This window comes from Corynebacterium sp. MSK044 (assembly GCF_030232825.1).
Classification (GTDB): Bacteria; Actinomycetota; Actinomycetes; order Mycobacteriales; family Mycobacteriaceae; genus Corynebacterium.
In genome coordinates this window covers 1-57,671 of the sequence record NZ_JASPJJ010000010.1, presented here as the reverse complement: position 1 = coordinate 57,671, position 57,671 = coordinate 1, and the positions used below count along the sequence as shown (strand labels likewise).

Annotated in this window: 44 protein-coding genes and 4 pseudogenes (1 of these 48 running past the window's edge); 15 read left to right on the top strand and 33 right to left on the bottom strand. The window is 60.3% G+C overall.

The features are described 5' to 3' along the window. Positions 1-1,316 carry the 5' portion of a vWA domain-containing protein gene (locus QP994_RS07410; protein WP_284865930.1) on the bottom strand. It extends 355 nt beyond the left edge of the window, so 1,316 of the gene's 1,671 nt are visible here — the first part of the coding sequence; the start codon lies at positions 1,314-1,316; its stop codon lies off the left edge, out of view. 178 nt (positions 1,317-1,494) lie between these two features. Between QP994_RS07410 and QP994_RS07405 the strand changes: the two genes are divergently transcribed. Beyond that, positions 1,495-1,842, top strand: a complete 348-nt coding sequence (locus QP994_RS07405; protein WP_284865929.1) for a DUF3054 domain-containing protein — start codon at positions 1,495-1,497, stop codon at positions 1,840-1,842. 187 nt (positions 1,843-2,029) lie between these two features. On the opposite strand, the gene QP994_RS07400 is transcribed toward QP994_RS07405, so the two are convergent. The 12 genes from QP994_RS07400 to QP994_RS07345 all read right to left on the bottom strand — a co-directional run bounded on the left by QP994_RS07400 (position 2,030) and on the right by QP994_RS07345 (position 21,070). Beyond that, complete coding sequence (locus QP994_RS07400) at positions 2,030-3,574, bottom strand: acyl-CoA carboxylase subunit beta (protein WP_284865928.1); 1,545 nt, start codon at positions 3,572-3,574, stop codon at positions 2,030-2,032. Continuing rightward, complete coding sequence (pks13, locus tag QP994_RS07395; RefSeq protein WP_284865942.1) at positions 3,558-8,399, bottom strand: polyketide synthase Pks13; 4,842 nt, start codon at positions 8,397-8,399, stop codon at positions 3,558-3,560. Before pks13 ends, QP994_RS07400 begins: the two co-directional genes overlap by 17 nt. 82 nt (positions 8,400-8,481) lie before the next feature. Then, positions 8,482-10,308: a FadD32-like long-chain-fatty-acid--AMP ligase gene (locus QP994_RS07390; protein WP_284865927.1), complete on the bottom strand. Its 1,827-nt coding sequence runs from the start codon at positions 10,306-10,308 to the stop codon at positions 8,482-8,484. A gap of 25 nt (positions 10,309-10,333) precedes the next feature. Continuing rightward, a complete protein-coding gene (locus tag QP994_RS07385) occupies positions 10,334-11,254 on the bottom strand; it encodes a cutinase family protein (protein ID WP_284865926.1) in 921 nt (306 codons plus the stop codon). Positions 11,255-11,269: 15 nt separating this feature from the next. Continuing rightward, positions 11,270-11,740: a hypothetical protein gene (locus tag QP994_RS07380; protein ID WP_284865925.1), complete on the bottom strand. Its 471-nt coding sequence runs from the start codon at positions 11,738-11,740 to the stop codon at positions 11,270-11,272. Positions 11,741-11,755: 15 nt separating this feature from the next. Beyond that, positions 11,756-13,726 carry an alpha/beta hydrolase-fold protein gene (locus tag QP994_RS07375; protein WP_284865924.1) on the bottom strand — a complete coding sequence of 657 codons (1,971 nt, stop codon included), beginning with the start codon at positions 13,724-13,726 and terminating at the stop codon, positions 11,756-11,758. 451 nt (positions 13,727-14,177) lie between these two features. Then, a complete protein-coding gene (locus QP994_RS07370; RefSeq protein WP_284865923.1) occupies positions 14,178-15,188 on the bottom strand; it encodes an alpha/beta hydrolase in 1,011 nt (336 codons plus the stop codon). A gap of 111 nt (positions 15,189-15,299) precedes the next feature. Next, positions 15,300-17,114, bottom strand: coding sequence for an arabinofuranosyltransferase AftB family protein (locus tag QP994_RS07365; protein WP_284865922.1), 1,815 nt, complete (start codon positions 17,112-17,114; stop codon positions 15,300-15,302). 10 nt (positions 17,115-17,124) lie between these two features. Then, positions 17,125-18,123: a decaprenyl-phosphate phosphoribosyltransferase gene (locus QP994_RS07360; protein ID WP_284865921.1), complete on the bottom strand. Its 999-nt coding sequence runs from the start codon at positions 18,121-18,123 to the stop codon at positions 17,125-17,127. Next, complete coding sequence (locus QP994_RS07355) at positions 18,120-18,644, bottom strand: phosphatase PAP2 family protein (protein WP_284856186.1); 525 nt, start codon at positions 18,642-18,644, stop codon at positions 18,120-18,122. The genes QP994_RS07360 and QP994_RS07355 overlap by 4 nt, the downstream gene beginning before the upstream one ends. Then, positions 18,634-20,580 carry a glycosyltransferase gene (locus QP994_RS07350; RefSeq protein ID WP_284865920.1) on the bottom strand — a complete coding sequence of 649 codons (1,947 nt, stop codon included), beginning with the start codon at positions 20,578-20,580 and terminating at the stop codon, positions 18,634-18,636. The genes QP994_RS07355 and QP994_RS07350 overlap by 11 nt, the downstream gene beginning before the upstream one ends. Before the next feature lie 256 nt (positions 20,581-20,836). After that, entirely contained in the window at positions 20,837-21,070 is a 234-nt protein-coding gene (locus tag QP994_RS07345; RefSeq protein ID WP_284856188.1) for a three-helix bundle dimerization domain-containing protein, read from the bottom strand. A gap of 357 nt (positions 21,071-21,427) precedes the next feature. On the opposite strand from QP994_RS07345, the gene QP994_RS07340 reads away from it, so the two are divergent. Beyond that, positions 21,428-22,693: a glycosyltransferase family 87 protein gene (locus tag QP994_RS07340; RefSeq protein WP_284865919.1), complete on the top strand. Its 1,266-nt coding sequence runs from the start codon at positions 21,428-21,430 to the stop codon at positions 22,691-22,693. Here the strand turns inward: QP994_RS07340 and QP994_RS07335 are convergent. Continuing rightward, positions 22,659-23,879 carry an ATP-binding protein gene (locus QP994_RS07335; RefSeq protein WP_284865918.1) on the bottom strand — a complete coding sequence of 407 codons (1,221 nt, stop codon included), beginning with the start codon at positions 23,877-23,879 and terminating at the stop codon, positions 22,659-22,661. The genes QP994_RS07340 and QP994_RS07335 overlap by 35 nt on opposite strands. Before the next feature lie 272 nt (positions 23,880-24,151). Between QP994_RS07335 and QP994_RS07330 the strand changes: the two genes are divergently transcribed. Both QP994_RS07330 and QP994_RS07325 read left to right on the top strand, forming a co-directional pair. Continuing rightward, positions 24,152-24,487 (top strand): MFS transporter, encoded by a 336-nt coding sequence (locus QP994_RS07330; RefSeq protein WP_284865917.1) that lies wholly within the window; start codon positions 24,152-24,154, stop codon positions 24,485-24,487. Beyond that, a complete protein-coding gene (locus QP994_RS07325) occupies positions 24,471-25,460 on the top strand; it encodes a CBS domain-containing protein (protein ID WP_284865916.1) in 990 nt (329 codons plus the stop codon). Before QP994_RS07330 ends, QP994_RS07325 begins: the two co-directional genes overlap by 17 nt. A gap of 142 nt (positions 25,461-25,602) precedes the next feature. On the opposite strand, the gene QP994_RS07320 is transcribed toward QP994_RS07325, so the two are convergent. Together QP994_RS07320 and QP994_RS07315 are read right to left on the bottom strand one after the other, a co-directional pair. Next, entirely contained in the window at positions 25,603-27,315 is a 1,713-nt protein-coding gene (locus QP994_RS07320) for an RNA/DNA-binding domain-containing protein (protein WP_284865915.1), read from the bottom strand. 132 nt (positions 27,316-27,447) lie between these two features. Further along, entirely contained in the window at positions 27,448-28,353 is a 906-nt protein-coding gene (locus QP994_RS07315) for an EamA family transporter (protein ID WP_284865914.1), read from the bottom strand. A 115-nt stretch (positions 28,354-28,468) separates the two neighbouring features. Here QP994_RS07315 and QP994_RS07310 point away from each other — a divergent pair, with 115 nt between their 5' ends. Then, the gene (locus QP994_RS07310; protein ID WP_284865912.1) at positions 28,469-29,650 is read left to right on the top strand and encodes a DUF8462 domain-containing protein; all 1,182 of its coding nucleotides are present in this window, start codon (positions 28,469-28,471) and stop codon (positions 29,648-29,650) included. A 21-nt stretch (positions 29,651-29,671) separates the two neighbouring features. On the opposite strand, the gene glf is transcribed toward QP994_RS07310, so the two are convergent. Continuing rightward, positions 29,672-30,880: a UDP-galactopyranose mutase gene (glf, locus tag QP994_RS07305; RefSeq protein WP_284865911.1), complete on the bottom strand. Its 1,209-nt coding sequence runs from the start codon at positions 30,878-30,880 to the stop codon at positions 29,672-29,674. Positions 30,881-31,032: 152 nt separating this feature from the next. On the opposite strand from glf, the gene QP994_RS07300 reads away from it, so the two are divergent. Then, positions 31,033-33,138, top strand: coding sequence for an N-acetylmuramoyl-L-alanine amidase (locus QP994_RS07300; RefSeq protein WP_284865909.1), 2,106 nt, complete (start codon positions 31,033-31,035; stop codon positions 33,136-33,138). A 1-nt stretch (position 33,139) separates the two neighbouring features. On the opposite strand, the gene glpK is transcribed toward QP994_RS07300, so the two are convergent. The 5 genes from glpK to serS are packed head-to-tail and all read right to left on the bottom strand — an operon-like array spanning position 33,140 to position 38,527. After that, positions 33,140-34,660 (bottom strand): glycerol kinase GlpK, encoded by a 1,521-nt coding sequence (glpK, locus tag QP994_RS07295; protein WP_284865908.1) that lies wholly within the window; start codon positions 34,658-34,660, stop codon positions 33,140-33,142. Between the two features lie 14 nt (positions 34,661-34,674). Then, positions 34,675-35,508, bottom strand: a complete 834-nt coding sequence (locus tag QP994_RS07290) for an HAD family hydrolase (RefSeq protein ID WP_284865907.1) — start codon at positions 35,506-35,508, stop codon at positions 34,675-34,677. 11 nt (positions 35,509-35,519) lie between these two features. Beyond that, entirely contained in the window at positions 35,520-36,380 is an 861-nt protein-coding gene (locus QP994_RS07285; protein WP_284865905.1) for a lysophospholipid acyltransferase family protein, read from the bottom strand. Positions 36,381-36,383: 3 nt separating this feature from the next. Next, positions 36,384-37,247, bottom strand: coding sequence for a lysophospholipid acyltransferase family protein (locus QP994_RS07280; protein WP_284865904.1), 864 nt, complete (start codon positions 37,245-37,247; stop codon positions 36,384-36,386). A gap of 23 nt (positions 37,248-37,270) precedes the next feature. Beyond that, positions 37,271-38,527, bottom strand: coding sequence for a serine--tRNA ligase (gene serS, locus QP994_RS07275; RefSeq protein ID WP_284865903.1), 1,257 nt, complete (start codon positions 38,525-38,527; stop codon positions 37,271-37,273). A 44-nt stretch (positions 38,528-38,571) separates the two neighbouring features. On the opposite strand from serS, the gene QP994_RS07270 reads away from it, so the two are divergent. The 3 genes from QP994_RS07270 (at position 38,572) to QP994_RS07260 (ending at position 41,186) form a co-directional block, all read left to right on the top strand. Further along, a complete protein-coding gene (locus QP994_RS07270; protein ID WP_284865902.1) occupies positions 38,572-39,657 on the top strand; it encodes a septum formation family protein in 1,086 nt (361 codons plus the stop codon). Between the two features lie 3 nt (positions 39,658-39,660). Further along, positions 39,661-40,008, top strand: coding sequence for a metallopeptidase family protein (locus QP994_RS07265; protein ID WP_284856202.1), 348 nt, complete (start codon positions 39,661-39,663; stop codon positions 40,006-40,008). A 173-nt stretch (positions 40,009-40,181) separates the two neighbouring features. Beyond that, on the top strand, positions 40,182-41,186 hold the full coding sequence (locus tag QP994_RS07260; RefSeq protein WP_284865901.1) for a putative endonuclease domain-containing protein: 1,005 nt from the start codon (positions 40,182-40,184) through the stop codon (positions 41,184-41,186). Positions 41,187-41,381: 195 nt separating this feature from the next. Here the strand turns inward: QP994_RS07260 and QP994_RS07255 are convergent, their stop codons facing one another. Further along, a complete protein-coding gene (locus QP994_RS07255; protein ID WP_284865899.1) occupies positions 41,382-42,041 on the bottom strand; it encodes a histidine phosphatase family protein in 660 nt (219 codons plus the stop codon). 2 nt (positions 42,042-42,043) lie between these two features. Beyond that, positions 42,044-42,988: a prephenate dehydratase gene (gene pheA / locus QP994_RS07250; RefSeq protein WP_284865898.1), complete on the bottom strand. Its 945-nt coding sequence runs from the start codon at positions 42,986-42,988 to the stop codon at positions 42,044-42,046. 25 nt (positions 42,989-43,013) lie between these two features. Between pheA and QP994_RS07245 the strand changes: the two genes are divergently transcribed. Together QP994_RS07245 and QP994_RS07240 are read left to right on the top strand one after the other, a co-directional pair. Further along, on the top strand, positions 43,014-43,706 hold the full coding sequence (locus QP994_RS07245; RefSeq protein WP_284865897.1) for a CPBP family intramembrane glutamic endopeptidase: 693 nt from the start codon (positions 43,014-43,016) through the stop codon (positions 43,704-43,706). A gap of 42 nt (positions 43,707-43,748) precedes the next feature. Beyond that, entirely contained in the window at positions 43,749-45,020 is a 1,272-nt protein-coding gene (locus QP994_RS07240; RefSeq protein WP_284865896.1) for an LCP family protein, read from the top strand. On the opposite strand, the gene QP994_RS07235 is transcribed toward QP994_RS07240, so the two are convergent. Genes QP994_RS07235 through QP994_RS07225 form a run of 3 tightly spaced genes read right to left on the bottom strand, consistent with a single transcriptional unit; the run spans position 45,021 to position 48,191 of the window. Continuing rightward, positions 45,021-46,478, bottom strand: coding sequence for an amino acid permease (locus QP994_RS07235; protein WP_284865895.1), 1,458 nt, complete (start codon positions 46,476-46,478; stop codon positions 45,021-45,023). A 12-nt stretch (positions 46,479-46,490) separates the two neighbouring features. Continuing rightward, positions 46,491-47,402, bottom strand: a complete 912-nt coding sequence (locus QP994_RS07230; protein WP_284865894.1) for a DUF5926 family protein — start codon at positions 47,400-47,402, stop codon at positions 46,491-46,493. Positions 47,403-47,426: 24 nt separating this feature from the next. Beyond that, on the bottom strand, positions 47,427-48,191 hold the full coding sequence (locus QP994_RS07225; RefSeq protein WP_284865892.1) for a glycerophosphodiester phosphodiesterase family protein: 765 nt from the start codon (positions 48,189-48,191) through the stop codon (positions 47,427-47,429). 92 nt (positions 48,192-48,283) lie between these two features. Here QP994_RS07225 and QP994_RS07220 point away from each other — a divergent pair, with 92 nt between their 5' ends. Next, positions 48,284-50,194, top strand: coding sequence for an alpha/beta-hydrolase family protein (locus QP994_RS07220; RefSeq protein ID WP_284865891.1), 1,911 nt, complete (start codon positions 48,284-48,286; stop codon positions 50,192-50,194). Positions 50,195-50,202: 8 nt separating this feature from the next. Here the strand turns inward: QP994_RS07220 and msrA are convergent, their stop codons facing one another. Beyond that, complete coding sequence (gene msrA / locus QP994_RS07215; protein WP_284865890.1) at positions 50,203-50,853, bottom strand: peptide-methionine (S)-S-oxide reductase MsrA; 651 nt, start codon at positions 50,851-50,853, stop codon at positions 50,203-50,205. 187 nt (positions 50,854-51,040) lie between these two features. Here msrA and QP994_RS07210 point away from each other — a divergent pair, with 187 nt between their 5' ends. After that, positions 51,041-51,643, top strand: a complete 603-nt coding sequence (locus QP994_RS07210; RefSeq protein ID WP_284856213.1) for a superoxide dismutase — start codon at positions 51,041-51,043, stop codon at positions 51,641-51,643. Positions 51,644-51,742: 99 nt separating this feature from the next. Here the strand turns inward: QP994_RS07210 and QP994_RS07205 are convergent. From QP994_RS07205 to QP994_RS07195, 3 genes and pseudogenes are all read right to left on the bottom strand, one after another. After that, a pseudogene (locus tag QP994_RS07205) lies at positions 51,743-52,348 on the bottom strand (IS3 family transposase); the annotation flags it as partial. Between the two features lie 29 nt (positions 52,349-52,377). Beyond that, positions 52,378-53,727, bottom strand: a pseudogene (locus QP994_RS07200) (IS256 family transposase). 22 nt (positions 53,728-53,749) lie between these two features. Next, a complete protein-coding gene (locus QP994_RS07195; RefSeq protein WP_284865889.1) occupies positions 53,750-53,992 on the bottom strand; it encodes a hypothetical protein in 243 nt (80 codons plus the stop codon). 229 nt (positions 53,993-54,221) lie between these two features. Here QP994_RS07195 and QP994_RS07190 point away from each other — a divergent pair, with 229 nt between their 5' ends. Then, positions 54,222-54,659, top strand: a complete 438-nt coding sequence (locus QP994_RS07190) for a hypothetical protein (RefSeq protein ID WP_284856428.1) — start codon at positions 54,222-54,224, stop codon at positions 54,657-54,659. A 175-nt stretch (positions 54,660-54,834) separates the two neighbouring features. Here the strand turns inward: QP994_RS07190 and exaC are convergent, their stop codons facing one another. Both exaC and QP994_RS07180 read right to left on the bottom strand, forming a co-directional pair. Continuing rightward, positions 54,835-56,355 (bottom strand): acetaldehyde dehydrogenase ExaC, encoded by a 1,521-nt coding sequence (gene exaC / locus QP994_RS07185; RefSeq protein WP_284865888.1) that lies wholly within the window; start codon positions 56,353-56,355, stop codon positions 54,835-54,837. A 120-nt stretch (positions 56,356-56,475) separates the two neighbouring features. Next, a pseudogene (locus QP994_RS07180) lies at positions 56,476-56,793 on the bottom strand (response regulator transcription factor); the annotation flags it as partial. 54 nt (positions 56,794-56,847) lie between these two features. On the opposite strand from QP994_RS07180, the pseudogene QP994_RS07175 reads away from it, so the two are divergent. Beyond that, a pseudogene (locus QP994_RS07175) lies at positions 56,848-57,671 on the top strand (IS3 family transposase); the annotation flags it as partial.

Genomic DNA, 57,671 nt, shown 5'->3' with positions numbered 1-57,671 from the left:
TGCTGAATCCTGGAGTTCGCCTCCTGAATCTGCTTACCAATACTCTCCTGCACCGCCATAATGCCCGGCGCCTTCGCATTACCCAACGCAATCAACGGCAACGACAACAGCAGCGCACTAATCACACCACCAACAGCCGGCAAACAACGCTCAGTAATCGGATCATCACTGGAACCATCACCCGAAGAACCAGGCGCATTCTCATCCAAGTTAGACACCGTGCACGACAACTCAGAACCAGTCTTCGCCGGAACAGTGAACTTGCCACCCTCCAGCGTCACATCAACAGCAACACCAGAATCAGTGCACTTAACACTCTTCGGCTCACCATTAGCCTCAGCCACCGTCACAGTGCCCACAGTATTCGGATTCGACGTACGGTAACGAAGAACCTCAGCACCAGACTCATCAGTGACTACAGCCCCCTCATCAAGAGCCACGATCTTCTTACCCGCATCATCAGCCTTCGCATCCTCAATAGAGAACTTCCAACCAGACTTCGTCGCCGGAGCCGTCGGCTCAACAACCTTGCCACGCTTATTCACAAAGTTCTTCTCAATATTGATCACACCCTGGCAACCCTTAGTCGCTTGCTCCACGAGCGTCGCCGACAACTCGGTGTACTGAGTAACTGGAATCCAGTCATCATCACCAGAGATGTAACCCAAGTAGGTGGCGGCATCCGTACCCGGCTGCACTGCTTTACCAACAGCCAGCGGAACAACCCGAGTACCGGCATTCTTCAGGCTGTTAGCAGCCTCCACCGCGGTTTGAACTGCGGACTTCACTCCGCCACCCGAACCGTCGCCATGCTTATTCGGTTGACCATCAGTGATCAGGTAGACGACCGTGTAATCCTTACCTTGGACCTCACTCAATGCCTTCTGCCAGTTGGTGTACCTGTCAGCACCATTCGATGGAATCGCAAGTTTGTCGATGTGATCGTTCAGAGTCTCCTGCTCAGAGGCAGGGGTCTTGTCTAGGTTTTGCTGCCCCTTTGCCGGAGAATCCGTCGCAAAGTTGTAAATGCCAATCTGGGTATCCGTATCCTTCAATGCATCAACGACAGCCTTGCCAGCCTCCTTCGACTGCGCTAGGCCCTGAGGACCGATCGAACCAGAAACATCAAACACAAGCGCCATGCTCAAGCCACCGCAACGCTCCGGAAGTGGCGGGTTAGCCGCGATGGCATGGCCGGCATCGACCGGCGCGGCAGATGCGCGGGGTGTTGCCACTAGAACGCTGGCAACCAACGCCAGGATGGTGATCAGGGTGACCAGCAGCCACTGTGGGCGCACCCGATGTAATGACTTCATGGAAATGACTCCCAAAACTCTGAGAAACTACCTAAAGGGCTATGGACTCAACATTAGATACCGTTGCATTCCGGTGCAATGAATATCGCGCATGAGCAGCCTCCCTACCCCCAGCTGACACCCTTTCGGGGACGACGTACCTGTCATCGCGGGAAGGGGCGCGGGCTATTCTGGGGCCATGAAGAACTCCACCGCTATCACGCTCGACGTTGTTGCCATTGCACTGTTCGCATTGTTTGCGCGCATTGCACACCAGACTGATGAGATGCCACTGAACTTTGCCGGCTGGCTCAGCACCCTGCGGCCGTTCTTGCTCGGTGTGGCGCTGGCGTGGGCAGTGGCGCTGTTTGCTCTGAAGGAAGCTAAAGGCTGGGCCATCTGGCTCATCACCGTGGCTACCGGTTTAATTATCTGGGCAATAAGAAATCAGCAGCTGCCGCACTGGTCCTTCATTCTCGTAGCCAGTGTGATGTCGGCGCTGCTGATGTTGGGGTGGCGCGGTATTGCGCGCCTGATCAAGCGGTAGGTTAACCGCTGATTAGAACGGCAATTTGCCGGAGGCAATCGACTGGACAACCCAGATGATGTAGTTGATAATTTCGGCGCCGATGTCCAATGCACTGCTGAGCATGGGGTCCTCCCAGGGGTCGAAGTGTATTTCCTTTAACGATTCAAGTATCGCCGCTGAAGCGCAGCTTGTTACAACCGGCTGGCTACAGCGGGTGAATGGCGTGCTTCTTCGGCAGATCTCGGTCGTACTTGGTGGATAGCTGACGTAGAGCTCGGCGCAAGGTCAAGCGGGTCTCTGACGGCTGGATCATCGCATCCAAGTAGCCGCGTTCGGTGGCCACGTACGGGGAGGTCATGTTCTCCTCGTAGAAGTCCATGAACACCTTCTTCATGTACGCACGCTGGTTCTCATCCTCAATGGTGGCCAGCTGCTTACCCTGAATCATCACGGCAGCAGCAGCAGAACCCATGACGGCGATCTGCGCGGTCGGCCACGCAAAGTTCAGGTCACCCGTCAGGTTCTTCGAACCCATCACGGCGTAAGCACCGCCATACGCCTTGCGGACAATAAGAGCGATCTTCGGTACCGTTGCCTCCACCACGGAGAACGCCAACTTAGCGCCACGGTGGATAAGGCCGACCTTCTCCTGGTCCACGCCCGGCAGATAGCCCGGGGTGTCCACCACGAAGATGAGCGGCAGGTTGTACGCATCACAGATCTGAATGAAGCGCGCGCCCTTGTCCGCGGCGTCCGCATCAATACATCCAGCGAAATGCATAGGGTTGTTGGCTACGAAGCCGACCGGGCGGCCGTCGATACGCCCAATGGCGCAGATGAGGTTCGGGGCGTAGTTCTCCTGGATTTCCAGGATCTCCTCATCATCACCCAGCTGGACCAGCAGGTCCATCATGTCGTATCCGGCGTTGGTGTCATCCGGCATGAACTCATCCAAGGCAGAGTCATCCAGATCCTCGTCCGCGGGCGCCCATGCCACCGGCGGCTCATCAAAGGAGCTGGTGGGCAGGTGTGCGAGCAGGTCGCGGACAAAATCAAACGCCTCATCTTCAGACTGCACGGTCACGGAGACATTGCCGTTCTGCTCCTGCTGCAGCGCGCCGCCGAGCTCAGCGGAGGAAATATCCTCACCGGTCACCTCACGGATCACGGCCGGGCCGGTGACATACATCTCCGCCTGGCCTTCAACAGCAACAATGAAGTCCGTGGTCACCGGCGCATACACCGCGCCACCAGCGGACTTACCCAGCATGATGGAGATCTGCGGGGAACGGCCAGACAGTGGCAGCTGACGGCGGGCAATCTCCGAGTACATAGCCAGAGAAGTCACCGCGTCCTGAATACGCGCGCCACCGGAATCCTGAATACCAATGACGGGGCAGCCAATCTTGATGGCCATCTCCATCACGTCCACGACCTTGCGGCCAAACGTCACGCCGACGGAGCCGCCGTACACGGTCTTATCGTGCGCGTAAATGGCCACCGGGCGGCCATCGATGCGGCCATAACCAGTCACAACACCATCGGAGTACACAGCATCCGGGTCGCCAGGGGTGCGGGCGAGGGCGCCGGATTCGACGAAGGACCCTTCGTCCAGAAGCGCATTAATGCGTTGACGCGGCGTGGTTTGCCCAGCATCATCACGCTTCTTCCGCGCGCGCTCTGAGCCCGGATCCTGCGCGCGCTCTAAACGGTCGCGCAGTTCAGCGAGTTTTTCAGCGGTCGTTGCCATTAATCCACTCCTGCATATGCTTGCCGACGATCCCCACCGCCGGCTCATCTACAACCGCCAAGTGATCACCCGGCAGCTGCACGATGGTCAAATCTTCCACGATGGCGGCCCAGCCGCCGTCCGGTGCAATATCTGCGTAAGCAGGCTCCAGCATAATCGCACCTTCGTGCATACCCTCCGCACGGAAGAGCAGCACCGGCACGTCAACATCAGCCCACTTGGTCAAATCCACCTTGCCCAAGATCTGGTTGTCCACGAAGCTTGCGCGCTGGTGCTCCAGCACACCGGCGGACAGGCCATGCGCCGAGGCGTCCGTGGTGGCCAGGAATTCACCCAGCATGGTCAGCAGCGCATCCTCACCAGCGGTGTCCAGCAGCTCGTAGGGCACCTCAAAATCGAGGCCGTACGTCTCCTTGGCAAAAGCGGCGTAGCGCTCCCAGCGTGCGCGGACGTTCTCCGGGGTATTCGGCGTTGGGTTCCGAGGCTGGGTGGTATCCAGCAGTGCGATGAATTTCACCTCCGGGGTGTCCCCACCGGCTGCGGAGCTTGCGCGGTTTTGCAGCTGGTGCGCCACCTCATAGGCCAGAGCACCACCGAAGGACCAACCAGCCAGCACGATCGGCTGGCCTGCGGCGAGTTCCACGATGTCCTCGATGTAGGCCGCGGCACGCTCCTCGAGGCTGCCTTCGAGACGCTCCAGGCCGTACACCGGAACGTTGTCCGCCAGGCGACGCGTCAGCGGTTCGTACACCACGGTCGAACCACCAGCCGGGTGGAAAAGGAACACCGACGGCGTGGTCTCATCCGTGCGTGCGCGCAGCACGCGGACGTTGCCCTCCACAGCGGTTTCCAGCCCTTCACGCACCACGTTGGCCAGCGGCTCCAAGGTGTCTGCGTCCAACACCTGCTGCGCGGTCACCTCGATGCCGGAGCGCTCCGTCAGGTGCGCGGCGATCTCACCGGCCACGTTCTCATCGATCTTTGGCAGCGGCGAGGTCACACCAGCAGCGGCCGCACCGGCGTACTTCGCCCACGCACCAAAGACCATGCGCTCAGAGGCATCGCGCGGGGCGACACCCACGCCGGTAGCGGGCTGGTCAGCCCCTGGCTGCTCTACCTCTGTTTCTACTGGCTGAGCCTGCGCAGCGGGCTCACCCAGGCCAGCCCCCGTTTCCCGTGGCAGGTCGGTCTTTGACCGACCTGCCACGGCGTCTTCAACCATGTGGATGACGTCGGCCACGGAGGCGTCGCGAAGCGCTTGGAGCTGCAGTGGCGGAATCTGGAAGTCGTTTTCCACGCGGTTCTTGATGCGCATGCCCATGAGGGAATCCAGGCCCAGGTCAATGAGTGGCAGTTCCACCGGAAGGTCATCCACGTCATAGCCCATGGACTCAGACACGATGGCGCGGAGGCGTTCCTCCACGGTTTCCTTGGCGGGGTCCCACACGACGGGCTCCACATCCACGGCACCGGGAACACCGGACTCGCGGGCAGCTTCGGCCAGCTCACGTGCGGCGGCCACTTCCGGGGGCTGGGGGTTATCCGTCACGCCGGGGAGGGGGGTATTGGCCAGGTCCAAAGTCGTGGCAAAGCCTTCTGCGATGAGCGCTTCCCCACTGTGCACCGTGACGGTGAGACCACCGAGACCACGGCGAACCAACGTGGTGAGCTCGCCCGAAGCGGGCAGGGAGGCGCGCTCCTCCGCAGCGATGACCCGCGCATTCGGGTCCGTCTCAGCGGCGGCAAGCTCCACGAGCTGCATGACCGAGTAAATCTGATCGGCCTGCGTGGCGTAGGCCAGGGTCCCGTCAGGAAGCGACACGCGCGCCCCCAGCGGACCGGAACCCGACGCGGAGGGGCGAGCATCCGTCCACAGATCATTGCGCTTGAACTGCGTATGCGGCAGATTCGCGCGCGCACCAGCACCAGCAATCGCGGCGAGATCCACCGACATGCCCTGGACATACAGCTTGGCAGCGAGGTCCAGCAGCGTGGCCACCTCGTTTTCCTTGCGCTTCAAGGAGAACAGCAGCTGCGCATCCGGCTTGCCCACGGAGAATGCCGTGTTCATCATGCCCATAATCGCCACCGGGTTCGGGGAGATCTCCACCAACGTGGTGTGACCAGCAGCAAAAGCCGCCTCCGTGGCATCCTGGAACATCACCGGTTGGCGCGTCATGCGGATCCAGTAGTCCACGTCATGCACGGTCTCACCCGGGCGGTGCGTGCCATCGACGGAACCAAAGTGCGTGATGCGCAGCGGCTTCGGATCAATGCCCGCGATCTCGCCGGCCAGCTCACCCAGGATCGGGTCAAGCATGCTCGTGTGGCCAGCACCGCGAACCTGCAGCTTGCGTGCGAATTTCTCTTCCGCTTCCAGCGCCGCCACCAGGTAATCCACGGCCTTGCCGGGCCCGCCCACAGTGGTCATGCCCGGACCCGCGTACACCGCGGGCTCAACGCCGGAAGCTTCGGGATGCTTGTCGACGAACTCCGTCAACTGCTCCCGACTCAACTCCACCACGGCCATGGCACCTTCCGCATCGGTGCCAGCCACCTGCTTCTCCCCCTCACCCATGAGGCGGGCGCGAGCGCAGGCGATGGTGAGTGCGTCCTCGGCGGACAGGCCACCGGCGGCATATGCCGCGGCCATCTCGCCCATGGACATGCCCATCGTGGCTGCCGGGGTGATGCCGTAGCTGGCCAGAAGATCTGTCACCGCGATTTGAATGGCGGTGATGGTGACTTGGCCGGTTTCGGTGTCATACGTCTGCTCATCATCAAGAATGAGGTCCATCATGGACCAACCGGATTCAAAGGCAACGACCTTGTCCAGCTCCTGGATGCGCTCCCGGAACAGCGGGTTGACCTCCACCAAGCGTTTGGCCATCTTGCGGTGCTGCGAACCAAAACCGGAGTAGACAAACACCGAGCCAGCCGCCGCGGGGCTGTCTGCGGAGTACACGCCCTGCGTGTTCTTACCCTGGGCGACGTAGCCCATGCGCTTGGTGGCTTCTTCCACGGTGGATGCGGTGACCACGGCGCGTGAACGGCCATGGTTGCGGCCAGCCAGCGTGCGGGCCACTGCGCGCAGATCCGTCTTCGCGCCGGTTTTCTCCAGCGCCTCTTCCACCACGCCCGCCATATCCCGGCGACGCGAGGGCAACAGGCCAGACACCGGCAGCAGAACAAGGTCCGGGTTCTCCGGATCAATCAGTGCAGATGGCGTGTCAGCCTCGACCTTGTAGTCCGACGCATCAAAGTCGCTGAGCACTACGTGTGCATTCGTGCCACCGAAGCCGAAACCGGACACACCAGCGGTGCGGCGGCCGGAGTACTGCGGCCACTCGCGGGGATCTTCCACGATCTCAATAGACTGCGCATCAAAGTCCACGTACCTGTTCGGCGCGGTGAAATTAGCAGTCGGCGGAACCGTGTCGTGCTTGAGCGCATCGATGACCTTGATCATGGCCACAACACCAGCGGCGGATTCAGCGTGGCCGATGGTGGACTTCGCCGACCCCAGCAGCAGTGGCTCTGAATCCGGGCGGCCAGCGCCGGAACCCAAGACCTCACCCAGGGCGGTGGCCTCAATCGGATCTCCCAAGGCGGTTCCCGTGCCGTGGGCCTCCACCAGGTCCACCGTTGCCGGATCCACACCAGCATCCGCGTACGCGCGACGCAGCACATCCACCTGTGCTTCCGGGTTCGGGGCGGTCAGACCATTGGAGTGGCCATCCGAGTTCGTGGCCGAACCCTTGATCACGGCCAGCACGTTATCCCCATCCGCAATCGCGTCCTCCACGCGCTTGAGCACGATGAAGCCGGCGGCCTCCGCACGCACAAAACCATCCGCATCATCAGAGAATGCGCTGATCTTGCCAGTCGGGCTAATCACGCCCAGCTCGGAGAAAGCAGTGGAGATAAACGGCGAGGCCATGATGTTCACGCCACCGGCCAAGGCGACATCCGCTTCCCCATCACGCAGTGCGCGCACGGCGTGGTGCACTGCAACCAGGGAAGAAGAGCACGCGGTGTCCACGTTCATGCTTGGGCCGCGGAAGTCGAAGGCGTAGGAAATACGGTTCGGAATGATGGAGCTCGCTGTACCCGTCAGTGCATACGGGTGCGCCGACGCCGGGTCGGAGGTGATCAACATGCCGTAATCATTCGAGGAGGAGCCTACGAAGACACCGACGGATTCCCCGCGCAGATCACTGGCCGGCAGGTTGGCATCTTCGAGTGCCTCCCACGCCAGTTCCAACATGATGCGCTGCTGCGGGTCCATATTGGTGGCTTCCAATGGGGACAGACCAAAGAACTCATTATCAAAGGTGCGGATGTCATCCAGGTAGCCACCCTGGACGTTCTGCTCCTCCATCTTCTTGGCCATCACCGGGTCACCGAGGTACTCGGACCAGCGGCCTTCCGGCACATCACCCGTGACGCACTGGCCGGTGACAAACAGGTCCCACAGTTCATCCGGGTTGGCTGCCTTGGGGAAGCGTCCGGCGCGACCCACCACAGCAATGTCCCCAGAGCCATCCGTGGCGCGGCGGGTGCTCACCGGCTTCGGTTCACCTGACAGGCCGGTACCCGCCAGCAAACCATGCGCGAGCGCCTCCACCGTGGGGAACTGGTACGCCACCGTGGGGTCCAGTTTGATATCCAGCAGGTTCTCCAGTTCACCGGACAAGACGATGACATCGCGGGAGGACAGCCCCAGGTTCTCCAAAGGTGCAGCTGGGTCTACCTCATCAACACTGGTTCCAGTGGCATCTGAAATCCACTGCCGCAACCAGGTGATCAGTTCTGCCTCGGTCATCGTCTGTGCCACAGGTCCTTCCTAGTGAATACCGTTAAAAAAATTGAACAGGGCAATCCAGTTATGTATCGGACGGTCAAGGTTAACCGTTAGCCAAATACTTCTTTCGATTAACCTGTCGGGCAATCTTGCCGGAGGAGGATCGCGCGATCTCATTCGGGGCGTAGAAGCGCACTTCTTCCGGGCTGATGCCGTGTTTGCTGCTCACCGCACCGCGGATCGCGTCCTCGGCGAGTGCATCGGCAGCCGGGTCAGCGCCTTCAACGCGTTCAACCAGCAGCACCAGCTTCTCCACATCCTCACCCGGGACAGCGAATGCTGCCACCGAATCAGGGCGCACATGATCGCTGGCCTCCATGGCGGTGGCTTCAATGTCCTGCGGGTAGTGGTTACGGCCGGCAATGACAATGAGATCCTTCACGCGGCCAGTGATGTACAGGTGTCCCTCATAGAGTGACACCAGGTCACCGGTAGCCAGCCACCCATCATTCGGTGTGTCTTCCGGCACGGTGGAACCTTCAGCCAGGCGTTGACCAAGAGTGTTGCGGAAGGTCTGCTGTGTCTCGTCCTCGCGGCCTTCATACCCCACCGCCACGTTGTCGCCGTGGATCCACAGCTCACCGATGGTTCCTTCCGGCACCTCATTGCTTGTCGAGGGATCCACCACCGCCACCGCCATATCCGGCACCGGCTGCCCATTGGAAGCGAACGCGATACCGGACGCATCACCCGCGGAGACTTCCACAATCTTGCCTTCGCCGACCTGCTCGCGGTCAAAGTACTTGAACAGCGGGCGCTCTTCGGTCTGTGGGGTGGACACGATGAGGGTGGCTTCTGCCAGACCATAGGACGGGCGCAGCACCAGCGGATCTAGCTTGGATGGGGCAAATGCCTCGACGAAGCTTTCCACGGCGGCGCGCGTGACCGGCTCGGAGCCGACGATGATGCCGTCTACCTGGCTGAAGTCATAGTCTTCGGCGTTCTCCGGCGTGGCATAGCGTGCCGCCAGGTCCAGGGCGAAGTTCGGCACAACGGTGTAGGTGAACTGGTCTTCATCGCCTTCACGGAAGGTCATCTGGTCCATCCAGCGCTTCGGCTGCTGGATGAAGTCACGCGGGCTCATCAGCTCGAACTCGATGCCCATGATGGTCACGAACACGGTGAGGATGATGCCCATGTCGTGGTGCAGTGGCAGCCACGTGGACAGACGCAGCGGCATTTTCAGTTCCGCTGCATCATAAATCTGCAAAACGTTGGTCAGGATCGACCGGTTGGTCAGCACAACACCCGCCGGCAAACGCGTAGAGCCGGAGGTGTACTGCAGGAACGCCACCTGGTCCACCGGGTCAATGTCTTCCCGCTCCTCCGGCGGCGTCCACGCGTCCGCGAGGGAATCCGGCAGGGAATCAACCACAAGAATGCGCGGGCGCTCCGGCTTAGGCACCTCCGCGAAGAACTCACGGACAGCCTTGGCACCCACGTTGTTGGTCAGGACCGTCTTAGCGCCACAGTCAGCCATGACGGAACGTAGCTGCTCATCGTGTCCCGGCTCATTCGGGTCATACAGTGGCACCGGCACCTGATCGGCGTACACGGCACCCATGAAGGCAAAGATGTACTCCGGGGAATTCGCCGCCAAGATGGCCACACGGTCCCCCGGCGCGCCGGTCTGCTGCAGGCGGGCAGCCACAGCCTTGATGCGGGTGATTACCTCCTCACGGGTGAAGTCCACCGGGGTGCCTTCACGCGATTCGGAGAAATCCCAGTAGCGCATCTGGTGCAGGTCGCCCGTACCCATCTCCGCACTGCCCTGGTAGAGCATTTCGCACAGCTGGTAGAGCGAGAGCTCCGGCGGCAGGTCAATCTTGTCGTCGTCATAGAACTGGTAGAGCAGTTGCTCGAGATCCATACTTCTTCCGCTCCTTTTGTTGTGGCTAACTAACTTCAGCGATGCGCTGTCGAATCCACTCTACGGTCCATGCGTTCGCTGTGGTGCCAGGAATCACGTTTGGGTTGGATGCGTACATGGCGTGCACACCATTCGCGTTCACCAAATCTTGTGCTCGACCCAGCGCATCCACCACGTTTGGCGGTGCATCGCAGATGCTGTCATCCGGGGCACAAATCTCAATGGCTCGATCATTCAGGACACCGAAGCCACCTTCACGCACACCCCGCATGGTGGCGCCAGGCACAACTGCCTGCACAATGCGGTTCAGCGGGTGCAGGGCGATCTCCGCTCCCACACCGCCGAGTTCCACACCGGGGTTGATGCCCACCGCGTTCTCGCGGCGTCCATCCGCGATCATCACCACACCGGCGATGCGCTCCGGACTGACCACACCGACATCACGTCCGATCTCATTGGCAATATCACCAACAATGACCGCTCCCTGGGAGAACCCAGCCAAGATGAATTGAGTTGAAGCGCACGTGTCCGCCACGAACTTCAGTTCAGCCTTGAGTCTCTCCGTGCCCTCATTACGCGAATCGTCATAGCTCATCTCACCGCGGGACTGCACAGACTTGAACTGTGCCGTGTACGGCAACGTCCACACACGCACATCATTGATGTCGTACTGCTCCTGCAGTGGCCGCGTAATGGAAAGCATGAAGCTCAGCGGGTTTGCCTGCGGATTAAACGGATCATCATCCTTGGATGACTCCCACGTGCCCGGCGCGGAGATAACCTCCACCGCCGGGCACCATGCGGGCTCATCAGGCTCCCCTGGGCCTGGTGGCAGGACCTCATCAATCGGACCACCGTCTGGCCCGAGCCACTTCACCGCACCGAAGGCGATGACACCCACAACAAACAGGGCAGTAACAAGAGTAAGGACTTTGCGGGTGCGCACGTGCGCGCCTCCTAACTAGCAGAGGTTGGCGTGCGCGGCGTCGTCGATAAGCTTGATCAGCTGCTCATGGTCCAGTTCAGTGCGCTGCTGCTCAATGAGCTGACCAGCCACCGCGTCACGAGTGATAGTTTCACCACCGCACAACGTACCGGCGGTAGCTAAAAGTTGATCTTCGTTCCCTTCAATTTTCACTCCACCTTCCCGTAGAGCTTCCAGGTAAGCCTCCTGCTCTGGAGGACGCTTCGCGGTGTTCTCCGGGAAATCAGAGACCTCGCTCGCAGCACCTTCATTCTCCAGAGCATCATCCTCCGGGCGCTTCTCACTACTCGGCTTCGTGCTCGTGGTGGTGGACGCGGTACTCGTCGCAGAACTCGTCACCGCACTCGGGGTTGCGGTCACATCAGAACTATCGACGGTCGTCCCACCACACGCAGCCAACGTCAAACCAGCCACGGCGAGGGACAGTGCTACTGCGACATTACGCATAAGAGGTGTGACTCCTTAGTTCTTACGCTCGCGGACCTGGCCGAAGATCTCGTCCAAGGTGCCATGCTGGAAGGTGATGGTCTTACCACCGGCCGGGATGTCCTTCATGTCAGACGTTGGCCAGCCAAGGCGACCCTGCTCCCAACCGTTCTTGCCCCACTCGTTGAAGATGTTGCCGTAGTAGATCACGTGAGCACCAGACGCCGGGGAGAAGTAGATGTTGCCGTGCTCGAACTCCTGGAAGAAGCCACCATTGATCTTCTTCTCGTTGCTCGTTGGGTAGCCCAGGTTAGAGCGAGCGGTGCCCATCTCCGCGTACTTCGCGCCGATGGCGCCGAAGACCATGTGGTGGCCCTCGCCCACGCCCTCTGGGTTACGCGTCAGGTAACCATTCTGGAACTTCTGCACGTAGCCAGCACCAACAGCCTCAGCCTCAGCGACCGGGTAGCCCAGCGGGCCGCCCTCGTAGCTACCCTTACCCCATGCTGCGAACATATCGCCCGGGATAGCCTGCGCACCGGTCTCCGGGGTCCAGTAGACGGAACCACGCTCAAAGTGGACGTAGCGGCCCTTACCATCCGGGGTGGTCAGCTCGCTCGTCTTGGGGAAGCCCAACCAACCAGTCGGGCCGCCCAGAGCGTTGTACTTAGCCAGGATCGCACCGATCAGCACGTGCGCACCGGTATCCGGGGACCAGAACGCGGAACCATTCCTGAACTCCTGAGCCTTACCGCGGCCACCGGCCACGTCGTACTCGTTGTTCACGCAGGAACCGATAGCACCGGACTTGGTGGCCTCACTGATCGCACCAATGGCATTGCACTGTGCACCACGATCACCCTCCGGAATGTTCAGCGACTCAGCAATGAACGGCCATGCCTGGGACATCTCAAACTGCCAGTACTCCCAGGAGTGAACACCCGACGGACGGTACCGAGTGACGATCGGAACGCCCGCCTGCTTCGCATACCGCTCAAAGGTCTGGGTGGACATGCGGGAGATAATCTCCAAGCCAACACCAGCCGCATTGGCTGGGCCCTTTGCCACAGACTCAGCGTTACCAAAGTCATCCTTGCCGGAGCCAGCAGAGACGTAGACTGTCTTGCCCTTCAGGTTCTCAATACCAAGCTTCGGATCGTGGTCGATCCAATCCTGGGAACCAGCCGGGCCCCACATTGCCTCAGAGTTGTAGCCGCCAGCATCCTTTTGAGCTGCCATAATTGCCATCGGCATACCGGACGTGGTGGTGTCCAAGTAACCAGAGAAGGAACCCACAAAGTTGAACAGGTGCGGGTTACGCTCCGCCAAGTTCACAGCAGCCGTACCACCCATGGACAGGCCCACGACAGCGCGGGAACCATTCGAGCGGTACTCATTGTTCAGCACCGGGACCAGCTCCTTAGTCAGGAAGGTCTCCCACTTGTAGTGCTTACCGTTGTCCGGCTGCTGCCAGTCGGAGTAGAAAGAGGACTCGCCGCCCACCGGCAGAACCACGTTGACATTCTTGTCCGCGTAGAACTGCTCGATATTGGTCTCGATGGTCCAGCCATTCTCATCATCACGCGCGCGCAGACCATCAAGCGCCCACACCTCAGGGAACTTCGCCTGCGGGTTCGAGTGCCAGTCACGCGCCAACAGGATCTGCACCTGGATCTGCTCCCCCGGCATCGCGGCAGAGTTAATAAACACAGCCACACGACGCTGCGTCAGCCACTCAATACGGTCGACGGTCACGCCCTCCGGCAGACCATCAATGTGCGGATTCTCATCCACCTCAATCGGCGTGCGCTTCGGCGGGTCCGACGGACGCAGACCATCGGAAAGGCCGCGCCCAGAGGACAAAGAACTGGACAGATCAGAAGAACCAATCTGTGCAACTGCCGGAGCGACGGCTACACCAACAGCCAGTGCTGTCGGGACCGCGGCGATAGCGAGCATCTGGCCCTTCGTGGCCTTGCGGGGAAAACGTCGTGGTGTCAAGCGCATGGAGGCATCCCTTTAGTGGTTGATTCGAGCAAATAGGTACGGCAAAATACCGGAGCTCACCACCCCAGGGGTTCCCCTCCCCTAGGCCGGGCCGGCTGCTTCATTATGTTGTGGCATGAAGTTTAAGTTTCACTTGAGACTTTACCCTGGAGACACGCCGAGTGAAAGGTGTGAATTGTGGGTTTAGTGGTGATCGCGTGTTTGTTGGGGCCTCTTTCCGGTCCCTGCCAGTGCACGATTTCCGGAAATCGTGCACAACCCGCATTAAAACACCAGGACTGCTCTTAACTTTGGAAAGTTCAGGGCAGAGGCCCGACCAACTCCGAGGAGTTCGTCGTGGGCTTCCTCGAGCAAGGGCCCTCAAAAGTGGAAAAGCCTCCAAAACCAACAAAAAATCCCTCCCAGCCCTTTTCAAAGGGACTGGAAGGGATCCCGTCACTCGTACGAGCGATTACCACGCATTCATGTGGTTGAGCACGCGCGCCTTGGTCTTGACCATCTGGCCGCCGAACTCTTTCCAGTTGTGCAGGCCCAGTGACGGGTAATCCGAGGTTACGTTGATACCGGTCAGGCGGGCCTTGCCTTCCCAGATGCGGGTGCTTGCCATTGCGCCGATCTCGAGGAGAGAGCCAGCGACCTGGTGCTGGGGCAGGTAGCTCGCATCAGCCGGGCCTGGGATGCCGCTGGCGGCAGAGATATACACGTCGGTGTTGCGCAGGCCGTGCATGTTGAGGAACGGGTCGTTCTCAAAACGGGTCGGGCTGAGCAGGGAGCCGTACATGGCATTGATGTTGTAGCCACCGGCATCCAAAAGCGACAGACGCAGCATGGTCTGCATACCTGGCAGCGTGGTGGTCAGGTAGCCAGAGAAGCTGAGCACCTGACGGAACTGGTTGGGGTGCTTAGCTGCCAGGTTCATTGCGGCGGTGCCACCCATGGACAGGCCGATGATGGAGTTGTTGTTCGGCGCGACACCGAAGTGCTGCTGGAGGTAGCCGGGCAGCTCACGAGTGAGGAAGGTCTCCCAACGGTAGGTCTTGCCGTTGCCGTACTGCGGGTCCGCAGTCCAGTCGGCGTAGAAGGAGCCCTCACCACCAACCGGGGCAACCAGGGTGATGTTCGTGTTCTCGTAGATGGCTGCCGCGTTGACGTCTTCAAACCAAGCGTTGGTCTTCTCCGTCGCACGCAGGCCGTCCAGCAGATACAGGCCAGCGTTGCCACCGCGTGCTGCCGGCACGATCTGAACCGGGATGTTGCGGTTCATCGACGGGGACCACACGTCACAGCGCTGCACCCAGTAGCCAACTGGATCCCAGTGGCAGTGTCCGGTTGCGTCAGGGCGCAGCCACCCACGCGGGTTGGCGTGTGCCTCATTCGGCGCAACAAGCATCATGCTCATCGCTGCTACAACTGCTGTCACCAGCGCGATCAGGGCGCGGCGCACAGAGAGAGTCGCGTTCATGTTCTCACCAATCAGATCTTCGGGAAAATTTTGGGATTACATCCCGGTATGTCGCAGATTGTCTGCAAAACGTTACCGTGATGTTATCAACGGTGCACAAAACTTTTCCACTTATTGGTCTGACCAGTACACGGGCGGGCCTTCCAACCCCACGTCTTCGCCGGCGGCGATGCGCTCGAGCGTGTCCGCATCAAGGTACACATCAGGGAAATCATTGACGGTCAACGTGCGACCCTTTGTCAGTGCCCAGCCCATGTTTTTCACAAAACGCTTCGCACTCATCGGTTCGCGGTAGGTAGCAATAAGCTCGTTGATCTCAGGCGTACGCAGCGCCGCACGTGCTTGCCGGACGAGCTGCTTATCCGCGTTCTCCGGCAACTCCTCAACATCCACCCCCGTATCTGCCAACTGCCAGTAGTACGGCAACTGCTTGTCGTGGCCGATGCGTCCGTCCGGCAGGCGTGGTTGACGCGCGGCCAGGGGCGTGGTTAAGCCGACGGAGTCCAGGATGCGATCATCCAGCTCGGCCAACATCCCGGTCATGCCCAAATTGATGTGGTACGCCGTGGGTGGCAGCTGCCCGAGGTCCGTCTGCGCTTCCTTCCCGGTCATACGGGGGCGGGGTTGCCAATGAAAGACGCTTGGGTGCTCTTGGAGGCGCACCAGGGTCACCGCGGCAGTCGAATTAGTCTCATCGGAATGGATTGCGTCCCAGGCTTCGGGCCACCCGTTCATCATGTCTGAGGCGTAGAAGTCTTCGGCGTAGCGTGGCGGGTTACCGGATTCACGGAGCAAGACTGCCGTCCAGAATTCTCGTTCGTCCACGATAGTGAGCTCCACCGGGTTCTCATCAAAAGGATCAAAACCTAAGTCGTGGCCACGGTGGATGACCAACCCCGCCCAGATGACTAGCCCCGCGGTGGCCACCCCCGTAACCAGCGTGGCTGGCACCGCCATCACCGGCAGCAGCATGGCAAACAGGGGCAGCAGAACCATGCGTCCGTGCATGAAGTCCCCGCCCACTTTCACCACATATATAAGGTGCAGTGCGCCACAGCCGAAGACCAAGAGGGCCACCAAGGCCTGTTTGCCAGCGCGTTGGTAGATAAACATTGCACCCAAAGCGATGGCGATAAGGAGGGGCAACCACAGCCAGTAAGGGTGCACCGTGTCCCATACATAGGCGGCACCCGTGCGCCAAGCGGATTCGGAGGCAGACTTAGCCACCGCGGTGTGGGGTGTGAGCAGCCCGTAGTAGCCCATACGGAAGATCGTGTAGGCCGCCGGCAACGGCAAGGCCGCAGCCAGAATTCCGCCGACGCGGCGCAGATTGTGGCGGTTCAAAGCAAGCAGCAGCACACCGGTCAATCCGCCGTACAAGGCCAGTTCAGGCCTGACCAGCCACGACAAACCAGCCCAGAAGGCAAGCCAGTACAGGGTAGAGGATTTTTCCGAATCCTCTGCCCAGCGCACCAACAGCGCGAACCATACCGCCAGCCATGCCAAGGACAAGCCCCATTCCAAACCGGAGGTGGCAAAGTCCCGTGCGGGCGGCAGGGCGAGGTAGATGATGATGCCAAACGGCAACACCGTGTGCTGCCCCCACAGCTTGCCCGCGGCAACAGTGCCCACCACCGCCGCGATGACGGTGAAGGCAAGGGCCAGCCACATCGCTACATCCTCGAGCTTCATCCCTGGCCACCAAGAGAAAGCAACAATGAGGTACTGCCACAGGGTGGACGTGTTCGCCTCAACGCGCTCACCAACATTGAACACGGGGCCGTTACCGGCGAGGATGTTGCGCACGGTGCGCAGCACAATCAGCCCGTCATCGCTGATCCAGCGGCGGGCGAAACCACCCCAGAATGCGAAAGCGCCCGCGATGAGAGCCGACAAGAGCAGCGAAAGACGGGCGCTTTTTTCCATGCGGAGCATCCTAGCTCATGGCAGGAATCACATAGACAGCCATCACGATGGTGAAGATCCAGAGCAGGGCAAGCATCTGCAATACCCTGTCTTCCAGAGCAATTTCATCCGGGGCGCCACCATTGCCGCTATCCACTTCGGCTGCGTAGCGCAGGATGGCGATGATGAAGGGGACCATGGAGATCTGGTACCAGAGGCCTTCGGCGGGGGCGACGCCGTCGGAAAGCGTGAAGCCCCACAGTGCATAGGACATGACCACGGCTGTGGCGGACAGTGTCCACACGAAACGCAGGTAGGTCTGCGTGTAGCCCTGCAGCGACTTGCGGATCTTCGCGCCCGTACGCTCCGCGAGCAGCAATTCCGCGTAGCGCTTGCCGGAGGCCATGAACAGCGACCCGAACGCCGCGACCAACAGGAACCACTGCGACAGATCAATATTCGCCGCAACACCGCCAGCCATAGCGCGCAGCATGAAACCGGAAGACACCAGCGCGATATCAATCACTGGGATGTGCTTCCAGCCGAAGCAGTAGCCCAGCTGAAGCGCGATGTACACGCCAATCACCGTTGCCAACGCCACACCATCAGAAGCCAGGAACGACAGGCCGATAGCCAGCGCAATAAGCGTCACCGCCATTGCATACGCCAAACCAATGGGCAGCTTGCCGGAGGCAATCGGGCGGAAACGCTTCGTCGGGTGAGCGCGGTCTGCCTCCACATCACGCGCGTCATTGACCAGGTAGATCGAAGACGCACCGAAGCAGAACACAATGAACGCCAGCGCAATATCCCACACGGTGCGAGACGTGAAGGAATCCGTTCCTGCAGCCAAAGGTGCCGCCAGAACCAAGACGTTCTTGACCCACTGCTTCGGGCGCAAGCCCTTGATCATCGCGTCGGGCAGGTTCTTCGGCGGAGTCTTCTTCCGGTTGTAATCCACACCCTCGGTGTGGGGCTCAGATTTCAGAAACGGCTCGTCCTGCAAAGGCGGAGTGTTCGGCTCGGTCATGCTGTCTGCCTTTCAATCTCAATCGCGGCGCGCGCCACCCCAGCCCCCAGGAGCGCACCCGCCAGAGTGTCCGTGGGATAGTGCACGCCCAGGACCATGCGGGACGCCATCATAATGGGAATGCCGGCGTACGGCAGTTTTGAACCAGTGATGTCTGCAAGGTGCACCATCGCAGCGCTTGTCGACGTCGCATGCGAACTCGGAAAACTCAACTTCGACGGCGTACCCACACCCACCTTGATCCTGGGATCATGCGGGCGACGGCGCCGGACGATCCGCTTGATCACCACGGATGCCGCGTGTGCTGTAAAAGCTCCAGCACCCATGGCCAGCCACTTCCGTCGACGCTTCTCATCCACAGCCGCACCTGCCGCCGAGATGCCCAGCCACCCAAGGGCGTGCTCACCGAAGTGGCTGAGGCCACGGGCGGTGGGGAGGACCCCGGGGGCGTCGAAAAGCAATTTCTGAAGCTCGCGTAGAGCGCTCACTTCATAAGTAGTCAAAGAGTTTTTATTGCTCATCGAAGATCTTCTTCCAGTTCTCGTGGCTGGTCAGCTCCGGGCGTGCCTCGCGGTAGGTGCGCTTGAGCCCCGCCCAACGATCCTTGATCTCCGCGCGCAGACGCTTCTGCTCATCGAGGAGAGTCTTAGCCAGCTCCTTATCACGCTTGCGGAAGGCCACACCCGTGCCACCAGCCGTGGACACCGTCGCGGAATCCACGCGAGCCAACGTGTACCAACGCGCCTCCTCCGCGGTGAGGTTGAGCTGCGGCGCCTCCCAATGCGCACGATCCTCCGGTTTACGCAGGTGAAGCAGAGACTTCGCAGCCCACGGAATCTTCTTGATCTTGGCCAGACGCCCACCCATCTTGTTCGTGGGCACACCCGGCGCGCCTGTTGCTGCCGGCAAATCCGCCGCGGACGGCAGCACCTGCGCATCGGGGAAGTCCTTCCGGATCTCCTGAATCCGCGGCAGCGAGGATTCAAGGATGTCAAAGAGCTGGTCCGGGCCGGCGAGGAAGTCCTTCATCGCCTCATTCTGGATAGCGATGGTGGAGTACTCCATGCACACGTAGTGCTTGAGCGTGGACTTCAGCATGTTCTTCAGCATCGCCTCCGGATTCTCCGGGCCGTAGATGCTGGCCACGATGAGGCGGTTGCGCATGTGGAAGTACGCCTGCCAGTCAATGGCATCGTCCTTATCAGCCCAGGCCATGTGCCAGATGGCAACGCCGGGCCATGTGACCGTGGGAAAACCTGCTTCTTTGGCGCGCAACGCGTACTCGTTGTCGTCCCACTTGATAAACAGTGGCAACGGCAGACCCATCATCTCCGCGACCACGCGCGGGAAAAGGTTCATCCACCAGCCGTTGTAATCCACATCGATGCGGCGGTGCAGTGGGCGCGAGGTGGTCTTGCGCGGATCGAGGTCTTCTTCCTCCGTACCCACGTAACCAAGCGGATACTTAGCAAAGTCATGGTCGTAGACGGCATGCTTCGCAGCGGAGAACATAAAGATGTTCGGATCCACCGTCTCCCCCGTCGTGCGCAACTGACTGCGATCCTGCAAGTTCAGCATCTGGCCGCCGACGAGGATCGGGCTCTTGGCATAGCGCGCGGCCTGCACCGCGCGCAGGATCGAATCCGGCTCAATGGCGATGTCATCGTCCATGTACAGGATGAACGGGGCATCGGTCTGGTTGAGCGCCTCGTACATAATGCGGGAGTAACCGCCGGAACCACCGAGATTTCCTTGCTGGAAGATTTTCAATCTTCCAGCAAGATTCTTCTCGGCCTCCCTGAAGTCCGGTTCATCCGCTGGGTGCTGGTTACCCTGGTCCGGCATCAGCACATCCGTGATTGCCTCCAGCACCAGCGGGTCTTCTGCCAAAGCGTGCAGCGCGTTGACGGCATCGCGCGGACGGTTGAACGTTGGGATACCCACCGCGACCTTCTTCTCCGAGGGCGCAATCGTGCTGCCATCCGGAAGCACCTGCTCCTTCGGCTCATGCGGCGCGAACCAGCCGGCACCCGTGATCGTCGCGTCCGACTCCGCGTTCACGTCGAACCACAACCAGCCACCATCTTCAAAGTTGGCCAGCTTCAGCGGGATCTCCACCCGGGCGTCCTTCGCCTCAACGTTGGTGACTGCGATGCGCACACCATCATGCTTCGAGCGGTACACCGAAATCGTCGCCGCACCTTCCACATCCATGGCCAGTACCACGGTGTCCAGCTGCGACCAGCGACGCCAATACGACGCCGGGAAAGCATTGAAATACGTTTCGAAGGAGACTTCCTCACCCGCCCCCATGCTGAAGCTTGTCCGGCCCGACCACGTCACACGCTGTTTATTCTGCTCCGCCTCAATGAGGTACAGCATGCGGACGTCGTGCGGTTCGCCCTTCTTTGGCATCAGCACACGCTGAAGGACGTCTACTGCAGTCGTTGTTTCCACAGATCTCACTTTCGGTGCCTAAATAGAGTGTCGCCCTAAGCGTAGTGCGTCCACGCTTGCCGACGGGTTTTCGGCGCTCGAACACGCCCTGCCGCTTTTGTGCGAGCGGAACTGTGCCCTAACTCCCCGGATTCGAGAGCAGTCCTGGTGTTTTAGAGAGATCAATGCACGATTCCCGGGAATCGTGCATTGGGAACGCGAAAAGCCCTGACCCGGATGAGAATCCAGGCCAGGGCTCGAGGCTAGTAGCAGCCAGTTAGGCGGCGATCAGGGTCTCGCCGTACTTGGCGGGGTCGAGGGTGCCGTCCGCAATGCCAGCGAGTTGCTCTGCAGCTGCACGGCCAGCGAGAAGCGGAACCCAGCGGGTCACCTTCGCGCGCTCCAGGTGCTCTGCAAGAACTGCCTCAAGCACAGCGTCGACGACATGTACGCCCACGACACCATCAAACCGGGCGTGCAAGTCCTTGGAAATATTGTTGATTGCGATCATGGCATCCTCCTTTCCTTGAACGTGATAGCCATGAACTTGTATGTGGTCGTTCCATGGAGGGGTACCTCCTCGGACGAGGCTCGCGGGGTAAACATTTACGTTAGCCCTTTGTTAACCTGTCGTTAACTTTAGCAGATGGTTGGTGAACATCAAGCATTTAATTAACCCACTAAGGCGTGTGGCGGTTCACCTGCCCGTTTAGCGTGAATATAATTTCGCAAGCTATTGCACCATGTGCAAGTTAACACCCTGTTCATCTTCACGGTTCGCACTTTAGGTCATTTGTTAACCCTTTAGTTAACTTTGATGGCTTTAAGAGACCTCGAGAGACCTTTTCGTCGTGCTAACCTCCCCGCTGTGCCTATCCATGCCGCAGAATCCCCCAACCTCGACCGCACTCCGGCAGCATCAGCAGCCTTCCGCGTAGCGGTTCCACTGTTGTACACGGTGATGGCGTTCGTCCTTGTCCGTTCTGCCATGGTGTTCCCGCAGCTAAACCCGGGAACGGACTTCACGCCGATCTGGGACGCGGCCAATAAGTATGTCTCGGGGGAGGCGGTGTTTGGGTCGGATTACACCGTCGATAAGCCTCACTACCTATACACCCCTGCGGGCACGGTGCTGATTGCTCCGGTTGCGGTCTTCGGCTCGCAAGAAGTGGCGCGCGCGGTGATGGCTGCCCTCGGCGCGCTTTGCATCGTCGCTGCCATCGCTGTGGCTGCGCATATGGTTCGTCCGCGCTGGTTCCACATTGTCTTCCCGCTGGCAGTGAGCTTCTTCTTCATCACACCGGAACCAGTCCGAACAACTTTGGCGTTGACCAATATCAACGGATTCATGCTGCTCTTGCAGGTGCTGTTCATCTGGTTCTCCCTGCGCCTCCGGGAGCGGAAGGTCGGCTGGCTCAACCACTTCAAACGGCCCGAGGCGTGGGTCGCGGGCGCGATCGCGGGTGTGGCTTTGTCCATCAAACCCCAGTTCGCGGTGCTGTTCATCGTCTCCCTGGCCTATTGGCAGGTGGCCGTGGTTGTTATCGCCGCCCTCGTCGCCGCAGCGCTGTTCACGGTCGGATGGTTCACCATCGCGGAACCGGAACTCTTCTTCACCAACCTCGTCCCCTACCTCAGCGAGCCCCGGCCCCGCTTCAATGGTTCTGTCAGCGGACTCGGCATTGTCCTCGACTGGCCAAATACGGTGACCACCGCCTTAACCCTGTTCGTCATCGCCGCATCACTCGCCGCGGTCGCCTTGATGTGGCGATGGAAAGAAGCGGACCCGGTGCTGTTCACCTTCGTGGCCACTGGCGTGTGCTTCGCCGGCGGCTTCATGGCAAGCGGACTGTTGCAAAACTACTACTCCATCTGGCTCATTCCGCTCGTGCTCACCATCGCCGGGCGCCAATCCCCGGTGCGCTGGCCGATTACCGTTCTCATCCTGCTGTTCATGTACGGCAACTGGACCTGGCCAGAAACTGACAACGTGCCCTTAGGCGTCACGCTGGCTTATATCCCGTCGTTCATGTTCATCGCGCTGCCGGTTGCAGTTGGCGCGTGGGCGCTGGCGAATCAGCCGGTGGAGGAGCAAGGGACTACGGCCCCAGAGCGCCAATTGGCACAACAATGACCCCATCAGACCGGCGGTGTGCCGGACCGCCGGAAGTGACAATGGCCTGCACCGTTTCCTGCTTTAGGTGATCAGCAAATCTTTTGAGAGAATCCGCGGCAGCATCGAGAACTTCTGGTGTGTAACCAAGCTTGACCTCAACAAGCATGTCAATATCCCCGAAGTTCACCACGGCATCAACCTCGAGGTTCGTATTCAATCGCGCGTGATAGACCGTTTTACCAGTTAAGGCGCGCAACTCGTGAACAACCAACGATTCAAAGAGCTGCCCAAAATATTCAGGATCCTTCATGAGATGTTGAGGCCCGCGTTCAAGAGCTGCCATAGCAAAGGAAGGGTCAGCAAGATGCCGCTTCGGAGACTTACGCAGCGTAGCTTTTGATCGTAGATGAGTTGACCATGCGGGCTGATCAACGGAGATGAAGATTCGGGATAGCGCATCAAGATAGTCGCGCACCGTTTCACGGCTCGTGCCAGCATCGGTCGCGATGGTTTGCACGTCCATTTCAGTAGCAACCGCCCGTGAAATGGACTGAATGATCCTGCGCACCCGTTCCGAATCTCGGGTCACCGTCCCAACGGTATGGATATCCACATCAGCAACCGTCTGCACATAATCCCGAACGTTCTGCATTGCATCGTCCAAGGAAAGTTCCGCGTTATAAGGTAGGCCTCCCCGACACATGCGCTGCGCGAGTTCGGCCAGGGTCAGGGAAGGAGTTGCAAACGCAGGGGCGTTGCCAGCAGCAATATCACTCAACGCTACAGACCCATCCGATTCACCTGACTCAAACAAGGTCATGGTGGACATTGTTAAACGTGCGAATCTTCCGGCACCCGAGTGGCGCGTGGTATCCACACTCGGGGCCGTTGAACCAGTGAAAACAAATTGCCCCTTTTTCTTACGCTGATCAATCTCGTGCCGCGCAAAATCCCAAAGACGTGGCTGCAACTGCCATTCGTCGATAAGGCGAGGCACAGCGCCCTCAAGCAGCACCCGTGGATCGGTGGCCATAGCCAACGGAACGCTGGGGTCAGTCTCGACGTTCAGAACGCTGCCCGCTTGACGGCTCGCGGTTTCCGTTTTGCCGCAGCCTTTTGGCCCTTGAATGAGCACTCCCCCTTGACGGCGGAGCGCCCCCAATAATTGCTCATCTGCGAGCCGAGGGATATACGAATCTGACATACAAACAGCATATATCTTTACCTGCGCATTTTGCACTCTGAAGCTTTTATGCTTTGCGTTTTGAAAGGCGACTACTTGGCGTTTTGAAACCAGTTTGCTTGGCGTTTTGTGGGGCACTTGCTTGGCGTTTGGGAATAGCCGAAGATCGGCTATAGTTTCCCACGGCCTGGAATACGAGACACGTGGTGTGGGTCTTCCAAGCGAACATGACCACACGTAAATCTGCTAACGCCACCGAAGCCAATCCTGTTCATTCGAGTTAGAGAGGCTTCATGGCTACGTCTCCTTCAGCGCGCTCTGGCGCGCCTGCAGCAGAGAACCGGTCGCTGACCATCATGTTTGCGGCGGCACTGGCTGCGTTTATTGCTACTTTTAATGAAACTTTCCTGAACGTCGGCTTCAACCGGATCATGGCTGACTTCAACATTGGGGTCTCGGCTGTTCAATGGCTGGCCACGGCGTACATGTTGGGCGCGGCGGTGATGACGCCCACGGCGGGCTTCTTCATCCGCCGCTTCAGCACCAAGCCGCTGTACCTGGCGATGACGACACTGGGGCCGTCGATAGCAATTCTGGCCTCCGGCATGATCCTTGAATTCGCCTCATGACGTGCCGTCCGTGACGCTGATCGCGCTGGCTCTCATCGGTCTGCTGTACGGCATCTCGACGATCTTCGGCCCCGCGAAGCTGGTGGCCGCCATCTCACTCATCGTGAGTATTGCTGCGCTGTTCTTCTTTGTGAAGCGCCAGAACTCCATCGACGATCCACTGGTGTACATGCCCGCCATCTTGGGTTCGGCGCTGGCCATTGGGCCGGTGCAGTCCTTCGCCCTGTTCTCACTGCCACGCACACTGAACCCGCACGGCGTGACCATTTTCTCCACCTCGTTCCAGGTCGCCGGCTGCGTGGGCACCGCGCTGTCCACCGGTATCTACGGCGCGTTCGTGGCCTCCGGGAACGGAACTGACGTCACCGCCGCAAACCGTGGTTTTCTTGTCGTCGGTGTGGTCCTCTTTGTTCTTGCCGCCATCGCGGTGGTGCTCGGTTGGACGGGCACCCGCGCAACAACTACCAGCGATGCTCCTGCTCAGACAGCCGAGTCCCCTGCATCCGACATGCTGGTAGCCAAGCTCATGCGACAGGACATCTACGCGTTGTCGCCGGAGGCGACGATTCGGGAGGCGTTGCATTTGTTCGTCGATAAGCGAATTTCGGGCGCTCCACTTTTGGACCGCAATAGCAAGCTCGCGGGCTTCGTGTCCGACGGCGACGTGCTGGATGTGATTGGTGATTCTGTACCGGCATTCACCACGCCGTACGCGCTGCTCGCGCACAACGAGTCCGAGGAATTCGAGACCGACGTGGCAGCCGTGCTTGACCGGCCGGTCGCCTCGATTGCGACGAAGTCCGTGATCACCGGCAATGTCCACGACGACCTGGGGCACATCTCCTCGGTGCTCGCGGATAAGCACCTGAAGAAGGCACCGGTGGTGGCGGAGGATGGAACCGTCGTGGGCATCATCAACCGCTCCGACATCAACCGGTACTTGGTGGCAACGTTCGTGCCTGTGAGCGGCTAAACGCGCGAGTTGTGCAGGAGTTGTTTCAAACAACTCTAAAACAACTAGGCCAACAACTCCCCGAAAAACACACCGAAAACAGAACGTTTACGCAGGAAGACATAGTTGTTTCGAGTTGTTTGCGAGGGGCGCGGAATCCGAACTAGGCGGACACCCATCGAACGCTTGGGCCGCGCGTCGGACTATCGCCAGCGATCTTCGCCTTGCCTATGTCGCGCAGATGACGGAGAAGTCTGCTCACTGCCTCCCGCTCAACGCCCAACTCATCAGCGACCTCGCGTGCATTCAAGGACTTCCCTTCGCGGAGTTGGGCGAGGACCCAATCCTCAGTGGTGACAGAGCTGACCACGGTGGACGTTTCCCCATCAAAGGCTGCCCGTGCACGTGCGGAGAGGATCCACTCCGGTGCATCCCGCAACTGCTCCAGGAAGCCCTGGCTCGCGTACCACGCCAAGGTTTCCTGGGCCTGCGCATCCGAGACCTGCATCAACCTGGCGGCCGTAGATGTCATGAGGATCTGATTGTTGGCTAAATGCCGTGTGACTAAGAGGCCATTAACGCTGTCAAAAATGGACTCGCCGAATTCAGTACGCAGCAGATACAAAGCTCTAATGAAACCTGAATCCACACTTCCCGAAGGCAAAGTGACTTCAACGAACGGCCCGTTGGCATTCAGGCTTGGGGCTTGCCTACCGCTAGAAAGCATCGAAACCCACATGCGATCAAAACCACGCGAAGACTCTTCCGCAAGACCCAGCTGTCGCAGCGCCGCCATGAGTACCGGATTGCGCGGAATGGATTGAGTAGTCAAGATTTTTTCTTTAGCCACACCGACAGGGAAACCACCGGGGGACCACACCGTCAAGCTGGTAGGCGACTGGTCAATGACGATCGCGGTCGTCGCTCCCCAATCACGGTGCGCGAAGGCATTGGACACAATCTCATCGACGGCGGTGGCAGGGAATGCTGGAATTGGAAACTCCTGCCCATTCGGGAGCTGAACACGAGCAATCTCTTGCGTCGTATTAGCCTTGATAAGCGCACGTACCTGCTCTGAAGCAGTAATCAAAGGTGCGGAAATCTCGGTGACTTTGGGGTCACCACTAGGCACCACGCGAAGCAAATGGCGCACCACCGTCCGGTTGTGCACCGGCTGCATGAACAATATTTCTGCCGCGAAAGTCAGAGCACCATCGGAAGTGAGCAACCCCAACTCACTGCAGAGCTCGAGGCCCGTCTGCGGAACAGGCGACGTGTCACCGAGCGCACTTTTCCGGTTAGCAAGCAGAGCCTTCGCCCGCTCAACGGCTTGCGCGTTGAGGTCTTCGGGCCCACGCCACGACTTTCCGGCGCTGAGATCAGGATTAGAGCGAGACAAGTGGATGCCGCGGCGCACGTCTTCAGTCAAGGGGACACAGCTCTTGCCAACACGCTTGCTTGCCTGACCTTTGGGGCGTTGATACAAAGCCATCCCACGAGGAATGCGTAAGACCACTAGGCGGGCATCGCATCGTTGAATCGCAAAGGCCTCAACCTGGATATGCGGTTGAGTGTTGCTGTAGATCTTCTCCACCAACCACTCACAAGGGCGGTCAGTTCCAGTGAATGCAGAAGGTCCCGCCTTCTTGTCATTGACGCCAAGGACGATGTAGGCAACGCCACCGTCCGCATTCGAGAAACAGATGACCTCATCAACAAGAAATTCAACCAACCTCGCATCAGGGTTCTTGTTCTTCGGGTGGACAGCAGGATCTTCCTTGAAATCCAGCACTTGGGACTCCCAATTGCGAGCGCTATCGCCAGCCTCAATCGCCGATAGCGCTTCCTCCACATTCTCAAAACCTGCATCCAACATGCACCTAGTCTAGCAAGAGTTGTTCAGGAGTTGTTTCAAACAACTCTGAAACAACTAGGCAAACAACTCCCAGAAAAACACGCCGAAAACAGCACGTTTGCGCAGGCAGACATAGTTGTTTCGAGTTGTTTATTACTCCCCAATATCCGGCGACTCCTGCGCCCCACGCCACGTGATGATCGCGCCAGCGACCGCGATCAGCACGATGCCCGCCACCATTGACCAGGTCAGCTCGTCGCCGGAGAAGGCGCAGCCCAAAATCGCGCCGATCACAGGGTCAAGGGCAAAAAGCGTACCGACGACCGCCGCCGACACAATCCCCGCCGCAATCGTGTCCATGACATAAGGGATCACCGCGCCGATGAAGCCGGAGATGATGATGGTGATCCACATGGGGGCATCAAGAAGCGGAACGGCAGGCACGGAAAACGGCATGAGAATGAGCGCGGCGACGACCACCGACAAGGCGAGATCCGGCATGCCGCCACCGTCGGTGCCGCCCATGCGCGCGGCGAAAAGTGTGTAGGCACCGAAGAACACCGCACCGAGCGCAGCGAAGCCAATGCCGACGATGTCCAGGTCATTGGAGGGCTGCGCGATGAGAGCGACACCGATGAACGCGACGACAGCCCACAGGCGCGAGCGCCACATGGTCAGACCAAGGAACGACACCACGCAGGGGCCAAGGAAGTCGATGGTCACGGCGACACCTTGCGGAAGGCGCGCGATAGCGGCGTAGACCATCATGCTCATCATGCCCATGGCCACGCCGTACACCACGATGTTGATGGCGCGGGCGCGCGTCATGCCGGTCAGCTTCGGCCGGAACAGCACCACCATGATCACCGCGGCAGCCGCCATGCGCAGGCCCGACACCCCCGGCGCGCCGACAGCGGCCAGCATGTCCGTGACAATCACGGCGGCGGCCTGCGTCCCCAGCGAGCCGATGAGCACCATCAGGACCGGGGCCGCCGGCAGAGCAAGAAAAGCGTTGACGCCCTGCCGGGTCAATCGGGTTTGGTTACGTTCGCGTGGCACTCGGGAAAGGCTAGTACATGGGTGCAGAACTTGAGCGTTCGATCGCGTCCCCTCGCGCCGAAATAGTAAAGATAGTAAAAATAGTAAAGATAGTAAGAAATAGTAAGGAGGCGGAATGTCAGCGATCCAGCGGCGACCCAAGAACCCTTTCACCGCAACGGTTGGAAAGACACCGGTGGTGGTCGCGGGGCGCGATGAGTATCTCCGCGATTTTGACGCCGCCATCCAGGACGGTCCAGGAAGCCACGAACGTATCTCCATCATCACCGGTCCGAGGGGAGTGGGCAAGACTGTTTTGCTGAATGAATTCGAAGCAGTCGCCAAATCTCACGCTTGGCACGTCATCTCCGAAACCAAAACTCGCGGTTTTATCGATCGCATCCGCGACCGTGCATACAAGCTCGTGGAGGAGCTTTCCGGCGAACCCAAGCGCCGCCTCTCCGGAATCAAACTCCCCTATCTCGGCTTTGACACCGAATCTGTTCCTGCTTATTCACCCACCCCAACATTGAGGTCGGTGCTTGATGAACTGTTTGACTGCCAGGCGGAGATTGATGCCCGCCTCGGCCAGGAACCAGTTGGGCTGCTGATTACCTTGGATGAGCTGCACTACGCCCACATGGACGAGATTGTTGAATTCGGCACGACTATCCAACATCTTGTCCGGGAAGATCGTCAGATTGCGGTTGCGATGGCCGGCATTCCTGGTGCCGTGAAACCACTTCTCGCTGCTGATGAAGGCCGCAACCCCGTGACCTTCTTGCGCCGCGCAAACAGGATTGAAACCGGAATGGTTTCGATCGAAGAGGTGCGCGTGGCATTGGAGGAGACCACTGCTCAAGTTGGGGTTTCATGGACCCCGGAGGCCCTCGACATCGCATCCAAGGCCACTGGTGGATACCCCTTCATGATCCAGCTGGTTGGGCAGCACGCTTTCCGCAACCTCATCGACAATAAGATCAACGAAGACGCGGTAACACACGGCATCGGCGCTGCCCGGAGAAAACTTGGCCAACTTGTGCACGAACCGTCGCTTGCAGATCTGTCTGAGGTTGATCGCACCTTCCTCACCGCGATGTCCACCGACGATGGCCCATCACGCATGTTGGACATCGCGGCGCGCATGGGCGTCGATTCGCAATACGCGGGCACCTATCGCAAGAGGCTTATCGACGCTGAAATGATCCGCCCAACATCCCACGGCTACGTCGACTACGAGCTGCCCTACATGCGCGAATACCTACGTTCACACCATGCGACAGACGCAATGGAGCAGTTCTCCATCTGGCCGGAATAAGAACGCGGTAGTAGTGGACCCCTAGTGCCCGCGCGGCTGGTCGATGGGTTTGCCGTCGACGAAGTAGGTGCGCACGTGGTTGTCAAAGACGGAGAGTGCTGCGCCGATGGCCATGTGCATGTCTAGGTACTGGTAGGTGCCCAGGCGGCCACCGAAGAGGACCTTGTTCTCGCGGGATTCGGCGGCGGCGAGTTCGCGGTAGCGCTTGAGCATCTCACGGTCTTCGGGGGTGTTGATCGGGTAGTAGACCTCATCATCGTCCTCCGCGAAGCGGGAGTACTCCTTCACAATGACGGTCTTATCGTCGGGGTACTCGGTGCGCTCCGGGTGGAAGTGGCGGAACTCGTGGATACGGGTGTAGGGGACATCCGCATCGTTGTAGTTCATCACCGGGGTGCCCTGGAAGTCACCAGTTTCCAGAACCTCCTGCTCGAAGTCGAGGGTGCGCCAACCCAGACGGCCTTCGGCGTAGTCGAAGTAGCGGTCCAGCGGGCCGGTGTACACCACCGGGGCTTCGGGGGATTCACCGCGAATGGTGTCACGGACGTCGAACCAGTCGGTGTCCAGGCGGACGTCGATAAGCTCATGCGATGCCATCTTCTCCAGCCAGGCAGCGTAACCGTCGACAGGGAGGCCTTCGTACTTGTCGTTGAAGTAGCGGTTGTTGAAGGTGTAGCGCACTGGCAGGCGGGAGATGATTTCCGGCGGCAGGTCCGTCGGGTCGGTCTGCCATTGTTTGGCGGTGTAGTGCTTCACAAAGGCGTCGTAAAGCGGTTTGCCGATGAGCGCGATACCACGCTCCTCCAGGTTCGTGGCTGCGGCCGGGTCGAGGCCCTCGCGCTGCTCCTCGATGAGGGCCTTCGCCTCGTCGGGGCTGTAGTACTTGCCAAAGAACTGGTTGATCAGGCCCAGGCCCATGGGGAACTGGTAGGCCGTGCCGTCGTGCATGGCGAACACGCGGTGCTGGTAGTCGGTGAATTCAGCGAAGCGGTTGACGTACTCCCACACGCGGTCATTGGAGGTGTGGAACAGGTGCGCGCCGTATTTGTGCACCTCAATGCCCGTTTCGGGTTCCTTCTCGGAGTACGCATTACCGCCGATGTGCTCTCGCTTTTCGACGACGAGTACCCGCTTACCCAGCTCACTCGCCGCCTGCTCCGCAATGGTGAGGCCGAAGAAGCCGGAGCCGACAACGATGAGGTCATACGTATTGGTGTCACCTGAAGTCATGGGCCCAAGGCTACTGGGAAGGAGGGCGGAAACGCTGGATTGGCGCGACACACCCGCAAGTCACATTATTCACAAAAGTCACATGAGTGTCCTATAGTTGCTTCTGATCTAGATTAGTCACAGCTGTCACTATTAACTCAGGAGCGCTGAACGTGAAACAACGACGCCACCTCAACCCTTCCTCTAGGAAGAAGACTCCGGTCATCGCAGTTGCCAGCACCCTCGCCGTCATTGCGGCGGGTGCCTTTGGCGGCAACGAGATCCTCAAGACCCAGGACGTCGGCTCTGCCAACATTCAGGTTTCCACCTCCACCGCATCCCTGGCTGACGCGGAATCCATCATTGTTGATGATCCCGCCGTGGCCACCCAGGGTGAAGGCGATGAAGCCCGCACGGTGAAAGAGTTCGTCCGCGATGAGGAATTCTCCGTTTTCGGCCTGACCTGGGAAGGCGACCGCGACATCGTCGCTTTCGTCCGCGCTGAGCGCCCAGACGGCACCTGGTCCGAGTGGTACGAGATGGATGCTGAGCCTGGTCCCGACGGCGTTGCCAACGGCACCGAGCCGATTTACGTGGAAAAGACCAAGCGTGTTCAGGTCTCCACCACCAACGTTGACCTGGTGGCACACGATGCGCCGGCTAAGGCACCGGCAGAGAATGCGCCGGCTGAGCAACCAGCTGAAGCCCCCGCTGAGACCGCTCACGCCGTTGATCCCTCGCTTCCGGATTCCGCCCCGGTTGACCTGTCCGGCTTCACACCCGGCACCGCACCGTCCGTCCTGGGCGACCGCGCTCTGCCGACCAACTATGGCGAGATCGCCCCGGTTGCAGACGTTGAGGAGCTGGACGATCAACCGGCCGAGGCTGCACCGGTGACCACCGCTGCTGATCTGGATGCTGTGTTTATTGAGGGCGGTGAAGGTACCGCCGACGGTGCAATTGCCCCGGCGCAGTACAACACCAGCGGCATGCCACGCGTGGTTTCCCGCGCATCCTGGGGCGCCGGCAAGAGCCGCACCCCCTACTACTCGGAGCCAACCAAGGCGATCACCATTCACCACACCGCTGGTTCGAATAACTACACCGCGGCGCAGGCACCGGGCATCGTCCGTGGCATTTGGTCCTACCACGCCCATAACCTGGGTTGGGGCGATGTGGGGTACAACGCCCTCGTGGATAAGTACGGCAACATCTACGAAGGCCGCGCAGGCGGTCTGGACCGTAACCCGCAGGGCGCTCATGTGGGTGGCTTCAACGCACACACTTGGGGCATCTCCATGCTGGGTAACTACCAGACGGCGGCACCTACCCCAGCATCCCTGAACGCAATGGGTGAAATGATCGGCTGGAAGGCCGGCACTGCAGGCCTTGACCCGACCGGTAAGACCTGGCTGACCTCTGATGCAAACTTCAAAGGCTCCAAGTACTCCCGTGGCCAGGGCGCCAACTTCAATGTTGTGAATGCTCACCGTGACTTCCACTACAACACCTGCCCGGGCGACAACCTGTACGGCCAGATGGGGTACATCCGCAACGTAGCTAAGGCTAAGGCTGATGCGGTGAAGTCCAACCGTGCGTACACCCCGCCCGCATCGAACCCGCAGCAGACCACACCGACTCCGCCGGAGGGGAACACACCTGCGCCGTCACAGCCGACTCCGCCAAGGACCGGCACGGTGCCGAATAATGATGGCACCAACACCACCATCAATAACCTGGCTAACACCTCCAGCAAGGTCTCCTTCGAAGGCATCATGAATGGTGATCCGGCTGCTATCGCTACCGCCGTGGGCACCGTCGGTGGCGCAGTTCTGCTCTTCGCTGCTGGCAACGGCATGCTGCCGAAGCAGGTGACCAACGTGGCAAACGTGGAGATCATCCCAGGTATCACCCTAGCTAGCCTCCGCCCGTACGTTGGCCAACTGGTTAACGTCGTGGGCAGCCCGGAGGCGAAGCAGAAGTGGAGCAAGTTTGAGCCGATGCTCGGCCAGCTCGACGGCGTGCTTCAGGGTGTGGGTGGCGATGAGTACGGCATCTTTGAAAAGGGCATCGCGCTACTCAGCTCCGATGGCAACCAGGTGATCATGCCTGAGAAGATCGCCGATGCGTGGCTCAAGCAGGGCCTGGACTTGGGCCCGCTGGGTAAGCCGGTGAAGTCCGATGCCGCCGCCAATAACGGTGACATCCGAGTGGACTTTGACCGCGGTTCCATCACCTACCGCGTGACCACGGGCAACCTGGATATCGACGTGAAGTAAATCACGCTAGATCAAGGGAGCGAGCCACGGCTTCCTCCCACCGCGCAATGAGCCGGTCCCGGTCGGGACCGGCCATTGTGTTTTCCCAGGTCTTTTCATCACCCAGGCTCAGTGGCTCCTCCAGGAGCCCGGCACCGATCCCGGCGGCACTCGCTGCGCCCATCACGGTGGTTTCCATGTTGTCAGGCCGCACCACGGTGGATTCCAGCACGTCGGCCTGCATTTGCATGAGGAGGTCGTTGCCGGTCATGCCACCGTCCACACGCAAGGCATCAATGCTTATCTGCGCATCTGCTTCCATTGCCCGCACCACCTCCCGCGTCTGCAGGCAGGTGGCATCCAGGGCTGCCCGCGCGATGTGGCGCCGGTCGGTGTAGCGCGTGATTCCGGTGATCACGCCGCGGGCATCTGGGCGCCAGCGTGGCGCGAACAGTCCGGAGAACGCGGGCACGATGACCACCCCGGCGGAATCCTCCACCTGGCCAGCCAGCTTCTCCGATTCGGCGGCGTGGTTGATAATGCCCAGTTGGTCCCGCAGCCACTGAATGAGCGAACCACCCACGGCCACGGACCCCTCCAAGGCGTACACCGGCGGCTTGCCCGCCTTCTGGTACGCAACGGTGGTGAGCAAACCATGCTCTGAAAACTGTGGCTTATCACCGGTGTTGAGCAGCATGAACAGGCCAGTACCGTAGGTCATCTTCGCGGTGCCTTTATCCAGGCAACCCTGCCCGAACAGTGCTGCCTGCTGGTCGCCCAGCACGCCCGTGATGGGCACATCACGTGAGCTCTTTTGCCGGCGAATGGACCCAAAGTCGCCGAAGCTCGGCTTAATCTCCGGCAGAATCTGTCGCGGCACACCGATTTCCGCGCACAGTTCCTCATCCCACTCCAGCGTTTCCAAATCCATGAGCAGTGTACGCGATGCATTGGTTACGTCGGTGACATGTTGGGCGCGATCCCTGGCAAACCCAAACATCTCCGCGAACTTAGACCGGCGCGGTTCCCGTGCCCCACCCGTGAGGTTCCAGATCAGCCAGGTATCAATCGTGCCAGCGAGCAGTTCGCCCTTCTCCGCACGTTCGCGCGCGCCCTCCACGTTATCCAGGATCCACGCCCACTTCGGGCCGGCCGGATACGAGTTAGCCAGAAGCCCCGTCTTCTTCAGATACCGCGACTTATCCCCATCCGGCACCACGTCTTCCGTGCGGGTGTCCTGCCACACGATGGCGTTATAAATCGGCTTTCCAGTCTCTTTGTCCCAGATCACCGCGGTTTCACGCTGGTTGGTCAGTCCGACGGCAGCCAGGTCCTCCACATCCAGGTCCGCATCAACCAACGCCTCCGACAACGCGCGGCGAGTGTTGCGCCAGATCTCACGCGGGTTGTGCTCCACCCACCCTTCGCGCGGCATGATCTGCTCATGCTCAAACTGGGCGGTGCCCACCACCTCGCCGTCGGGGGTGGTGATGTAGCACCGGGTGGACGTTGTTCCCTGGTCAATCGCGGCGATGTATGGCATGGGGTTATTTAACCCTAGAACCAACTCTCAAGAACACGCGCTACACCAAAATCATTATTCGAGGTGGTCACAATATCAGCCGCATCCTGCACGAGCGGCTCCGCATTCGCCATCGCCACACCTATGCCGGCCCACGCCAACATCTCCATGTCATTCGGCATATCACCAAAAGCAAGGACTCGCTCACGCTCAATGCCATATTGCGTAGCCACGATCGACACACCCGTCGCCTTATTCACCCCCGGTGCGCTGAACTCCAGCAGACCCTCGTTCATGGAGTAAGTCACGTGTGCATCTTCGGGGTCGATGAGGGGCGCCAATACATCGAAAAGCTCCTGCGAACTCAGCTCTGGGTGCCGCACGAGAATCTTCGCCGCGGGCACCGACGTGAGCTCCGCAACGTCCACCACCCCGTAGCCGATGTCCCACAAATCAGGGCTGTAACCAGGGGTGATGAGGAAGCATTCTTCCTCCGGATCGAAGGCGGAACTGCCCACGCGCTCCACACCGAAACCGTAAGCGCCATAGCCTGCCAGCGCCTCACGCGTGATCTCCGCGATGCGCCCCAACGCCTCCGGGTCCAGCTCGTGGCGCACCAGCACCTCATCCCGCGACGGGTCATACACCACCGCACCATTGGCGCAGATGCACTCCGGAGTGAACGGCAACTGGTCCAGCACCGGCGCCAACCACCGGTGTGGCCTGCCTGTTGCCAGCGCGATCTTCGTGCCCATGCGCGCCGCCCGCGAAATCGTGTCACGCAAACGCGGACTCACACGCCCGTTGCTATCCAGCAACGTGCCATCAATATCGCTCACAATCAGCTTTGGTGGATTCGGAGCTGACACGGTGAATCGACCTACCCTTTCTTCCTCTTCTTCCGCTCTTTCCGGTTCTTGCGCTCCGCCTTTTCACGCTGGTCAAGCACTTTCGCTTCCTCCACCGTGGGAGCTGAGCCGCCCATCGACGCGGCCATCCAATCCAACCCCTCCGGGAAGGGGCCGAAGCGGTCGTTGTATTCCTCCCGAGCCGCGTCAAGAAGCACCTGCATCGCGTCTTTCAGCCGGGCCGTAATTTCCTCGTGCGAGCCCTCCGTGGACACCGCGGGGCCAATATTTGTGATGATCGGGTACTTCGTCCGACCCATCTCAACCTTCCCACGCTTCGCCCAAATCCGCTGCGTGCCCCATGAAACAGATGGAATTAACGTTGCTCCTGAGGCCTTCGCAATACGCGCCGCACCCGTTTTGAACTCCTCCAGCTCAAACGAACGCGCCAAAGTGCCCTCTGGGAAGATGCCCACGACCTCATCGCTGTCCGTCAGCCGCTCAATCGCCTTATCGACGCTATCCGCACCCCTCGACCGATCCACCTCAATCTGCCCCGCGCCCCGCGCGGCCTTCCCCACCAGCCAGTGATCAAACAGCTCCTTCTTGGCCATATAACGCGTCGCCCTGCGCCCGCGCAGGAGACCTGGTAACGCACCGGTGACAAAGTCGTAGTAGCCAATGTGGTTACCAGCGACGAGAACCGGCCCGTCCGCGGGCATGTTCTCCAGACCATTGACATAAAACTTCAAACCCTGAAGCCGCAGAACAGACGCCACCGTGTTGAGGATCGCGCGGTACCAACGCTCGTTTTTCCACCCTGGTTGTTCCGGCAGCTCAGGGACATCCTCCGGGATGTAAAAAACACCCTTGTCAACGCGGTAGTTCGTCATGCCTTACCCCTGCTTCTTAGCCTGTTTCTTGGCGAGCCTCGCTGCACGTTCCTTCTGCTGAATAGCCGTCGCCTCCTCCAAGGTGGGCGCACCGCCGCCGAGGGACGCAGGCATCCACTTCTGACCAGGTTCAAACGGGCCGAAGCGACGGGCATATTCCGCGCGGTTACGTTCCAATAGCTCCTGCATCGCTGCCTTCACCCGGCGCGTGTCCTTCTCCGCGTCGCCGGTTGTGTACACGGGCTCGCCATAGCTGAGCACGATTGGGGTGTGGGAACGCCCCAGGTTTTTGGGGATCCCTTTGGTCCAAATCCTTTGCGAACCCCAGATCACCGTAGGAATCATGGGCACACCGGCCTCATCCGCAATACGGACCGCACCCGTTTTGAACTCCGCCAACTCAAAGGACCGCGAGATCGTGGACTCCGGGAAGATGCCCACCAGGCCACCGCCGCTGAGCCACTTCGTTGCCTCGGCGATCGAGTCCGCTCCCGCCGCCCGGTCCACCGGCACATGCTTCATCCCCCGCATGAGCGCGCCCACAATCTTGGTGTCAAAGACCTCTTTCTTCGCCATAAACCGCACCAGACGCTTCCCCCGCAAGTGCGCACCGATGCCGGCGATGATGAAGTCGTAGTAGCCCGTGTGGTTGATCACCAACAAGGCACCGTCCCGCTCCGGGAGATTCTCCGCACCGTGGACATAAAACCGCAGGCCCTGGGCCCGCATGATGCGCTTAAACCCATTAATAATGGCCTGGTAGAAACGCTCCTTCGACTCCACCGGATGCGGTGCCGGTTCTACAAAATCTGCCGGCACCTCAAACAGTGGCCCAATCCACCGCTTCGGTTCGTTGTCCCCAGTCATGATGGGACCCCCTTCACAGAAAGCTAGTTCTTCGAAAGGATATCTTTTCCAACCCACGGACGCAGTGCCTCAGGCACCACCACGGAGCCATCCGCACGCTGGTTGTTCTCCAAGATGGCCACAAGCCAGCGCGTCGTAGCCAACGTGCCGTTGAGGGTGGCAGCAATCTGCGTCTTACCCTCCTCATCCCGGTAACGAGTAGCCAGGCGACGGCCCTGGAACGTCGTGCAGTTCGACGTCGACGTCAGCTCGCGGTACGTACCCTGCGACGGCACCCACGCCTCCGTATCAAATTTGCGGGCAGCTGACGAGCCAAGGTCGCCCGCCGCGACGTCGATAATGCGGTACGGCACTTCCACCGCGGCGAGCATCTCACGCTCAAGCCCCAGCAACTTCTGGTGCATCTCCTCTGCATCTTCCGGCTTGCAGTAAACAAACATCTCGAGTTTGTCGAACTGGTGGACACGCAAAATACCCTTCGTGTCCTTGCCGTAGGAGCCTGCTTCTCTACGGAAGCAGCTCGACCAGCCCGCATATAGCAGCGGGCCATCGGAGAGATCAATAATCTCGTCCTTGTGGTAGCCCGCCAACGCCACTTCCGACGTACCCACTAGGTACAACTCATCGCGCTCAAGGTAGTAAATCTCCTCATCATGCGCATCCAAAAAGCCCGTACCCTGCATAATCTCCGGACGGACAAGCACCGGCGGGACCATCACCTTAAAACCAGCCTCACGCGCCTTCTGCGCCGCCAGCATCAACATGCCCAGCTGCAGCCACGCGCCGTCACCCACCAGGTAGTAGAAGCGGGCGCCGCCGACTTTGGTGCCCCGTTTGACGTCGATAAGCCCCAGCTCCTCGCCGAGATCCAAGTGATCCTTGACCTCGAAATCAAACTCCGGCACCTCCCCCACATGCTCCAGCACGACGAAGTCCTCCTCGCCACCCGCGGGCGCACCCGCGATGACATTGGAGATGGAATACTGCAGCTGCGCCACACGCTCCTCAGCCTCCGACTGAGCAGCCTCCGCCTCCTTCACCTTCGCCTTCAGCTCATTCGACCCCTCCAGCAACGCCGGACGGTCCTCCGGGGCAGCCTGGCCAATCTTCTTGCCAAAAGCCTTCTGCTCCCCCCGCAACTCATCCGCCTTAGAAATGGCCGCGCGCCGCTCCTCATCGGCCTTCAACAGCGCATCAACTAACGACGGATCCTCACCCCGCGCCTCTTGAGAAGCACGAACAACATCAGGATTTTCACGCAGAAACTTCAGATCAATCACAATCCCCAACCCTACCCGTTGGACTGGGCCCACGAGCTGCAGGCATGATGGAGAACATGAACAACGGCAACTCGCTTTCCCGCACAGGACTGCGCACCCTTCTCATCGCCGGACTCGCCGGCGCACTGGGCATGGGCACATACGCCGGCACAACCGGATTCTCCCTGGCTGCCCAACCTGGCGGCACCACAGGGAAGGTCACCCCGGAACCCGACGCAAACGGCATCATCCCCTTCACCGCCGCCAAAGAAGGCACCTGCCTCACCTGGGACATGGACGGCGAAGGCACCATCAGCGCCTTCGAAGAAACCGACTGCAACAACGAACACCGCTTCGAAGTCTCCTCCCGCGAAGACCTGAACACCTACCCCACCGCCGAATTCGGCCCCGACGCCCCACCACCCAACCAAACCCGCCAAGCCCAGCTCCGCGAGGAACTCTGCCAAACCGCCTCCATCCGCTACCTCGGCGGACGCTACGACCCCTCCGGCCGCTACTCCATCGCCCCCATCCTGCCGCCCACCGACGCATGGGAAGACGGTGACCGCACCATGCTCTGCGGCCTCCAAGAAACAAACACCGACGGCGTACCTATCCTCACCACCGGCAAAGCCGCCGAACGCGACCAAGCCCGCGTCGCCGAAACCGGAACCTGCCTGATCAGCGACCAAGCCAACACCCTCACTGCTGTGGACTGCACCGAACCCCACCACATCGAGGTCACCGGCAAAATCGACCTCGCCCCCGTCTTCGCCGACCACACCCCCTCGGTCGACGAACAAAACAAATACCTTGGTGATGTCTGCGCCAAAGCCGCCGAAGAATACGTCGGCAGCGAAGAAAACCTCTACCAAACAACCCTGCAGATCTACTGGGGTACCTCACCCATCCGCGCCTGGGACGGTGGCAGCCGCACCGTCAACTGCGGCCTCATGTTTGCCAAGGACAACCGCTTCTCCACCCTGACCGGCTCCGCCAAGGACGGCCGTGAAGCCCTCACCATCGACGGAGCAGTGCCTGAAGCCCCGCCGGAGCGCCGTCCGCTGCGCTCTGAACAGGGCGGAACTGGTGGGGCCGGCGCGTCTGATGGCCCAGTCCCCGTTGCACCCCAGCCCTACAACGCGCCTTAAACCATGGAACCCATCAGCGACGAAGAGTTCGAAGCCCTCATCAACGACGCCCTCGACCTCATCCCCGAATCCTTCGCCCGTTCCATGACCAACATGGTCATCCTGGCCCGGCCCTACAACGAGGACAACCCCACCCTGCTTGGCCTTTTCGAGGGCGTCCCCCTCACCGAACAACACGCCAACCACACCGGCCACCTGCCGGATGCCGTGTTCATCTACAAAGATGCACTCGAAGCCATCTGCTCAGACATCGACGAGCTCCGCCACGAGGTCAAAGTCACCGTCTTCCACGAGGTGGGACACTACTTCGGGTTGGAAGAAGACGAGTTGCATGAGTTGGGGTGGGGGTAGCGTCGATAAGCAGCGAGGCGCTGTGTAAACGGTGACATGGCCCTCGGGCGGTAGTTTTAAACCTGCAGGTCACGGAATTCTGTCTGGCAATAGTTACTAGTGCAATGTAAAGTTTTACACAGAACTTCGGACCGGAGGGAACCAAACCCCATCCCGCGGCAGTCTAAAACTATGTGAACACTTCACCTTTCAATCCGCCACAACCGCCACGCAACGGGATGAATGTGGACGGGAAAATGCCCGGCGGCCTGCACACAAACGGCCTGGGACTGCCCGTGAACGGCACATTCACCATGCCCAGCGGCTTCGCGCGCCCACCAGAACTTGCCCACCAACAATCCTTCGACCATCCGCTCCGCATCATCTACCGCGCACCGGCAGCCAGCCGCGCCATAGCGATGTGGCTCGAGCACCCACACCTGACCATCTGCGGCCTCAGCGCGCTCGCACTCTTTGGCCTGCCGTTTTTCGCCGACAGCAACGACACCACACTGCGCGGCATGACACGACGGAAACAGCTGGCCACCCAATTCACCCCGCTCGTCCTGCGCCGTCCCGCCGACACCACCTGGGCTGTCCGCGCCTGCGGGTACGTCATCCCGATCTCTCCACCCAAAGTCGCCGTCGCCGAAACCCTCCAGCTCATCCGCCACGGCACCTACTCATGGCAGGTCTATCCCGTCGATGGGTACGACCCCACGGACATCAGGGCCATTCAGCTTATCGACGCCTCCCTCCGCCACCTCCCCCTCCCCCTCGCCCCCATCCTCACCGCCAGCCGGGGAATGGTGAACCAGCGGTGGCTAAAGAAGGTGAGTGGGCTTTCGAGCGCCTTGGCCGACTCCCCCAAAGAAACCGAAATGCGCCTCCTCATCCTGGCCCTGTGCCGCGAGCTTGGCCTGGAGCTGGGTGTGGATCTGGTTGAACAACATGTCCTGATGGGCGGCGACAAGATCATCACCGTGTTTGACCTGGCCATTCCCGGCCTACGCATCGGCATCATGTACGACGGTGAACACCACCTCACCCGCCAACAACGCGACCGGGACAGCCGCATCAACATCGAATGCGCCAAGCAGGACTGGGCCGTCATCCGTGTGACTGCGGGGACCCTCCACTCCCTGCCGGACACGCTCCGGCAATTGGTCTTGGCCCGGCGCGGCTTCCTCCAGGGGTAGGTCTGAATGGGATCGAGCCGCCAGTTTTAGGCCCTCCCCCGGGGGCGCTGTGTAAAAAACTACATGCCCCTCGCGCGGCATTTTTAAACCCGCAGGTCACAGATTTCTGCCCGGCGATCGTTACCAGGGCAATGTAAAATTTTACACAGCGTCCCGCAGGGAAGGGCTCGGCGAGGGCCGGCGGAAGGGCCGGGGTCAGCCGCGCAGACCCGCCAAGTCGTAGGCCCCCCACCGCACAACCTCCCAGTCACCGAAGGTGGCGGCGGGGTCGTCACCAGGGTTGAGCACGACGTATTCGCAGTTGGGGAGGTAGGACTGCTCGGCAAACTGCGGGTCCACCTGGCAGGCGTTGGCGGTGAAAGCCCTGATGGCCCCGCCGTGGGAAACGATCACGGTGCTACCGGAACCAGAACCGGTGGAACCCGCAGAAGACTGGGCAGGGTCAAGCGCGGCCAGCACCCCGGCGCGGTAACGGGTGAGAAAGGTGTCTAGGGAATCACCGTCTTCAACAGTGGCGGCGAGGTCGCGGCGGTAGAAGCCACGGAAGGCGTTGAGGTAGGCCTCGTGGGCTGCCCAGGAGTTGTGCATCTCCCACCGGCCAGCGTGGATTTCTTGGAGCCCGGGCAGTGCGGGAATGTCACTGACCTGCGAAGAGAAGGCAATGGCAGCGGTCTGCCGGGCGCGCAGAGCCTCGGAGGAAAAGACCCTCCCCACCTGGTAGTCCGCGGAGATCGCCTGGCCGGCAGCCAAAGCTTGTTCCTCGCCGAGTGCGGTTAGGGGTGCACCGGGGACGAGGGTGTCCAGTTTGCGGTCGACGTTGGAGGTGGTTTGGCCGTGTCGTAAAAGAATCAGCATGATTAATCTCCTAACTCTCCGAGAACTCCAGTGCGCGCGGCCCGAACCCATTGTTCAGCTTGGGCGAGGCGAGCCGGGTCCATCATGGCAGAAGGAACAACCCCAGAGCCCTCCGCGCGGTAGCGCGGCCAGGACCCCAGGAAGGTGACCGTGGTGGCGCGGAGCCAGAGGGAGCGCAGCGCCTCGGCGAGCGGAATGTCGTCGATGTGTCCTACCAGGTCAACGTAGAAGTTGTAGGTGTTGGCTTCTTCACGGGTGGGGCGGGATTCAATGCGGGTGAGGTCCACGCCGCGGTAGGCGAATTCGTGCAGGGCTCCGACCAAGGTGCCGGCTTCGTTGGGGAGCTGGAAGACGACGGAGGTGCGGTCATCGCCGGTGCGCGGGGTGGGCACCCCGGTGGGTCCTGCCAGTACGAAGCGGGTGCGGGCAGTGGCTAGGTCGGCGATGCCGGTGGCGTGGACTTCCAGCCCGAACAGGTCGGCGGCGCGCAGCGGCGCAGCGGCGACATCGGCTTTCCCCTCCGCCACGGCTTGGGCGGCAGCGGCGTTGGAGGTCGCAGCGAGGTATTCCACCGATGGCAGGTTCTGGGTGAGCCAGCGGCGGACTTGGCGGTGGGCGACGGGGTGGGTAGAGAAGCGGGTGGCGTCGATAAGCGAAAAGCCTGGCCTTGTCATGATGGCGAAGCTGATGGGAAGCTCCACCTCCCCATAGACCTGCACGCCGGGCGCTTCGAGGAATGCGTCGGATGTGCTGGTCACGGCGCCGTCGACGGAGTTCTCAATCGCGACGACGGCCCAGTCCGCGCGACCTTCGCGCACGGCATTGAGCGCCTCGGAGGGTGAGTCGACGGGCAGCGGCGTGATCTCGCCGAGCCCCTCCACGAGCCGCCACAGCGCCTCCTCCGTGAACGTGCCCGCGGGCCCTAGATACGCGACGGTTGCAGTCATAGGTACCCAGCCTACAGTTGCACGCATGAAGCGACTTGTTGCCGAGGTGGCCATTGTTCTGTGCGTCACGTTCGGCATGGCGGGGGTCAAGGCCCTACTCAGGCTTATCGACGCCGCCCAGTCCCCCCTCAACCAACACCAGGTTGTGCTTAATGGCGCCACCTCGGCCCTCCCCTGGCTGGATATCTCCTTGCAGGTGGCATCCGCCCTGACCTTGTTCGCGTGGGGCGCGTTGGCACTCTACCTGCTGGAGCGGTGTCTGGAGCGTCCTTCGTGGCGGGATCTGGCGTGGGGTGCCGGGTTGGCGGCACTGATTGGCATTCCGGGGCTGGCCTTGTACGTGGGGGCGTATCACCTGGGGTTCTCGGCAGAGGTGGTGCCAGCGACGGACGCGTCGCGCGTGCCACTGCTGCTTCTATGGTCCGCGGCGAATGCGTTCAGTGAGGAAGTCGTGGTGGTGCTGTGGCTGGTCACCCGGCTGCGCCAACTGAAGGTGCCGGTGTGGGGCGCCGTGGCTGGATCGGCAGTACTGCGTGGTTCCTACCACCTCTACCAGGGCTTTTCGGCGGGTGTGGGCAACGTGGTGATGGGCGTTGTGTTCGCGTGGTTCTTCGCACGCACTGGGAAAGTGTGGCCGCTCATCCTGGCGCACTTCCTCATCGACGTGGTGGCCTACGTGGGGTATCTCATGCTCGACCTGTCATGGCTCGGGCTGTAGCGCACCAGGGATTCGTGGATTGGACCGTTTAGAATGTGCCCCATGTCCAACCCGCACTCCAACGACCCCCGGGACAACCCGGGAGAATTTCTGCTGGGCAAAGATGGGGCACCGATCCTGGATAGGTACGGCCGACCCATCCGTCGACGCTCCGCACAAAGAGTATCCGCGGAGCGACCGGAAAGACCTGAGCATCCCCGCCAGCACATGCCTGGTGAGGGCGGGTACCAACCCCGACGGACACCACTGCCTCCGCGGCAGGCAGCGCAGCCAGCGAGGCCAGCGCGGCCGGTGCAGCGACGCGGTGGACGCCCAACGCAACGGCCAACGCAGCGGCCAGTCGGGCGGCCAGGAGGACGGCCGGGACCGAGGCCCGTGGGACGGCCCGCAAAAAGACCCCCGCAACGACCACGGCGCCGCCGCAATCCGTTGAACCTACTGGGGTGGATCCTCTCGATCGTCCTGGTGGGCGCCGTGGTGGTCACGTTGGTGGCGGATGCGCGGCTGGCACGGGTGGATGCGTTGCCGGATGCGCGGATTGGTAATACGGCGGGGACGAACTGGCTGATTGTGGGATCGGATTCGCGGCAGGGCCTGTCCGACGAGGACGTGGCGCGGTTGGGAACGGGCGGCGATATTGGTTCGGGTCGCACGGATGCCATCATGCTGTTCCACATCCCAGCCACGGGCAAGGCAACTCTGTTGTCCATCCCGCGTGATTCCTATGTGGAGATCCCTGGGTATGGCTACGACAAGGTCAATGCGGCGTTCGCGTTTGGGGGACCGAAGTTGCTCAGCCAGACGGTGGAAAACGCCACTGGTTTACGGGTGGACCACTATGCGGAAGTGGGCATGGGTGGTCTTGCCGGACTGACGGATGTGGCTGGTGGTGTGGAGCTGTGCCCACCGGAGCCGATCCAGGATCCGCTGGCCAACCTGGATATTCAGGCGGGCTGCCAGGTGATGGATGGGCCGACAGCGTTGGGGTACGTGCGTACGCGTGCAACGGCGATGGGGGATCTGGACCGGGTAGCTCGTCAGCGAGAATTCCTCGGTGCCCTGATGCATACGGTTGTGTCACCGAAGGTGCTGCTCAACCCGTTCCGGGCGGTGCCGTTGGCGTTGAAAGGCAGCCAGCTGTTCACCGTGGGCAAGAACGACCACGTGTGGCACCTAGCCCGCCTGGCGTTGGCCATGCGCGGCGGGATCAACACGGAAACAGTGCCGATTTCCCATTTCGCTGACACCGAGGTCGGCAACGTCGCCGTGTGGGACGACGCTGCCGCCGGGCAGTTGTTTGGGGGAATGAGGTAGTTAGCGGGGGGCGTCGATAGGCGTAGCTCCCGGCTCATGATCATTGACGCCGGGGAGCTTGTGGCGGCCCGTGATGTAGAACAGCGCGACGGTGATGACGCTGAACGCGACACCAACGAAGAACGCACCGCGGAAGGCCGGCAACCACAGCATGATGCCGAAGGTGAACAGGATGAACGCCACCGCGAAGTACTGGCCGTACGGGAAGAACGGGGTCTTGTACGGCAGGGCGGCGACTTCCTCCGGGGTCATGTGACGGCGTGAGGCTAGGTGTGCCAGGAGGATCATCAGCCACACGAAGATGGTGGCGAAGGTGGCCAGGGATGCCACGACCTCAAAGATGCGCTCCGGCATGAGCGTGTTGGCCACAACACCAATCACCATGACGGCAATGAGGATGACCGTGGTCATCACCGGAACATCGCGCACCGTCTTGGCCATGATCTTCGGGGCAAAGTGCTGCTTAGCCAGGCCGGTGAGCACACGGCCAGCGCCGAAGAGGTCCGCGTTGATGGCGGACAGCGCAGCGGTGATGACCACGAAGTTAAGCAGGCCCGCAGCCCAGTTCACTCCCAGGGCAGAGAAGATCTGTACGAAGGGGGACTGGTCGCCGGTGATGGAACGCCACGGGTTGATCATCAGAATGATCAGGATGGACAGCACGTAGAAAAGCAGGATGCGCACCGGCACCGTGTTGATGGAGCGCGGGATCGCCTCCTTCGGGTCCTTGGCCTCCGTGCCGGCAACACCGATGATCTCGGTGCCACCGAAGGCAAAGAGCACGAGGATGAAGGAGGCGATCATGCCCTCGATGCCGTTGGGGAAGAACCCACCGTCATTGACCAGGTTGGCAGGGCCGGTGGTTTCGGCGCTGGATAGACCAAAAGCCAGAACGGCTGCACCGGCAATGATCATGGCCACAACAGCCCCGACCTTGATCACGGTGAACCAGAACTCCAACTCACCAAAGGCCTTTGCGCTGGCCAGGTTGGCGGCGCCGACGATGAGGAGCGCGGCCACGATCCACACCCACCGGGACACATCGGGGAACCAGAAGCCCATGTAGATGCCAATGGCGGTGAGGTCCGCCAGCGCCACAATGACCATCTCAAAGGCGAACATCCAGCCGGTGAGATAACCGGCGGCGCCACCCATGTGGGCACGGGTGTACTCCGCAAAAGAGCCGGTGACGGGGTGGCGCACCGCCATCTCGCCAAGCGCGCGCAGCATGAAGTACACCACTGCGCCGCCAAGCAGGTACACCAGCAGAACGGAGGGGCCGGCAGCCTGGATCGCACCAGCGGAACCGTAGAACAGGCCGGTACCAATGGCGGAGCCCAGGGCGATGAAGTTGAGGTGGCGCGTGTTTAGCCCTTTCGGGCGGTGCTTCAGCGCAAGCGCTGAGGCAGCAGAAGCTGAAGCAGAAGAAGCAGAGTCGGGGGAAAATGCAGTGGACATGACGGGGGGGTTCTAGATGGTCACCTGACGGGATTTGATGTTCTCCAGCTGTTTTCGCTCGTCGGCGTTCAGCTGTTCATCGTTGCCGTATTCCTTCTCAATGGCAGCGTTGAGTGCAGTCAGAGCATCAGCGTAGGAGGCGGGTTCCACGGCTGGGTCCAGGTCGAAGACGGGGACGACGAGGCCGTGGGTGCGGAAGGCGCCAGCGAACTTGGTGCCTTCACCGAGGTTGAGCTCACCGCGAGCCGCGATGCGGGCGAGCGCATTAAGCAGCAGGCGCTCATCATCTTCCTGGCGGACCCACCGGATGTGCGCCTTGGCGCCACCCGGATTCACCCACCAGATCGCGCCCGGCAGTTCTGGGGCAACCTGCACGGACGGGATGATCGCGTCGTTGGCGCGTGCCAGTGCCTGCTGGATCTGCGGGTTCACAGCAGAGGAATCGGTGAACCACCAGTTGAAGTCGTCGTGGGTGGTGACGGTGAGGGTCTGGGCAGCGTCGAAAAGCGTAGAGAGCTCTGGCTGCGAACCATCCGCAACGGTGGAACCGAGCGTGTCACCTGGCTGCGCGTTCACAACCCAGTTGAGGGCGTACGCGAGGTCACGGCCCGGGTTGATGGAGTGGGACTGGACCTGAAGAGCGACCATGCGCTCCCCACCCTCCGCCTCCGGGCGGACCAGCGCGGCACCGGCACCGGGCAGCACCGTTGCCACCGTGACCGGGGTGCCGTTGACCTCAATCTTTGCGGTGGCGGACGGCACGAACTCCTGCAAAGCAACAAGGTCCGCCTCCGCGGCGAGACCGGAGTACGGGCGCGGATCCTTCTGCAACGCAGCGCGCTCAGCGGCACGCGCCGCCAACTTCGCTTGACGGCGGCTCATGCCCTCAGGCAGATCTTCCTTCTTACGGTTCTTTTTGGCCATGCCCACTAGTTTAGTGGGGCAGCACTACCCCGCAGACACTGGCGTGACGGGGTGCTCACGGAACACCTCTACCGCCAAGTGCGGCAGGTCCGTGGCAAAAACATCCACCCCTTGTTCACGGCACCACAACATGTCCTTTGGCAGGTTGACGGTCCACGTATAGGTTTTCAGTCCGCGGTAGCCCAACAGATCCTGCTTGGACTGCAGGTGCGCCAGCGCCGGGCCCACGCCGTAGGGGCGGGAGAACATGGTGTTGTTCTTGTTCCACTTCATTTCCCGCAGACGGAACAGGTAGAACGTTTCCAAATCAGGCACGGCCTGCTTGAAGTAGCGCATCGCCGAGTGAGAGAAGGAAATGAGATGGACACGCGGGTCTTCCTTCATCCCGCGGTACCACAGGGTGCGCACGGTCTGTTCATCCACTTCAGGGCCGTAGCGGGTGGGGTGTTTCGTTTCGATGTAGATGTGCTTGTCCGGGTAGTCCTCGAGGAGGTCCAACAATTCGTCCAGCAGCACGATCTGCTGTGGGTCTTCCTTGGTGCCAAAGTTGAATCTGCGGATGTGATCAAAATCCATCTTGGCAATGCGCCCGGCACCGTTGGAGGTCCGGTTGATAAAGGAGTCGTGGTGAACCACCAAGCGCCCATCACGCGTGAGCCGCACGTCGCATTCAATGCCGTGCACCCCATCCAGTTTCAATGCTTCTTCAAAGGCTCGAAGTGTGGATTCTGGGTACAACCCCGACATTCCACGGTGGGCAATGATGTGCGGATCCGGCTTCAGCATCATGCCTGCCAGGGTAGGCTCATCTCTCAGATAAGGCGACTGCAGGCCGGGTGAATCACCGAACTATCACGCGTTGTTCACTTCTTGCTCACCGCATGTCTTCTTCATTTGCCACAATGGACCATATGTTCATGTCTCCGCGGGAAGCCTTCAAACGGTTACGCCCCCACCGCAAGCGTGCCGTGCGCGCGCCGTTGTATGCGGTGGAGCTGTTCGCGGACTTGACGCCGATGGTGCGGATGTCGGGTTTGCGGCGTTTGCCGGAGAACTTCACGGCGGGCATTCTGGGGGCAGAGGTGGCTGCGTGGGGCGCTATTTCGCCGTCGCTTTTGCCGCACCCGTGGTGGGTGACCACGGCGAATGTGGCCATTTGCCAGGCCGCCGGTCATACGGTGGGCGTGGGTGCGGCTAATCTGGTGACCAGTGTCAGCGATGCCGCCGGGTGGTCCGGGCCGCGTCGTTTACGCCAGAAGGCAGCGCCGTTCGTGCAGCTCGCCATGGGCACAGTCACGGTGGGCACGTATCTCGCAGCTGCTTTACGACGTTCTGAGCACGAACGCCTCGTCGAAGCCTCCCACCAGCGGGGCCCTTTGCAAACCTTGGCGGGCATTGCTCTTGGCTCACTGGGGTATGGCGCTTTGCTGCTGGTCGGCGAAGGTATCCAGATGTCCACGGAGCGCTTTAACCGCCAGCTGCGCCGCTGGATGCCACCGGTAGTGTCCTGGCCACTGGCCGTGGCGGGCATGAGTGCACTGGGGGCTGTACTGACAGACAAGGTGGTCATCCGCCAGATCCTCAACACCGCGTACCGCAAGGCGGATGCCCTCGACCGTGAGTTCCTACCCGGCGCGGCTAAACCCCGGGAGAAGGAGCGCTCAGGCTCCCCCGCTTCGCTGGAGAAGTGGAAGTACTTGGGCCGTCAGGGCCGTGCCGTGGTGGCGGGCGGGCCACGTCAACACGACATCGCCTCTGTGCTTGACGTTCCGTCTACCCAGGTTAAACAACCGATCCGCGTGTTCATTGGGTTGCGGGACCGCACGCCTGAGCACCAGGCCGAGATGGTCTTGCGGGAAATGGACCGCACCGATGCCTGGTCCCGTAAGCGCATCGCCGTGATGAGTGCCGCCGGCACCGGCTGGATCAGTGATTACCACACGTCCAGCTTCGAGTTCCTCAGCCAAGGTGACTGCGCCATCGTGGCCATGCAGTACTCCTTCATGCCCTCGGCCTACTCCTATGCCTCAGACCGTGAAGTTCCGGTTCGCAGCGCACAAGTGTTGCTCAGCGCAGTGCAGAAACGCCTGGCTGCCATGCCCGCGGACAAACGCCCCCTCCTGTACATCGGCGGGGAATCCCTCGGCGCTTATGGTCTGACAGACTCCTTCTCCACCCCGGATGAACTCATCACCAGCACTGACGGTGGTGTCTTCACCGGTGCTCCCGGCTTTGCCCGCAACATCGCTGAGCTCACGCGCCGACGTGACCTAGGCAGCCCTCAGCGCCTCCCGGTTGTGGACGGTGGACGCCACGTCCGCTTCACCGCCCACCCAGACCACCTGCACCACACCTTCGATGGCTCCGCCTATGAACAGGAGTGGGAATTCCCCCGCACCGTTTTTGCCCAACACGCCTCCGACCCCGTGGTGTGGTGGGACTGGCGCCTCTTTGTCAGCCAACCTGACTGGCTCCGCGAGCCCGGTTCCCGCGGCATCAAAGCGCCGGCAGCCCAGCACGTTGACGTACTGCAATCCATGCGGTGGATGCCCTTCATCACCGGCTGGCAGGTGGGTGTGGACCAGTTGATCTCCCTCAACCCACCCGGTGGCCACGGCCACCAATACCACCGCGAAACGGTGGCCTACTGGAATGCCGTGCTGGACACCAGGTTTTCGGAGGACACCATCAGCCGGATCCATGACTGGATCATGCACGACTCAACCCGCCTGCGCGCCACCGCTGCTGGTGCCGCCAAGGAGTCCGCGAAGGAAACGTTCGGCGCGGATTAGATCCCTGCTTAAATCCCGCACGCCACCCCGGTGGAGTGATGCGGGCAATACCCGTTGGGCACTTTGTGCAGGTACTGCTGGTGTTCTTCTTCCGCCAGGTAGTAGTCGACGTCGCTGGCCACCTCCGTGGTGATGTCCCCATAACCAGCCTCTTGCAGTGCTTTGCCGTACTCTGCGACCCATCCGCGGATCAGTTCCGCGTCCGCTTCCGCATCGGGGCCGGTGGTATAAAACGCGGACCGGTACTGCGTCCCCACATCATTGCCCTGGCGGAAACCCTGCGTCGGGTCATGTGCCTCCAGCGCCATCTTGACCAGTTCCTTCAGGCTGACCTGCTCCGGGTCATACACAACCTCCACCAACTCAACATGGTTCGTGGCTCCGGAGCACACCTCCCGGTACGTCGGATTCGGGGTGACCCCACCGCCATAACCCACCGACGTGGATTCCACCCCCGGCGTCTGCCAGTAGATTTTCTCCGCACCCCAGAAACAGCCAATGCCCACCAGCAGGCGTTTTTGCCCTTCACGCCACGGACCAGTGATCGGTGTGCCCAGCACTGCGTGCGGCCGGGGGTTCCCCAGAACCGGTTCCGTGCGGCCGGGCAGGGCCAAGTCAGGGTCCACGAGTTGCGGGGTGCGTCCAAAGAAGAAAGCCATGTCCTCTATTGTTATCGGATCTTGTCGAAAAATCTCACCATTTCATGCTTCCTCCGCCGCAAAACCCCAGGTCGCCAGATTGGCATGGGAAGAAAAATCGAACGCTCCCACAAGCCCCCAAAACTCGATCTTGGGTTTTTGCCTATCATGGGCCGAGTAAGAGCAAACCCAGATGAAAGGTTTACCAATGGCTGTTTACGAACTTCCTGAACTTCCGTACGCATACGACGCGCTGGAGCCGCACATCTCCGCCGAGATTATGGAGCTGCACCACAGCAAGCACCACGCCACCTACGTCGCTGGCGCTAACGTTGCACTGGAGGCTCTCGAGGCTGAGCGCAATGGTGACGCTAACCCGGACAAGCTGCGTGCATTGTCCAAGAACCTTGCATTCAACCTGGGTGGCCACACCAACCACTCCGTGTTCTGGAAGAACATGTCCCCGAATGGTGGTGGCGCACCGGCAGGTGAGCTTGCTGAGGCGATTAACCGTGACTTCGGCTCCTTCGAGGCTTTCCAGAAGCACTTCGAGGGCGTCGCTCTGTCGCTCCAGGGTTCTGGCTGGGCAGTGCTTGGCTATGACAAGATCGCTGGTCGCCTGGTCATCCAGCAGCTGACCGATCAGCAGGGCAACATCTCCGTTGACTTCACCCCGGTTCTCATGCTGGATATGTGGGAGCACGCTTACTACCTGCAGTACAAGAACGTGAAGGCTGACTACGCCAAGGCTTTCTGGAACGTTGTCAACTGGGACGACGTTGCTGAGCGTTTTGCTAAGGCTTCTGCTTAACGACGGCCCCCGCATGCGGGTTAATAGACAAAAGTGTGTCCGCTCGGCGTGTCGCCGGGTGGGCCCTTTTTTATTTCTGAACTGCCCCGGGTTTTGTTCCTAGGCGTTTGCCTTGATTTCTATTATTTCTTGTGGTGGGTTCTGCTTCCAAAATTCGGTTTCCATCTCGACCGGGGTTCGGTATCCCAAGCTTTGGTGGAGCCTAGCTTCGTTCCACCATGACACCCACTCGAACGTCGCGATTTCTACCTCGACAACATCATCCCACCTGCGAGCACGGATCAGCTCATTCTTGTAGGAGCCGTTCACGTTTTCAGCCAGAGCATTGTCATAGGAGTCGCCAACCGTCCCGGTGGCAGCGGCAATCCCGTGCTGGGCAAGTCGCTGGTTGTAGACAACGCTGACATACTGTGAGCCGTGATCTGAATGGTGAATGAGACCTGTTGTTTCCTCAGCACATGCGATCGCCTGGTTGAGAGCTTGCAGGGGCAATGCCTCAGTCCGCATCGAGTCTGATAACGCCCACCCAACGATCCGCCGGGAGTAAACGTCGATGACGAACGCGGCATACACAAAGCCTTTCTTCGTGCGCACATACGTAATGTCAGCCACCCACAGCTTGTTCGGCCCCTGGGCTTTGAATTCACGCTCGACCAAGTCCGGACGCAGATCAGGCACTTTAGGCTTACGGGTTGTAATGAGAGTGTCCGATAGTTTGTATGCGGGGGTTTGGTTTACAAGTAGTCCGCGAATCGGTCGGGGTAAGCCACGGCTAGTTGGTTGATGGCTTGTTTCCACCCGGTGGCTTTCGCTCCTTCAATATAGCCGTTGCACTCAACGTCGCGCTTTGCTTTCTTCGCTCGCTGGGCAACGCGCTTGTCTTCGATGTTGCAGATCATCAGCCACAGCGTCTTCAGCGCCGCAGTATCGTTCGGGAATTGACCCCGGTTACGAGTAGCTTTACGCAATTCAGCATTGAGTGATTCGATCGAATTGGTGGTGTAGAGCACCCGGCGTGCCGCCGGCGGGAACTGCAGAAACGGCACGAACCGCTCCCACGCATCACGCCAGACTTTCACAGACTGCGGGTATTTCCGGCCCAGTTCAGAGGCCTCGAACGCATCTAAACTGGCACGGGCGGTATCTTCGTTTGCGGCCGTATAGACCTCACGCAGCGCCCGGGAGACAGATTTGCGGTCCTGGTAAGACACCCACCGGTTCGCAGCCCGAATCAGGTGCACAATGCAGGTCTGCACCATGGAATTCGGCCAGGTCGCCTCCACAGCTTCCGGTAGGCCTTTCAGTCCATCACAGCAGACGATGAAGACATTCTGGACGCCACGGTTGGCAAGATCTGCGCACACCGATGCTCAAAAGGCGGCACCTTCATTATCAGCAATCCACAAGCCCAGGATGTGCTTGATACCGTCCATGTCGATGCCCACCGCCATGTAGCACGCCTTGTTAACTACACGGTGGCCGTCGCGAATTTTCACTCGGAGCGCGTCGAGGAAGATCACCGGATAGAACTGGTCTAGCTGACGGTTTTGCCAGATAAAGACCTCTTCCAACACAGCATCAGTAACCGTGCTGATCGTATCCGGGCTCATATCCACTCCCAGGGTGGAGCCAAGATGGTGCTGAATATCACGCACTGTCATCCCACCGGCGTACAGCGAGACGATCATGTCATCAAGCTCTGTCAGCCGACGTGAGCCCTTGGGCACCATCTGGGGAGTAAACGTGCCACAACGATCCCTGGGCACAGTCACTTCCAACGTGCCGTAACCAGAATTAACCGTCTTGGTGTACGACCCGTTGCGGTGGTTGCTCCCCTGTGCTGGTTCAACCTGGGCCTTCATCTTCCGGTCGGAATGACCGTAGCCCAAATGGGCATCCATTTCCGCCTGCAGACCCGCGTTGATCGAGGCCTGCAACAGGCCTTTGACCAGGTCGCTGGCGTCATCGGTGGAGGTCGATAACTCGCCAATCAAGCTAGCAAGCTCAGGATTTTCCATCAGCTTCTCGCTGATCTTGTTGGCCTTGTCCTGGTCATGGTTTTTCTTCGGTGACACCGTAGTCATTATTGGTGAAACTCCTTCTGAATCAGAGCCTCACACACAAACTTCCTGACACCCTCTCGCCGTATGGGTCTGACCGACCACCGGGTTCCATGCCAAGAAGCGTGCCGACGATCGACGTACACACCGCCGCACCCACGATGCCCGCGGGGACCTGCCACACCAAGTGCCAACCGCGTGTGCCCAGTGGGCGGAACCCAAGAGGAATGCCACGGCGCTTGAGGTAGGCGACTAAAACGATGGTGGGGATGATGAGGGCGAGCACCATCAACTAACCGCCTAACCACAACACCAAACTTCATACCGAGCCGAAAGCACAAACCGCTACACCACTACACGGGACTTGACCTTGCAGCCCGTAAGTTTTCGGGTTGTCAGTATTTCTACTTACCCCACTTTATGCTCGGAGGATTGTGCTCTTGCAGGCGTGACTGAATTCTCCACTGGGGAGGGGAGATTCGGTCTTTCTGGAGGTCATCTCACGTAACCTGGGGCGCATGAGGCTCGACAATATAACCCGCCCCTTGCTGGCGTCCTTTTTCGCCGCGGTCGCGTGGAGTGTTTTAGGTGGGCTAATCTTGCCGAAGCCCAATCTCGCCTACGACGAAGGAATTGCGTCGTGGATTGTGTCGATGCTGGTCTCAGTAATGCTGGTTGGTTCAATGGCCGTTTTCGCCGGTGATGGCTCGTCGGCTCGAGGGATGACCAGCGCGCGGAGCATTGTCGCAGCAGCTACCGGCGCAGGAATTGCCGTGCTTGGCGATCTGGCATTCCTATTTCTCACTACGCCGCCCGACGGGCAGGACGGCCTGGCCGTCGCCTATGTCGTGTTCTTCTACATCCCGCTACTTTTTCTCGGCGGATGGGCTGCCAGTGCCGCGATTAATCGGATGCGTAGGTGGTACCGGCAAGTAAAGAAAGAAGGAGAGACCTAGCTGTCGGCTGTGAGCTAGGCCTCTAACTTTGGAGTCGCCAGCGTCTGGTGTGTCAGGTTAAGGTCGACCATCGTAACCTGCCAGGCGCGGAGGGCGTTGGGCAAGGCAATAGTCGGCGCCGTCTTCGGACGTGAATCGGAATCGACAAATCGCCTAGCCCCGAGGGCATGAATTCTTAGAACAGGCCAGTCGGGTTCTCGTCGTAAGAGACGAGCATGCACTTGGTCTCCTGGTAATGCTCGAGCATCATCAAGTGATTCTCGCGGCCGATACCGGACTGCTTGTAACCGCCGAAGGCTGCGTGAGCAGGGTAGCTGTGGTAGTTATTCACCCACACGCGGCCAGCCTGGATACCGCGGGCAGCGCGGTAGGCGTTGTTCTGGTTGCGACTCCACACACCGGCGCCAAGACCGTAGATGGTGTCGTTGGCAATCTCGAGAGCCTCGTCCAGAGTTTTGAAGGTTGTCACGGCCAGGACCGGGCCGAAGATCTCCTCGCGGAAGAAGCGCATCGAGTTGTTGCCCTTAAAGATCGTCGGCTCGACGTAGTAGCCTCCCTCCAACCCTTCGAGCTTGGCGACGTTGCCGCCGGTAAGAACCTCCGCGCCCTCCTTCGGCCCGGACTCCAAGTAGCCGGAGATTTTGTCCAGCTGCTCCTGGGAGGCCTGGGCGCCCATCTGTACTGACGTATCCAGCGGGTTGCCGGTCTTAATCTGCTTGACGCGCTCGACCGCGAGCTTCAGGAACTCATCAGCGATGTCTTCGTGGACCAAGGCTCGCGACGGGCAGGTGCAGACCTCGCCCTGGTTCAACGCGAACATGGCCAGGCCCTCAATGCACTTCTCGCGGAATGCGTCGTCGGCGTCCATGATGTCGGGGAAGAAGATGGATGGGGACTTGCCGCCGAGCTCCAGCGTGATTGGAATAATCTTGTCGGACACTGCCTTATTGATCACCTGGCCAACGGCAGTCGATCCGGTGAACGCAATCTTGGAGATCCGGTCGCTTGCGGTCAGCGCAGCACCGGCCTCGGTGCCGAGGCCATTGACGATGTTGAGGACGCCGTCCGGAAGCAGATCGGCGATGATCTCAGTGAGCATGAGGATCGACGCGGGGGTCTGCTCTGCAGGCTTGAGCACGATGCAGTTGCCGGCAGCGAGGGCCGGGGCGATCTTCCAAGCGGCCATCAGGAGGGGGAAGTTCCACGGGATGATCTGGCCGACGACGCCGAGTGGCTCGTGGAAGTGGTAGGCGACCGTGTTGTCGTCGATCTGCGAGATGCGCCCCTCCTGCGTGCGGGTGACGCCGGCGAAGTAGCGGAAGTGGTCGATTGCGAGCGGGATGTCAGCGGCGAGGGTCTCGCGGATGGCCTTGCCGTTCTCCCAGGTCTCGGCGACGGCAATCTTCTCAAGGTTTTCCTCCAGACGGTCCGCGATGCGGTGGAGGATCAGCGCCCGCTCGGCCGCAGGAACCGAGGCCCAGGAGTCCTTTGCTTTGTGTGCGGCGTCGAGGGCGAGCTCAATGTCTTTCTCGTTAGACCGCGGAACCCGGCAGAAAACCTCGCCCGTGACCGGGGTGGAGTTGTCCATGTATTGCCCGTCTACTGGAGGTGTCCACTTACCGTCGATGAAATTCTCGTACTGCTCCTTGTATGTGAAAATTGCATCGGGGGTGCCGGGGTTGGCGTAAACAGTCATGTAGACACGTCCTTTCGATAGGGAAACAAAAACGTACGAGCAAACTTTACTTTGTGACTCGCGCCACAGTCAACACTTATTTTTTCATCGCTTTTGCGAGAGATGCGATTGCTGCCGACCCTAAATCTGCCCCGACGTCGCCGTGAGAAATTCCAGAATTGCCCGCACACGGCGGTTTTCCTCGCCGGGCTCCAGATGCAGCTTCATAAAGATATTGGACACGTGTTTCGCCACTGCCGCCCCTGAAAGCACGAGGTCATCGACAATCTGCTTATTGGACTTGCCTCCTGCCATCAGCTCCAGCACTTCGCGCTCGCGCGCCGTCAAACTGGCTAGCCCCGATTTGCCGGACTGCATCAATGCCGTCGCCACATCAGGGTCAATCACCACGCCACCACCTGCGACGACTTCGAGCGAACCCAAGAAGTCCAACACCTGGCCGTGAAGTGTCCTGGGTTTAGTTCCGATCATTTCTAGAGAAGGATTGGAATCATGCCAAGGAAGTACAGTGACGAGTTCAAGGCCAAGGCAGTGCGTTTGGCTGAGGACCTCGTTGAGCTCGAAGGGTGCTCGAAATGGAGTGCAGCCGTAGAGATCGGTGAAAAGCTCGGCATTCCAGCGCACACGCTCAACGATTGGTTGAAGCCGAATATGGCCTCGTCCGATGTTGAGGTCGGCGCCGGCGAGTCAACGGCTAACGAACTGAAGCGGCTCCGGAAAGAGATTAAGGAGCTACGCAGGGCTAACGAGATCTTGAAAACCGCGTCAGCTTTTTTCGCGGCGGAACTCGACCGTCCCACCAGAAGATGATCGAATACATCGATGCGTATCGCGATCGCTTCGGGGTCGAGGCTATCTGTCGCACATTGAAAGAGACAGAATGTGGGTTCATCACCTCTCGTGGCTACCGAGCAGCGAAAACACGCGCGCCGTCGGCGAGGAGTTTGTCGGATGCGCTGCTCATTCCTGAATTGGTGAGGGTCTACGAGGACAACTTCAGCGTCTACGGGGTCCGCAAGATGTGGAAGGCTATGCAGCGCGCCGGCTGGAACATCGGTCGTGATCAAACCGCGCGTTTGATGAAGCAAGCTGGCATTTACGGCCGCAGGCGTGGCCGCACATCGATGACAACGCTTCGGGCCAACGTTCCGGATTGCCGCCCTGACCTGGTCAACCGTGACTTCACTGCCCCCGCGCCGCACCGGTTGTGGGTCGCTGACATCACCTATGTGCGCACCTTGTCTGGTTTTGCCTACACCGCGTTTATCACCGATGTGTACTCCAGAAAGATCGTCGGTGTCGCAACTCGGGCGAGC

Bases quoted from the DNA above. Each gene is read 5' to 3' on its own strand.
- QP994_RS07405 (WP_284865929.1), top strand. From the start codon at position 1,495: ATGAAGAACTCCACCGCTATCACGCTCGACGTTGTTGCCATTGCACTG.
- QP994_RS07400 (WP_284865928.1), bottom strand. From the start codon at position 3,574: ATGGCAACGACCGCTGAAAAACTCGCTGAACTGCGCGACCGTTTAGAG.
- pks13 (WP_284865942.1), bottom strand. From the start codon at position 8,399: ATGACCGAGGCAGAACTGATCACCTGGTTGCGGCAGTGGATTTCAGAT.
- QP994_RS07390 (WP_284865927.1), bottom strand. From the start codon at position 10,308: ATGGATCTCGAGCAACTGCTCTACCAGTTCTATGACGACGACAAGATT.
- QP994_RS07380 (WP_284865925.1), bottom strand. From the start codon at position 11,740: ATGCGTAATGTCGCAGTAGCACTGTCCCTCGCCGTGGCTGGTTTGACG.
- QP994_RS07375 (WP_284865924.1), bottom strand. From the start codon at position 13,726: ATGCGCTTGACACCACGACGTTTTCCCCGCAAGGCCACGAAGGGCCAG.
- QP994_RS07370 (WP_284865923.1), bottom strand. From the start codon at position 15,188: ATGAACGCGACTCTCTCTGTGCGCCGCGCCCTGATCGCGCTGGTGACA.
- QP994_RS07365 (WP_284865922.1), bottom strand. From the start codon at position 17,114: ATGGAAAAAAGCGCCCGTCTTTCGCTGCTCTTGTCGGCTCTCATCGCG.
- QP994_RS07360 (WP_284865921.1), bottom strand. From the start codon at position 18,123: ATGACCGAGCCGAACACTCCGCCTTTGCAGGACGAGCCGTTTCTGAAA.
- QP994_RS07355 (WP_284856186.1), bottom strand. From the start codon at position 18,644: ATGAGCAATAAAAACTCTTTGACTACTTATGAAGTGAGCGCTCTACGC.
- QP994_RS07345 (WP_284856188.1), bottom strand. From the start codon at position 21,070: ATGATCGCAATCAACAATATTTCCAAGGACTTGCACGCCCGGTTTGAT.
- QP994_RS07335 (WP_284865918.1), bottom strand. From the start codon at position 23,879: ATGTCAGATTCGTATATCCCTCGGCTCGCAGATGAGCAATTATTGGGG.
- QP994_RS07330 (WP_284865917.1), top strand. From the start codon at position 24,152: ATGGCTACGTCTCCTTCAGCGCGCTCTGGCGCGCCTGCAGCAGAGAAC.
- QP994_RS07320 (WP_284865915.1), bottom strand. From the start codon at position 27,315: ATGTTGGATGCAGGTTTTGAGAATGTGGAGGAAGCGCTATCGGCGATT.
- QP994_RS07310 (WP_284865912.1), top strand. From the start codon at position 28,469: ATGTCAGCGATCCAGCGGCGACCCAAGAACCCTTTCACCGCAACGGTT.
- glf (WP_284865911.1), bottom strand. From the start codon at position 30,880: ATGACTTCAGGTGACACCAATACGTATGACCTCATCGTTGTCGGCTCC.
- glpK (WP_284865908.1), bottom strand. From the start codon at position 34,660: ATGCCATACATCGCCGCGATTGACCAGGGAACAACGTCCACCCGGTGC.
- QP994_RS07285 (WP_284865905.1), bottom strand. From the start codon at position 36,380: ATGACGAACTACCGCGTTGACAAGGGTGTTTTTTACATCCCGGAGGAT.
- QP994_RS07280 (WP_284865904.1), bottom strand. From the start codon at position 37,247: ATGACTGGGGACAACGAACCGAAGCGGTGGATTGGGCCACTGTTTGAG.
- QP994_RS07270 (WP_284865902.1), top strand. From the start codon at position 38,572: ATGATGGAGAACATGAACAACGGCAACTCGCTTTCCCGCACAGGACTG.
- QP994_RS07265 (WP_284856202.1), top strand. From the start codon at position 39,661: ATGGAACCCATCAGCGACGAAGAGTTCGAAGCCCTCATCAACGACGCC.
- QP994_RS07255 (WP_284865899.1), bottom strand. From the start codon at position 42,041: ATGCTGATTCTTTTACGACACGGCCAAACCACCTCCAACGTCGACCGC.
- pheA (WP_284865898.1), bottom strand. From the start codon at position 42,988: ATGACTGCAACCGTCGCGTATCTAGGGCCCGCGGGCACGTTCACGGAG.
- QP994_RS07245 (WP_284865897.1), top strand. From the start codon at position 43,014: ATGAAGCGACTTGTTGCCGAGGTGGCCATTGTTCTGTGCGTCACGTTC.
- QP994_RS07240 (WP_284865896.1), top strand. From the start codon at position 43,749: ATGTCCAACCCGCACTCCAACGACCCCCGGGACAACCCGGGAGAATTT.
- QP994_RS07235 (WP_284865895.1), bottom strand. From the start codon at position 46,478: ATGTCCACTGCATTTTCCCCCGACTCTGCTTCTTCTGCTTCAGCTTCT.
- QP994_RS07230 (WP_284865894.1), bottom strand. From the start codon at position 47,402: ATGGCCAAAAAGAACCGTAAGAAGGAAGATCTGCCTGAGGGCATGAGC.
- QP994_RS07225 (WP_284865892.1), bottom strand. From the start codon at position 48,191: ATGATGCTGAAGCCGGATCCGCACATCATTGCCCACCGTGGAATGTCG.
- QP994_RS07220 (WP_284865891.1), top strand. From the start codon at position 48,284: ATGTCTTCTTCATTTGCCACAATGGACCATATGTTCATGTCTCCGCGG.
- msrA (WP_284865890.1), bottom strand. From the start codon at position 50,853: ATGGCTTTCTTCTTTGGACGCACCCCGCAACTCGTGGACCCTGACTTG.
- QP994_RS07210 (WP_284856213.1), top strand. From the start codon at position 51,041: ATGGCTGTTTACGAACTTCCTGAACTTCCGTACGCATACGACGCGCTG.
- QP994_RS07195 (WP_284865889.1), bottom strand. From the start codon at position 53,992: ATGGTGCTCGCCCTCATCATCCCCACCATCGTTTTAGTCGCCTACCTC.
- QP994_RS07190 (WP_284856428.1), top strand. From the start codon at position 54,222: ATGAGGCTCGACAATATAACCCGCCCCTTGCTGGCGTCCTTTTTCGCC.
- exaC (WP_284865888.1), bottom strand. From the start codon at position 56,355: ATGACTGTTTACGCCAACCCCGGCACCCCCGATGCAATTTTCACATAC.